This window comes from Chryseobacterium sp. D764 (genome assembly GCF_019317325.1).
GTDB lineage: Bacteria > Bacteroidota > Bacteroidia > Flavobacteriales > Weeksellaceae > Chryseobacterium.
Window position 1 is genome coordinate 3,629,939 of record NZ_CP079219.1, and the last position, 57,671, is coordinate 3,687,609.

The following is a 57,671-nucleotide window of genomic DNA, read 5'->3' on the forward strand; positions in this document are numbered from 1 at the left end:
TAAATTTTTAAACAGGAAATAATTACACCGTATCCATAAAGGTTTTTTCAACTTTATTGAATACAACAATTCCTATCATCAAAAGGATAAGAATAATAATAGTACTAATTCCCAGCATAGCGGGAGAAAAGTCTCCAACACCGATCCAAGCGTATTTAAAACATTCAAAAATACCGGTTAAGGGGTTGTAATATGCTAATTTTTTGAAGAATCCTGGTAATGAGGAGGCAGGATATATTACTGGAGTTGCATACATATACAAGCTTACCCCAAAACCTAATAGCATTGCCAAATCTTTATATTTCGTAGTGAGTGAAGAAAATATCATTCCAACACCTAATGCAAAAAGAGCCATCAGGAATATAAGAAAAGGGGTTGCAAGAATCCAGATGTTAGGATGGGCTTCTCCTTTATAGTAATAATAAGCCCACGCAAGGATGAATAGAATAAACTGTACTCCAAACCTCATAAGGTTAGAGATGACGATTGACAATGGGGTAACCAGTCTTGGAAAATATACTTTTCCGAAAATTCCGGCATTTCCTGTAAAAGTGGAGGATGTAGCCAGTAAAGAGGCAGAAAAATAATTCCAAAGAGTAACGCCGGCCAGATAAAAAAGAAGAGGTGGTGCTCCATCTGTTGGGAGTTTCGCAATTCTTCCAAAAATAACCAGATATACGATGGTTGTTAGAATGGGATTGATAAAAAACCATATAGGTCCTAAAATAGTCTGCTTAAAACTGGATATAAAATCTCTCTTTACAAACATATAGACAAGATCTTTGTATTTCCAGACTTCTTTTAGCTTCAAGTCAAATAACGAATGATTTGCACCAATCGTCTCAGTCCACTTCTGTTGTGGTTCATTCATCTGTGTAAGTTTTTGCAAATTTATAATAATTAATTCTTACCGTATCTTTTCGTTTATAAATTTTCATGATAAATAAAACTAAAAATCAACAACTAATATATTGATAATTGATGGTATGAACAAAAACTATTGGCCATAAAGCCAATAGTCTATGATTTTTATAAATTATTTTTGTTATTTCCCGATAAGTTGTTTCAGATATTCACCATAGCCGCTTTTGCCATATTTTACCGCAGTTTCAAGCAGTTTTTCTTCATTAATGAATTTATTCCTGAACGCTATTTCTTCAATACAGCCGATTTTAAACCCTTGTCTTTTTTCTATAACACTTACAAATTCTGAAGCGTCATGAAGAGAGTCAAAAGTTCCGGTGTCCAGCCATGCAGTACCTCTGTCAAGAACTGCAACCTCAAGCTTTTCATTTTTTAAATAGACGTTGTTGATATCAGTAATTTCCAACTCGCCTCTTGCAGAAGGCTTGATGTTTTTAGCAATTTCTACCACATCGTTATCATAAAAATAAAGACCCGGTACTGCATAATTTGACTTAGGATTTATAGGTTTTTCTTCAATAGAAACTGCCTTTAAATCTTTATCAAATTCTACAACCCCATATCTTTCGGGGTCAGCAACGTGATAGGCAAAAACAACTCCTCCATTCGGGTTGGTTTTATTTTTCAGTAAAGTTCCCATTTCGGAACCGTAGAAAATATTATCACCTAATACCAGTGCAGCAGAATCATTGCCGATAAACTGGTCTCCCAAAATAAATGCCTGCGCTAAACCATCAGGGCTTGGCTGTACAACATATTCTATATTACAGCCAATTTGAGAACCATCTCCCAAAAGTTTGATAAACCCGGCCTGGTCGTGTGGGGTAGTAATGATTAGGATATCCTTGATTCCGGCTAAAAGAAGTGTGGAAAGCGGATAATAGATCATTGGTTTGTCATAAACAGGCATCAGCTGCTTGCTTACGGCAATGGTTAGAGGGTAAAGTCTTGTTCCGGAACCTCCGGCTAATATTATTCCTTTCATTTGGTGGTGCGTATTACGCTTATTTCTTTTGTGTTATAAATTGATTTTATTTTGCTATTTCTGGATTGTCCCTTCAATAGCTAAGACCTTTAGCTGTATTGTTTGTTGTAGTAATCCTGATAATTTCCTGAAGTTACATTTTCAAGCCATTCTTTATTTTCAAGATACCAGTCAATCGTTTTTCCCAGCCCTTCTTCAAAAGTTACCGAAGGTTTCCAGCCTAAGTCCTTATTTAGTTTCGTGGCATCAATAGCATAGCGCTTGTCATGGCCAGGTCTGTCCTTTACAAAAGTGATCAGTTTTTCAGAATAGCCTTCCGGTTTTTCTAGTTTAGCATCCATTTGCTTGATCAGTTCTTTTACAAGATCAATATTCTGCCACTCATTGAATCCTCCGATATTGTAAGTCTCACCAGTTTTTGCTTCATTGAAAATCTGATGAATTGCTTTGGCGTGATCAATTACAAATAACCAGTCTCTCGTATATTTCCCATCACCATAAATAGGAAGAGGTCTTTCGTTGATAATATTTGAGATGCAAAGAGGAATAAGTTTTTCCGGAAAATGATTGGGTCCATAATTGTTTGAACAATTAGAAACGATGAACGGCATTCCGTAAGTATTTCCATAAGCTCTTACCAAATGATCAGAAGCTGCTTTTGAAGCAGAATATGGAGATTGGGGGTCGTATGAAGTTGTTTCTAAAAAGAATCCGGTTTCACCCAAACTTCCATATACTTCATCAGTGGAAATATGGTAGAAAAGGTTGGTTCTTTTTTCATCCGGGAATCTGCCATGGGTGTGGTCAGGGTTTAATGTCCAGAACTCTTTACAAAGATTCAGAAGATTGGCTGTTCCGTTTACATTGGTGTTAATAAACGCCATTGGATCTGTAATACTTCTGTCTACATGACTTTCTGCCGCCAAATGTACTACAGCATCGGGATTATATTTTTCAAAAACCTTTCTGAGTTCTTCCGGGTTTGTGATGTCTGCTTTTTCGAAAACGTAATTGGGTTCATTTTCAATGTCCTTTAAGTTTTCAAGATTTCCGGCGTAGGTGAGGGCATCAAGATTGATGATCTTTGTATCCGGATTGTTTTTTACAAATTCTCTTACAACATGGGAGCCGATGAATCCGGCACCTCCTGTAATGATAATGTTTTTCATTTATTTATTTTGAGATGGTCTTTCTTCCTATACTTTTATAATGAAATCCGTTTTGTTCAGGGATTTCCAATGGATACATATTTCTGCCGTCGAAAATGGCTTTGTTTTTCATTTTTTTAGCCATAAGCTCAAAATTAGGATTTTTAAACTCCGGCCATTCGGTGGCGATAAATAATGCATCAACGCCTTCCAATGCGTCATACATTCCTTTGGCATATTGTATTTTGCTGCCAAGGAGTTTCTGGACATTGCTTTCGGCAACGGCGTCATAAGCTATAATCTCTGCGCCCTTTTCTAATAAAAGAGCAATGTTGTCTAAAGATGAAGCCTCTCTGATATCATCTGTATTTGCTTTGAAGGCAAGTCCCCACATGGCAATTTTCTTTCCTTTTATAGTACCACCGAAATACTTTTCGATTTCAGACACTAAAATTACTTTTTGTGTGGTGTTTACATTTTCAGTAGCTTCCAGGATCTGGAAATTAAAATCTTCCTGTTTCCCGGATTTGATAAGAGCTTTTACATCTTTAGGAAAACAGCTTCCTCCATATCCGATTCCCGGGAATAAGAATCTATGCCCAATTCTGTCATCACTACCCATTCCCAGTCTTACCTTATCTACATCTGCACCTACTTTTTCGCAGTAGTTTGCAATTTCGTTCATAAAGGTAATCTTTACGGCTAAAAATGAGTTCGCAGCATATTTTGTAAGCTCCGATGATTTCTCATCCATAAAGATGATTGGAATTCCCGTATTGGTAAAAGGCTGGTAGATTTTAGACATAATGTCTTTTGCTTTTTCTGAGCTGGCACCTACAACTACTCTTGAGGGATTCATAGAGTCTTCAACGGCAAAACCTTCTCTTAAAAATTCAGGATTTGAAACTACATCAAAAGGGAGGTTTGTTTTGGAAGCGATTGTTTCTCTTACCCTGTCCGCTGTTCCTACGGGAACAGTACTTTTATTGACAACAACTTTGTATTCTGTCATCATCTCACCAATGTTGTTGGCTACCTGAAGTACATAAGATAAATCTGCAGAACCGTCTTCTCCCGGAGGAGTTGGTAATGCCAGATATATGACTTCGCTTTTATCTAAGGCTTCTTTAAGATCGGTGGTGAAAAATAATCTTTCAGACTGAATGTTTCTTAAAAACATCTCTTCAAGGTTAGGCTCATAGATGGGAACAATGCCGTTTTTCAAACCTTCTACTTTTTTTTCATCAATATCAACACAGTATACTGAATTGCCAAGTTCTGCCAGAGTAGTTCCTGTAACTAGCCCCACATAACCTGTTCCTACAATCGTTATATTCAAAATGTTTGTTTTTAAATTCTAAAGACAAAAGTAATAAAAATCCTGTGACATATTCTTTTAATTTATTGTAAATGAATCTGTCGCTATTTGCTTGATACTTAAGATAATTTTGTGTTTTTGGAAAAAATGCGTATATTTGCAATGGATTTACGGGAAAAAATGGGAAGGCTTCGGAAGAAAGCCTTTTTTCGTACTGTAAATCAAGATAAAATTATATGGAGTTTAGAAAAAGAATTGACGAATTGTTAAATGAATTCCTTGAGACCAGAAAAGATCTGTTTCTTATTGATCTTAAAATTTCTGCAGGGGATGATATTACAGTGATTTTAGATGGTGATAACGGAGTTTCGCTGCAGGACTGCCTTGATGCAAGCCGTGCAATAGAATTCAATATGGATCGTGAAGAGCATGACTTCAGTCTTCAGGTGATGTCTGCGGGATTGAGCGAACCATTATCCACACCAAGACAGTTCGGTAAAAACATTGGAAGAGAGATTGAGGTAATGCTGGAAGATTCTTCCAAAATAGAAGGAGAATTGTCAAAAGTAGATGATGAAAAGATCACGCTTACTTTGCGTTATCGTAAGCCGAAAGATATCGGAAAAGGAAAAGTAGATGTAGAAGAGGAGAAGGAGATTCCTTACTCCGAAATCAAGAAAGCATTAGTAGTAATTAAATTTTAAAAAGAAAAAAGAATAGATGGATAATATAGCGTTGATTGAATCCTTTGGTGATTTTAAAGACGAAAAGGGGATCAGTAAAATTGATCTTATGGCAATTATTGAAGATTCACTGAAGACTCTTTTGAGAAAAAGATTTGATTCGGATGATCATTTTGATGTGATTGTAAACCCAGATAAAGGAGATTTTCAGATATTTTTAAATAAAACAATTGTAGAGGACGAAATGTCTGAAGATGATGATTTGGAAATTGAAATTTCTGAAGCAAAGAAGATTGATCCTACCTTTGAAGTAGGTGAGGACTTTACAATGGAAATTCCTGTTGCACAGTTGGGAAGAAGAAATATTCTTACCCTTAAGCAGATTCTGGCTACAAAACTTCAGGAGCACAATAATGCAATGCTGTACGAGCAGTTTAGAGATAAAATTGGGGAAATAGTTGTAGGAGAAATCCACCATATCCGTCATAAGCACGTGATTTTGCTGGATGATGAAGGAAATGAATTTATTTTACCAAAAGAAAACCAGATCCCATCCGATTTCTTTAAAAAGGGTGAGAATATCAGAGCTATTGTTGAAACAGTAGACTTTAAAGGTTCTAAACCACAGATTATTATTTCCAGAACTGCACCTAAATTCCTTGAGAAATTATTAGAGCTGGAAATTCCTGAGATCCAGGACGGAACAATTATGCTGAAAAAGGTAGTAAGAATTCCTGGTGAAAAGGCGAAGATTGCAGTAGATGCTTATGATGACAGAATTGATCCGGTAGGTGCCTGTGTAGGTGTTAAAGGATCCAGAATTCATGGGGTTGTAAGAGAGTTGAGAAATGAGAACATCGATGTTATTCAGTGGTCTAAAAACCCTGAAATTTTGGTGAAGAGAGCTTTAGGAAATGTTACTGTCAATAAAATTGACATCAATGAGGATCAAAACTATGCATTAGTATATACTCCTGTTGAAGAGATTTCTAAAGTAATTGGAAAACAAGGACAGAATATTAGACTGGCTTCTTGGTTGTCAGGATATGAAATTGATGTATACAGAGAGTCCAGCGAGGATGACGATGTTGAATTGAGAGAATTTAATGACGATATCGAGCAGTGGATTTTGGATGAGTTTAAGAAAGTAGGACTTACAACTGCAAAATCAGTATTAGATAAAGAAACTGAAAGTCTTTTAAATATGGTAGACCTTGAAGAAGAAACAATCGAAGAGGTAAAACGTATTTTGAGAGAAGAATTTGAAGATTAAGATTTAAATAAATTTTAATAAACAGTAAAAAGGAAATACTTTAATTTTAAAAATTAAAAAACAGTAAATAATATAGATGCCAAAAATTAGATTAAATAAAGCGGTTAAGGAATTCAACATTTCGATGTCCAGATTAGTAGAGTTTTTACAATCAAAGGGTATTGAAGTTGAAAGCAATCCTAACGCTCAATTGGAAGAATCGGCATATTCTGCATTGGAAGCTGAGTTTGCTAAAGACGGCGAACAACGAAAAGCTTCCCATGAGGTGGTGATCACTAAAGTTCCGGAAGAAAAACTGGAAATTGAAGAAAAGAAAACCCCTGAAGTGATAAGAGCTAAAGCAAATAAACCAGAAACTAGAATTTTAGGTAAAATAGATCTAGAACCTAAGAAGCCTGAAGTTGAGGAAGCTCCTGCAGCTCCTGTGGCTCCTGTTGCAACACCGGTTGAAGAAAAGAAAGAAGAAATCGTGAAAGAAGAACAGCCGGAAGTTAAAACAGCTCCTGAAAAACAGGAATTCAAAGTTTTGGATAAGATTGATTTGTCTCAAATAGAATCTAGAAACAGACCTGTGAAAAAAGACAAGCCAAAAATGGAGGAGAAAAAAGAAGAAGTGAAACCTGTGGAAACAGTAAAAGAAACTCCAAAACCAGCTGTTGTGGAGGAGAAAAAAGTGGAAACTCCAAAAGCGGCTGAGGCTGAACCTGAATCTCAGGAGCCTCAGAAAATTGAAACAGTATATCAGAAACTTGACGGTCCTAAGATCGTTGGAGAAAAGATCGACTTGACTCAATTTGCACCAAAACCAGGTTCTGGAGCAAAAAAGAAAAGAAAGAGAATTGAAAAACCTGGTGGCCAAAACAACCAACAAGGTCAGGGGAATAATCAAAACTCAGGAAATAATAACAACAACCAAGGTGGTCAAGGCCAAGGTGGAAACCGTCCGCATAACAACAATGGTGGACAGGGTGGCCAAGGTGGAAACCGTCAGGGTCAAGGTGGCCAAGGAAACCGTCCACAAGGTCAAGGTGGTCAAGGAGGAAACCGTTTTGGAAACAACCAAGGTGGAGGAAACCGTCCTCAAGGTCAAGGTGGTGGCTTCAAGAAAGGAGGCCAGAACAATAGACCTGGACAAAGAGTTATGCCAGTTGAGCTGACTGACGAGCAAGTTAAGAACCAGATCAAAGAAACACTAGAAAAACTTACTAATAAAGGAGGTAAATCTAAATCTGCAAAACACAGAAAAGACAAAAGAACTTTCCGTAGAGAGCAGGATGAGCGTCAGCAGGAGCTTGAGGCACAAGACAGAACTCTTAAAGTAACAGAATTCATCACTGTAGGTGAATTGGCAAGTTTGATGAACGTTTCTCCAACTGAAGTAATTTCTGCTTGTTTCTCACTAGGTGTAATGGTTACCATGAACCAAAGACTTGAAGCTGATACTTTATTATTGGTAGCAGACGAGTTTGGTTATAAAATTGAATTCTCGGATGCTGACCTTGAAGAAAGTGACAGCGAAGATGAAATCGACAGTGAAGAAAGCTTAGTATCAAGAGCGCCAGTAGTTACTGTAATGGGACACGTTGACCACGGTAAAACTTCATTATTGGATTATGTTAGAAAAACTAACGTAATTGCAGGTGAATCTGGAGGTATTACTCAGCACATCGGTGCTTATAACGTGAAACTGGAAAACGGTCAGAGAATTACATTCTTAGATACTCCTGGTCACGAAGCCTTTACAGCAATGAGAGCGAGAGGTGCACAAATCACGGATATTGCAATTATTGTAATTGCTGCTGATGATGATGTAATGCCACAAACGAAAGAAGCAATTGCTCACGCCCAGGCTGCACAGGTACCAATGATTATTGCAATCAATAAAGTTGATAAGCCAAATGCAAACCCTGATAACATTCGTCAACAGCTTTCAGGCTTAAACCCTCCGGTTTTAGTTGAAGAATGGGGTGGAAATGTTCAGGCGCAGGAAATTTCAGCTAAGTTTGGTAATAATGTAGACGTATTATTGGAAAAAGTTTTATTACAGGCTGAAATGCTTGAACTAAAAGCGAATCCTGATCGTTCTGCAAATGGTGTTGTTATTGAAGCATCTTTAGATAAAGGTAGAGGATATGTTGCTACCATGTTAGTACAAACCGGAACATTAAGAGTAGGAGACTATGTAGTAGCTGGTAAAAATCATGGTAAAGTAAAAGCATTACTTGATGAAAGAGGTAAAAACCTTAATGAAGCTGGACCTTCAATTCCTGCAACAATCTTAGGTTTAGATGGAGCGCCAACTGCTGGTGATAAATTCCGTGTATATGCTGACGAAAGTGAAGGTAAGGCTATTGCCAACAAGAGAGAACAGCTTCAGAGAGAACTTTCTATCAGAACGAAAAAACATACAACGCTTGAAGAATTAGGTAGACGTATTGCTTTAGGAGAATTCAAAGAATTGAATATTATTCTTAAAGGTGACGTGGATGGTTCTGTGGAAGCACTTTCTGATCAGTTACAAAGATTGTCAACAGAGGAGATCAGCGTAAAAATCCTTCACTCAGGTGTAGGACAGATTACGGAATCTGATATCAATTTAGCAGCAGCATCAGATGCGATTATCATTGGATTTAATGTAAGAGCAGGTGCTAATGCCAAAGAGCTTGCAGACCGTGAGGAAATTGAAATCAGAACATACTCTGTAATCTATAAAGCAATAGATGAGGTAAAAGAAGCAATGGAAGGAATGCTTTCTCCGGAAATTCAGGAGCAGGTAATTGGTAATGTTGAAATCCGTGAGGTATTCAAGATTTCTAAGGTTGGTTCAATTGCCGGATGTATGGTTCTTACCGGAAAAGTTACAAGACAATCGAAAGTACGTCTGTTAAGAGATGGTATTGTTAAATTTGACGGTGAACTTGAAAGCTTGAAGCGTTTCAAAGACGATGTTAAAGAAGTCACAAAAGGCTACGAATGTGGTCTGAACCTGAAAGGTTATAATGATATCGAAATCGGAGATATTCTTGAAGTTTACGAAGAAGTAGCTGTTAAGAAGAAACTGAAATAAATATATCCTAAATATGTGAAAACCACTTTTTTATAAAGTGGTTTTTTTATTTTTTATACTCAATTAATTTATAATGATTCTAAATAATTTTTTTTGAATTATTAATAATTTGTTAAAATGAATTTGGTCTGTAAAAAAATTATTTTTTATTGAATAAAAACCATCTATTATTATTGAATCCTATTTAATTTGCGTTATTTTCAAATAAAATATTAAAAAAAACCACTGTTTAAACAGTGGTTTAATTTGTGGATGTTAATATTTATTAACATATTTGCCCATTAAATATATTAAAATTTGTTAATATGAATGTTAAATTACGTGTATTGACAGCTGGTGTGCTGTTTTTTACAGGCCAGGCTGCGTTTGCTCAAAAAAAGGCAAGCGACACTATTAAGCCAAAAGCGGCAAAAGAAACAAAAATTGAAGAGGTAGTTGTACTTGGATATAGTAAAGTATCTACAAAAGCAAAAGACGTAACAGCTTCTACAACTGTTACTGCAGAAAAATTTGAAAATCGTCCTACAACGTCATTTTTGAACTCTTTGCAAGGTGAAGCGCCTGGTTTGACAATTAACTCAACATCAGGTCAACCTGGATCTGGGAAAATTGATGTAATCATTAGAGGGGTAGGGTCTTTAAGCGCAGGATCTGAACCATTATATGTTATTGATGGTATTATTTCTAATGCGACCCAATACAGAAACTTAAATGATAGTGACATAGAATCTGCTTCTATTCTTAAAGATGCTGCTGCAACTTCTATCTATGGTAACAGAGCTGCAAATGGGGTGATTGTTATTAATACTAAAAGAGGTAAGTATAACTCACCAATGAGATTCTCATATAATGGATTTACAGGAGTGAGCTTTTTACCAAAGACAGACTATAACATGTCTAATACCCAGCAAGCGCTGACATTAGAGAAAAGAGCAGGTGCTGGATTAGGGGCTACACTTACCGATGCACAGATAAACAGCTATGCAGTGAATACTGATTGGAGAAAAGTTTTCTTTAATGCAGGTTTTACACAAAAGCATGACGTAGCAATGACAGTAGGGGGACAAAATGTAAATTTATATTCATCCCTAGGATATTTTGATCAAACAGGTATTGTATCTAATGTTTCTGATTTTAAGAGATTTACTTTTAGAAATAATTTAAATGGTAAGTCAGATAATGGTAAATTTACTTATGGAGCCCAAGTTGCATTATCATTTTCAAAAAGACATCAGCTTGATGAAGAAACTAATGCTAATATAAGCAACAACTCTATTCAAAACCCATTGCATGGTGCTAATGCAGGATTACCATATTTGCAATCCGGACTTTATCAAAATGGACAGCAACTATATAATGCTATAGGGACTAATTTTGATGGAGGAAAAAATATTTATTCTCTTGAAGATGTACTAAGAAAAGGTTCAATGCCAAATGAAAGAACCGAAACAGGTATTATTGCGAATATTAATTTAGGATATAAATTAACTGATTATTTAACACTTAACCATAAATCAGGGGTAGATTATAAATATCAAGAAACTAATTTTGCGAGAGCTCCTTGGAACTATTTAGCGATAGCAACAGCTGCATCTACAGCGAATACTACTGTAAATCCGAATCCATTTGGTGGTATTGAAGATTTTGCAAAAACAAGAGAGTTTAACTATAACGCTATTACTAGTTTAAACTTTAACAAAACTTTTGGAGATAAACATACTATTAATGGAGGTGTTTATTTAGATTATCTTAAAATTATTTATAACGGTACATCTCAAAGAAGAACAGGTTTGAACCCTATAAACTGGGTCTTTGGAGCAGGGACAGGTTATGTTGACCCTGTATACTATGCTAACCCAAGTGGTGGTTCACCTATTGTTTATTATGTACCAACTGCTTCAGCAAATAAAATTAAAGCAGGCGCTTTAGCTTATTTTGCAACTGTAGATTATGACTATGATAGTAAATATGGGGTAAGTGCATTGGTGAGAAGAGATGGATCATACAGATTTGTTTCTGATAACAAGTGGGCTACATTTTGGTCAGTTGCAGGTAGATGGAACATCGATAAAGAAAACTTTATGCAAGGATCTATATTCGATATGTTGAAATTAAGAGTTTCTTATGGTGAGCAAGGTAACCAAAACATTATTGCTGTATCTGCAGGTAGTAACCCAATGCTAGTGGGGACTAACCTTGTTAGAGATACTTACTTAGCAGGTACTGGTTATAATAATATCGCAGGGGCCTTAGGAGTAGGAGTATTTGCTAATCCTGATGTAAAATGGGAAAGGCTTGCACAGACTAACATTGGTTTAGATTTCAGAATGCTGAATAGGAAACTGGAAGGTAATATTGATGTTTATGATAAAACAACAAAAGATCTATACAATGATATTAACTTATCTGCGGTTACAGGAACAACTTCTATTAAAGGTAATAATGGTAAGCTTCAAAACAGAGGTATTGAAGTCTTATTAAGATATAACATTATTCAGAGTGAGAGTACAAAACTTTCAATATATGGTAATACTGCCTATAATAAGAACAAGATTTTATCTTTAGTTAAGGATGATAATGCCGGAACAAATAGAAATGTTGTTGGTGGGCCTATTGATCAGTGGTTTCTTGCCCCTTATTTAGGAGTTAATCCCGCGAATGGGCAGGCTCTTTATGAAGATATTAATGGTAATCCAACTGAAACTATTAATAACACAACAGATGCAAGAGCTACAGGTAAGAATATGTTCCCTGTGTGGAGTGGAGGATTTGGTTTCAACTTTGAGTATAAAGGTGTTTTTGTTGATGCTCACTTTACCTATCAAGCAGATGTTTGGAAATATGATAATGCGATGGCATGGTTATATGATCCATCAAGTATTGGTACTTGGAACCAGTCAGCAGATATGCTTAATGCCTGGTCTCCTACTAACTTGAACGGAGATATTCCTTCTTTAACAGCAACCAATCTTCAGTTAGCTGATTATTCAGATAGATTTTTAAAAGACGCATCATTCGTAAGATTAAAGAATCTTTCCGTTGGATATAGTTTACCAAAATCAGTTCTTCAAAATACCTTTGTTAGAGGTATGAAGGTATTTGTTCAAGCTGAAAACTTACTTACATGGACAAAATGGAGAGGATATGATCCAGAACCAAATTTTGCATATTCTTTATCGGTTTATCCAAATATGAAAACAGTGAGTTTAGGTGCAAATATTGAATTTTAAAAAAAAGTTATAAAATGAAAAAAATCAAATATTTAATATATGGTGTTGCGATAGCTTTCTCTCTGTCATCTTGTAAGGATGCAATTGATATCGTACAAGATGGAGAATTGACGGAACAGGTAGCACTTCAAAGGGTTTCCGATTTAAGATCTTTTTTAAATGGAAATATATATACTTCATATGACACTGGCAATGAAATACAATTAACATCGGCATTTACTGATGAAGTAGGTATTACACCAGGAAACTCAGGTTGGTATTTTGCTGAGCACAGATATATTTTAAATAGTGCTACTGCACAGGTAACAGGCGTTTGGGTAAACAGCTATCTTACAATTAACCGTGTTAACAGGCTGTTGAGAGCTGCCACTACGATAACTCCAAAATCAGGTGAAGAAGCAGAGTATAACTCTATTTTAGCTGAAGCAAGGACTATGAGAGCACTCGCGTATTTAAGATTAGAATCTTATTTTACTACAAATATGGCTGATGATAGTGCATTAGGTGTAATTTGGGTAGAAGGAGTTCCTGAAATTGATTCTCAACTTCCAAGAGTAACTAATGGAGAAATTTATGCTAAGATTGAGAGTGATCTAAATTTTGCTGAAACGAATCTTAAACCTGGAAATTCATACTTTTTTGTAACAAATAATCTAATTAATGCTATTAGAGCTAGAATGTATTCATACAGAGAAAAGTATACACTAGCAAAACAGTATGCACAAGCTGTTATTAATGCAGGTGGAGCATTAACTATAGCAACCCCTATGCCTGCAAATCCGGGAAGTACTGCATTCAATTCAGCTTTCTATTCAGCTTCAACTGCAAACCCATATAGAAAAATGTGGGTAGATGCAGCTCAAGGAGAAACTATTTTTGCACTTAGTAGACCTTCAGCAGGCTCTTGGAGCAATGTGGCAAATCTTTTTACTACTAATACCACGGATCTTAATGGTTCTCCTTTATTAGATATGGGACGGAACTTATTTAATTTAATGGATCCTGCTTATGATGTTAGAAGATGGGCATTTATTGATCCTACTTCTTTAGTTAGTGCAACATATGATACAGATGCAGACTACAGATTTACGGATGTCTTGGTTATCGATAAATACCCGGGTAAAGGTAATACACCGCTTAGAAATGATTTGAAAATATTCAGACTTTCTGAAATGTACTTAATCCTTGCTGAGGCTGCAGTTGCAGAAAATAATTTAACTGATGCAGCTCTGAATGTTAAGAAAGTAAGGGATGCAAGAAGATTTGCTGGTACAGCACCTGCATTATCTTATTCCTCTCAAAAAGAAGCTTACCGTGATATATTAAAAGAGAGACGAGTTGAGTTTTGTTTTGAAGGCTTTAGGTATGTTGACTTAAGAAGATTAGGTAAAGCTAATAAAGCAGATATAAGCATTGATAGAAGTCATACAGATGATATTGTAAGCACACCTCTTACTTTAAGTATTACGGATTACAGATGGACATTTCCTATCCCACAATCTGAAGTATTAGGTAACCCGTCTATTGTTCAAAATCCTGGTTATTAATTTTATCAAAGTTATAGAAAATGAAAAATATATTTAAATTTCTTTCGGTTTTAATTGTTTTTGGCCTTACAGTAGTGGCATGTAAATACGACGATGAGCCGACATATGAAGGAAACTCTTTATTGGAGTTTGACAAAACAGAACAAACGGCATTTGTTGTTCTGAATAAAAATAGTGCTGATTATTTGGTTACTTATGGTGTTCTTAAAGCTGTAGATGGAGATCACAATGTTGAGCTAGTATTTGATGCTAGTAAATCTACTGCTGTTTTAGGAACTGACTTCACGATTGTTGAGGGAACTGACGTTCTAAAATCAGGAAGCATATTGGGTGATTTTAAAATTAAAGTAACAGAAACTGCAGCTGAGGCTGGAAAAGTTGCTGTTTTTAAACTTAAATCGGGTACTCTTGGTAATGCTATATTCAATCAGGAGGTAGTCGTTAATTTTAAAATGTCTTGTCCATTAACAAACTTCCCTTTGACTTATGATGTAGATGTTATCGCATTTGGAGATAATGCTCCTTCTCATCAGCAGGTGTTCACTCCTGTAGCAGGCACAGATAATCAGTTTAAAGTTAATTCATCATGGGGTCCAACATTTGTTGCTTGGGCTACTGAAGATCCAAGTTACAATAACCAATATCTTCACCCAGGGGTAATTACTATCAACTGTAGGACTGCTACATTTAAAAGTGATGTGTCATATGGTAAAGGTGGTACAGGTACATATGATCCAAATACAGGAATTATAGATATTGTAGTAGGGCAATCATTATTTAGTAATCCATTTACTGCAAGATGTATTTTTAAACCCCACTAATATTTATATTTGATTATAGAAATATTATAGTCATCTGAAATAAAAAAAACAACCATTCCTTAGGAGTGGTTGTTTTTTTATAGCTTTTAAAAGATGTATTTACATGCTATAGAAGAAAAAGTTAAAGACTCAAAATTAGACAACTGATGATATAGAGAATTTGTTTATGATCTACTTCATTTTTTGATGTGTGATTTTACAAAATTAAAAAATAAAAAGACCATGCTGTTTAACAGCTGGTCTTTGTTTTAGTATAACTATTTATAAAGTTCTTTTTTAGAAGTAGGAAATAATATTACTGTTGGTTCAGAAAATTAACTAATTTTATTAAATCTTCTTCTTTATCAACTTTTATTTTATTTGATTTTAGAAAGCTGTTCAAAACATCTTTTTTATCTGGAAGTTGAGACGCTAAATCTTTTGTTGATTTAAAATTTCCAATAAGCCGATCATTGGTTTTAATATAATATGCCGGTTCCATGTTTCTAAACTTCGCTGGTTGATCTGCTTGATAAGGTGTAGGTGCAGGAACAAAATCTATAAACTTTGTTTTAAGTTTTTTGTAAAGAGCATATTTACCTTTTACAATCTCAAAATAATATCCTGTTGAGTCTAACAAAACGAGTACATATTTTGAATTTTTAAATACAATTTTTGAAAAGGTATCCGTTTTAGGTAAGACCATTATCTCTTCATTTTTCTTGAATTCTACTTCGTCCTTATAGATATTATATCTTACTAAAACATCTTCATAACTCGTAGATACTGATGCCATTGAAAATTGCTTATCAAAATAGGCGCTTCCTTCTATTTCATCGTAAGTCAATTTGTCAGATTTTTTACTACCTATTACTGAGTTATTACTGGGTACAAGCCCAGTACCATATAGGGATAGTAATGTCTGTGAATTATAATTTGAACAGATGAATAAAAATAACAAAATTGGAACGGTCTTCATAAAATAATGGTTAGTTTTGTTTGTGAATGTACAAAATAATTTTAAGAAAATGAGTATTTTTGACTTGATTTAAAGTCATTTTATAAAAACAATTGCAAGTTTAAAATTAACTAAATAAAGAGTTAAGTGAATTAGTTTACTGGGTTTTTAGAAAAAATTAGTCGAGTTCCAAATAAAGTGTAAGTTGCTTTTACTTATTACTTTCCTTTTATTTCTTATTTTTGCTGTACAATAATGAATAATGAAGTACATCCTTTTCATACTCTTCTCTTTAAGTTTTGTAGCAAGGGCTCAGGTCGTTAATAAAGCTGAGACCAAGCCTCAACCCAAAAAAGAAGACACTCTTGTGATAGATTCCGGGAAGAAAGATTCCCTGAAAATCTTTAAGCCTACTATTAATGATTACCAGTATCAGACTCAGTTTTCTGAAAAGAAAGTTTTTGATACCGTAATGACTTTTGATAAAACCTACATCTTTTCACAACAAAATAATAAAGATAACTTCGGTAGAGTACAGACTGCCAATATAGGATCGGGATTCAATCCTCTGGTATTTGAGGTGAATGATGAACAGAATCTTTCCTTACTGCCATCCAATAAATCTTATATGATTATTGGAGCAAATGATGTGAAATACTATGATGTAAAAACACCTACCGCTACATTTTTATACCATAATGCAATGCGAAACGGGGCGGCGCTAACCTCTACTTACACTCAAAATATTGGGAAAAGATTCAATTTTGCTCTTGAATATATGGGACTTCGCTCTCAGGGACTTTACAGAAACTCATTAGCGGCAAATAACAATACCTTATTTTCAGGTCATTATACTTCAAAAAGTGGAAACTATGAAATTTTCGCTCACTATCTTCACCAGAATGTAAACAATCAGGAAAGTGGAGGTATTACAGAAGATAATCTGTTTATGAATGGTGACAGTAATTACAGCAACAGACAAAATGCTCAGGTAAACCTGGCATCAAGCAGCTCACAGTTTTCTTACAGAAGATACTACCTGAGTCATCAGTTCAGCCCATTCAATTCCGGGAAATTTCCATTCAGTATAAGACATATTATTTCTCATCAGGGGAATAAATATTACTATAATCAAACAGCTTTGGAGCCTTATTGGTATGATGCTCCTACTGAGTTGGTTAACGGCTTTCCACTCACCACAAAAAAATATTCTGAAAACTTCAGCAATACAGTTAGCTTGATTTTTAATAATGAAAAATTCAAACTGGATGCTGGTGTGCGTTATCAGATGATCAAATTGGGAATAAGAGATGTTGTTGCCCTTAATGGCGTTCCTTTTCCTGGTGAGCTTAAAGAAAACAGAATCGGAGCTGTAGGAAATCTACAGGTAAAACTTTGGGATAAAATTCAATTGAACTCATTCCTGGAATTTTCAAACGGAAACCAGTTTAAAAGCTACCTGAAAACAACCAATAATCTGAAGTTCGAACCTATTAAAGATTATTTCGTTAATGCTAAAGTAAATTTCCAAAGTGCCTATCCATCATTCAATTACTTATTGAATACTTCTGTTTACAATAATTTCAATTATTATCTTGAAAATGCAAAGAACCAGTCTGTAATGGAAGTGGGGGGAAGTATCAATTTGAAATGGTTTAAAACAGAGATTTTTGCCAATTATTTCAGAATAGATAACTATACTTATTTTGACAGCAATGGAAGCCCGAAACAAAGTGATAATTCTGTGAATATCTCTCAGATCGGAGGTGATGCTACATTCAGTTTCAACAAATTCCATCTGAATACCAGAGTGCATTTCCAAAATACTTTAACGAATAAAGAATTGCTTCCTATGCCAAGCTTTATTGGTAGAGCTAATTTCTTTTACCAGACACAAGCATTCAAAAAAGCAGCGGAAATTCAGGCAGGTATTAAAGTTTATTACTTCTCTAAATTTGCTTCAAGAGATTATTTCCCTGTTCTTAATGAATATATCCTTCCCAGAGCAGATTCATTTTCAATTGGAGGGCAGCCTATCGCCGATATCTATATCAATATGAAGGTGAAAAAAATGTTCTTTTTCATAGAAGGTCAGCAGATAGGAACTGTTATTTCCAATAACAAAGCATATGCATTTCCACATTATCCGGTATATGATTTCAGATTGAATATCGGAATTGTGTGGTATTTGTTCAACTAAAAACTGTACAGGTTGAAAACAATAAATAAAATATCATTCAACGATATAGAAAGCATTCCTCAATTGGTAAAAGATTTTTTAAATCAGAAAATTGAGGGTTTTGAAAATAATACATTTTCTTTAGATCATTTTAAACAACAGATTCATTTGAAAAAAGACTCTTTTTCATTAAGGAAGAGAGAAATTTTATCAGAGGTATTTGAAGGCCAGCTTTCAAGTCTTTCCCTTTCTTCAAAACAGAAGGAAAATCTTGAGAATCTTAAACTGCCCAATACATTTACTATTACAACGGGACATCAGCTGAACCTGTTTTCGGGACCTGTTTTCTTTGTTTATAAAATTCTGCAGACCATAAAGACATGTACCTATCTGAAAGAAAATTTTCCGGATTTTAATTTTGTTCCGGTATATTGGATGGCTTCAGAAGATCATGATTTTGCTGAGATCAATCATTTTAAAACCGATAATAATTATTATGAGACCAATGAGAAATCCGGTGGTCCGGTAGGAAGAATTGAGATCAGTGATACCTATTTTATTTCTGAATTTGAAAAAGAATTCAAAGATTCCATTTTTGGAACCGAGCTGATCTTAATGATGAAGGAAGCTTATAAAACAGGAAACACTTTAACGGACGCGATTAAGATTCTTGTCAACCGTCTTTTTTCAGAATTCGGACTTTTGATTCTGGATGGAGATTCTAAAGAACTTAAAAATCAGATGAAGGAGATCTTTAAAGATGAACTTCTTCATTTCAGTTTACAGAAAACATCTAAGAGTAAAGTAGATTTTCTGACGGAAAAATACGGGAAAGTTCAGGTAAATCCCCGTGAAATAAACCTTTTCTATTTTTCTGAAACCAGAGACAGAATTGAATTTAACGGACAGAAATACATTATCGTAGATAAAACGATTCAGTTTACAGAAGAAGAAATACTTGCTGAATTGGAAAATCATCCGGAAAAATTCAGTCCCAATGCTTTAATGCGTCCCGTGTATCAGGAAAATGTATTACCGAATCTGGCTTATATTGGAGGAAATGCTGAAATTATGTACTGGCTTGAACTTAAAGATTATTTTTCAAAAATTAATATTCCGTTCCCTATACTTATTCCAAGAAACTCGATGCTCTTCCTGAAAGAAAAAACATTAGGGAAAATTGAGAAACTGGATCTTAAAATAGAAGACTTTTTCCAGAATTTTACCGTACTCACCAATCATAAAATTTTAAAAGACAATCCGATTTTACAATTACTCAACGAGAAAGAGGAGTTGCTGATCAGCAGTTTTTCAGCGTTGAGAGCTTCGGCAGAAACCACTGAGAAGTCATTTGGAAATATGGTGAAGGCAGAAGAAGTGAGACAATTGAAGTCTTTCAAAAGAATGAAAAAACGTCTGCTCCATGCTGAGAAAATAAAACAAAATGAGTTACTGGAAAGACTTGAAAATCTGTTTTTAGATGTTCATCCAGCTAAAACATGGCAAGAGAGAGTCTATAATTTTAGTGTATTCTTTTCAGATTATGGTTATTCGTGGCTTGAAAATTGTTTGGAAGAAATGGTGGTTCAAGATTCCAAATTAATAATTGTTGCCATTTAATTTTAAAGAAGTATTTTTGTAAATTATAATTATCGAATATGATAAAGAGGTTTTTTATTCTATCCAGTTTATGTATGGTTTTGGGAGTTTCAGCCCAGAAATCACATACGGTTGTGCAAGGTGATAATCCTTACAACATTGCCAAAAAGTATGGAATGACTGTAGATGAATTGCTGAAGCTAAACCCAAAACATAAAGATGGCAAGCTGGCTATCGGAGATGTTTTAACTATAAAATCAGAGAAAGCAGCCACTCCGGTTGTCACAAAAACAGCTCCAGTAGAAAAAGTAACTTCAAATACAAGTACTTCTTCCATGGGTAAAATTGTTTTGCAGCCAAAGCAAACGATCTATGGCATCACAAAACAATACAGAATTTCTGAAACTGATTTGAGAAAACTGAATCCTGACCTGGACTCCCACATGAAAATCGGAGATGAAATCACCTTACCTCTTGCAAGCATTAAAAAGTATGGTGGTACTCAACAAGCTGTGACAGTAGAAAAACATGCTGAAGCTCCTGTAGAAAAAACAATAACAACGATTACACCTACAGTTGTTACTACTTCTGTAGAGGGAGAATCCTATTTGATTCAGTCTAAAGATAATTATTACAGAATTACAAAACAATTTGGAATCAGCCAGCAGGATCTTTTTGCTTTAAATCCAGGATTGGAAGAAAAAGGACTTAAACCTGGTGAAACCATTAAAATAAAAACATCCAATAATAACACACATACTGATAGTGTTGCTGAGACCGCAAATCCAAAAGCAAAAATGGATTCTGGGAACGAAAAATCAACTACCTCTACCAATGTTGTTGCAGGAGATGATTATGTAACCTATACCGTTCAGCAGGGAGATACTGTATTTTCCATCGTGAATAAATTCGGTGTTTCTATAGATGAGCTTATTGCTCTTAACCCGGACCTTTCTCATGGGTTGAAAACCGGAATGGTTTTAAAGATCAAAAAACAGGATGCAGCATATAGTAAGAAAAATGGTGATGCCCTTAGTGTGATCCTAATGCTTCCATTCGGGTACAGCACAAACGAAACGCAGTACAGAGCAATGGCACTTGACTTTTTAACAGGAGCTAAGCTTGCTATTGAAAGGAATGCCAGAGGAGGACAGAAACTGGATGTCAAAATAGTAGATTCTGGAAATGAAGCATCATTCAAAAATTCTTTGACACAGATTAACCCTGATAATACAGATCTTATTATCGGACCTTTCTTTAAATCTAATGTAATTGATGTTCTTGATTTTACAAAAAATCAGAAAATCCCGATTGTAGCACCATTTGCCAACACTCCGGAATTATATAACTATAATAATCTTATTATCGTTGAAACCAACAATCAGACGTATGCTGATAAGATTGTAGAAGAAGTAAAAGGAATTTATTCTGACCAGAAAATATATGTAGTGGCAGATGCCAAAAAAGAAAATGCCAATTACATCAAAGCTGGGCTTGAAAAAGCTGTGAAAAATCCTAATATCATTATTGTCAACTCTCCGGCGGATATTCAGCCTGATCAGAATATGATGACAGGTCAGTCTGCACCGGTTATTGCTATTCTTGCTAATGATGATAATGCAGCAGGAGATGCTTTTGCCAACAGAATTATTGCTATTTCTAAGGAAGTACAGGGCGTGAAAGCGTTCAGTATGTTCTATTCTCCAACTTTTGAGAAAAAAGTTGATGAGCTGAGCCAGGCTAGTTTGGTCTATCTGATGGATAGAAAGATCAATACAGACGGTACCTTTGAAAAAGAAATACTGGCTGCTTACAAAAGCAAATACTGTAAAACTCCACCAAAATATGCTATCGTAGGTTTTGATGTTGTCAATGACATGTTAACCAGAGAGAATAAAAAAGGTGAAATCTTTAAACAGATGAATAAAGTTCAGACTCAGCTTGCTACAAAATTTGAGTTTGTAAAATCTAAAGCTAACGGTGCTTATGTAAACACGGGTTACAGAGTAATCAGACTGGTACCTTAACATGATTTATTGTTCTTTAAAAGAATATTGTTAACATTATAGTTATATTTGCATAATATTTAATTTAATACATGAAAGCACTTGTATTTCCAGGGCAGGGTTCTCAGTTCGTAGGAATGGGAAAAGAATTGTATGATTCTAGAAAAGATATTAAAGATCTGATGGAATCTGCCAATGAAATTTTAGGTTTCGACATTCTTTCCATTATGTTTAACGGAACGGACGCGGATCTAAAAAAAACAGAGGTTACCCAGCCTTCAATATTTATACATTCAGTAGCAGCATTAAAAGCCGTAAACGGTCTTGGTGCTGAAATGGTTGCAGGACACTCTTTAGGAGAGTTTTCAGCATTGGTTGCCAACGGAGTTCTATCCTTTGATGACGGTTTGAAATTAGTTTCCGAAAGAGCAAAAGCTATGCAGGCTGCTTGTGATGCCAATCCAAGTTCTATGGCTGCTATTTTAGGATTAGATGATGCTAAGGTTGAAGAAATCTGTGCGCAAATCAGTGGAATTGTTGTTCCTGCAAATTATAACTGCCCGGGACAATTGGTGATCTCAGGAGAAACACCAGCAGTAGAAGAAGCTTGTGCAAAACTGAAAGAAGCAGGTGCTAAAAGAGCATTGTTACTACCAGTAAATGGAGCTTTCCATTCACCATTGATGCAGCCTGCACAAGAAAGACTGGCAGCAGCTATCGAAAAAACAAAATTCAGAAAAGCAACTATTCCTGTATATCAGAATATCACTACAACAGCGGTAACGAATCCTGACGAAATCAAACAAAACCTGATCGACCAGCTTACCGGTCCTGTAAAATGGACGCAGTCTGTTCAGAATATGATTAAAGATGGGGCATCCAACTTCGTAGAAGTAGGACCAGGAAAAACCCTTCAGGGACTGATCAAGAAAATTGACGGATCAGTAGATGCTGCTTCTGCAATCTAACTAAAAATATATGAACGCGATATTTTCACCGGGCAAGCTTATGCTTACTTCAGAATATTTCGCAATCGACGGAGCTCTTGTCTTAGCGGTACCTACCAAGCTGGGACAAGAGTTTTTCTTTGAAGAAAAAGAAGATGAGAGGTCACTTATTCTTTGGGAGGCTTATCATCAAAACAAATTATGGTTGAGGGCGGTCATTGATTATAAAAACTGGCAGGTCTTAGAAACCAATATTCCATCAAGCGCTGAATTTATTGTCAAAACATTAAAGAATGTTCAGCAGCTTTCTAATACTAAATTCAAATTCAATCTTACTTACCACTTAAAAACTAATCTTCAGTTTCCTTCAGACTATGGTCTTGGTAGCAGTTCTACTTTGATGAACAATCTTGCAGAATGGGCTGAGATTGATCCTTTTCATCTTAATGCAATTAGTTTAGGAGGAAGCGGATATGATATTGCAGTGGCAAAAGAAAAATCTGCAGTTCTATTCCAAAGCAAACCTGAGATTAAATATGAGAAGGTAAATTTCAATCCTTCATTTAAAAATGAACTGATTTTTATTCATTTAAATCAGAAGCAGGATAGCAGAGAAGGGATCAACTTTTATAAATCAAAAAAGAAGTCTCCTGAATTGATTGAAGAATTTTCAAATATCACAAAAAAAATAATGTTATGCAGTGAATTGGAAAAATTTTCCGAATTAATGATGATTCATGAGCGTAAAATTGCTGATTTTCTTGAAATATCCACAGTTAAAGAAAAAATATTCTCAGATTGCCCTTCTTTTGTCAAAAGTTTAGGCGCATGGGGGGGAGATTTTGTAATGAGTGCCAAATTTGGGGACTACAAGAACTATTTTTGGGAGAAAGGTTTTACAACTATTTTTGAATGGGAAAATATAATTTATTTATAATCAAACCATTACGATCCTGTTTTTTTATTTGTCATTCTGACTTATATCAGTATATTTAAACCACCTTTAACAAATAATTAATATTATTTTTGTTGAAGTCAATAAAGAAATAGAAAATATAAGTAAAATGAAAAACACTAAAATCATCCAGGATTTAGAGAAATTAGGGATTAAAGGAAACTATGAAGTAGTGTACAATCCTTCTTATGAAGAATTATATCAGGCTGAAGTTTCTTCTGAAAATCAGGGATTTGAGAAAGCTGAACTTACAGAATCTGGCGCGGTATCAGTAAAAACAGGGATTTTCACAGGTCGTTCACCTAAAGACAGATATATTGTTCAGGATGATGTTACAAGAGATACAATTTTCTGGGATGGTAAAGTAAATTTACCTACATCAGCAGAAATTTTCGGTTCTTGTAAGGAACTAGTGATGAACCAGCTTTCTGAAGCTAAGAAGATTTATGTAGTAGATGCTTTTTGTGGAACAAATGCAGATACAAGACTTAAAGTAAGATTTATTGTTGAAGTAGCATGGCAGGCACATTTCGTGACAAACATGTTTATTCGTCCTTCTCACTACGAACTGGAAAACTTTGGTGAGCCGGATTTCACAGTAATCAACGGATCAAAAACAACAAACCCGAACTGGGAAGCTCAGGGATTAAACTCTGAGAACTTTATCATGTTCAACCTTACAGAAAAACTACAGATCATCGGAGGTACATGGTATGGAGGTGAAATGAAGAAAGGAATGTTTGCCATGATGAACTATTACCTTCCATTAAAAGGTATGGCTTCAATGCACTGTTCTGCAAACGTAGGAGAAAAAGGTGATGTTGCTTTATTCTTTGGTCTTTCAGGAACAGGTAAAACTACTTTATCGGCAGATCCTAAAAGATACCTTATCGGTGACGATGAGCACGGATGGGATAACAACGGAGTATTCAACTATGAGGGAGGATGCTACGCGAAAGTAATTGATTTATCAGAAGAAAAAGAACCGGATATTTTCAGAGCAATCAAGAGAGATGCACTTCTTGAAAACGTTGTAGTGAACAATGGAATAGCAGATTATACTGACGGATCTATCACAGAAAATACTAGGGTTTCTTATCCAATTTACCATATCAACAAAATTGTATTGCCTTCTAAAGCAGGTCATGCTAAGAAGATTGTTTATCTTTCTGCAGATGCATTCGGGGTACTTCCTCCGGTTTCCATCTTAAATGAAGATCAGGCTCAATACCACTTCCTTTGCGGTTATACATCTAAATTAGCCGGAACAGAAAGAGGAATCACAGAGCCTCAGCCATCTTTCTCACCTGCATTTGGTGAAGCATTCCTTACATTGCACCCAACAATGTATTCTAAAACATTGATCGGTAAAATGCAAGAGCACGGTGCTAAAGCTTATTTAGTAAACACAGGATGGAACGGTAGCGGAAAGAGAATTTCTCTGAAAGATACCAGAGCGATCATTGATGCAATCATTGACGGTTCTATTGATAATGCTCCTAAAACTCAGGTTCCAATCATGAACCTTGAGATTCCTACTGAATTACCAAACGTTTCTACAGGTATTTTAGATCCTAGAGATACTTATGAGAACGCTTCAGACTGGGAAGAAAAAGCAAAAGATCTTGCTTCAAGATATATCAAAAACTTTGAGCAGTACTGTGATACTGAAGAAGGTAAGAAATTAGTTGCTTCAGGACCTCAATTACAAGAACAAACTATCTAATAGTTATTTATAACATACAGAAAAGCCTCATCATCGATGAGGCTTTTTTATTTCTAATTTTTCGCAGATATTATTTGAAAATTACTTTAAGCTTAATATAGCCAATCTATATCCATCCATTCCAAAGCCAGATAAAACTGCATCCGTATTAGCAGCTGTCACAGACTTCTGTCTGAATTCCTCTCTTTTATAGATGTTGCTGATATGAACTTCTACTTTGGGTTTTCTGATATTTTTTAGACAATCAGCAATCGCATAGGAATAATGGGTGAAAGCTCCCGGATTAATTACTACGGCATCAAAATCATCTTTCTGAAGCCTGTTGATAAGCTCTCCTTCAATATTTGACTGATAATATTTTAATTCATGAGATTGAAACTCGGATTTTAAAATTTCCAAATAGTTTTCCATAGAGATATTTCCATAGATTTCCGGTTCTCTGGTACCTAACAAGTTGAGGTTAGGTCCGTTTATAATCAAAACTTTCATACTATAAAATTAAAAACTTTTTTTAATTAAATGCTCAAAAATTTCCGCACAAATTAACGTTCGTTCAATTGTATTATTAATAATGATATTTATCATGTTTGATAAAATGGTAATGATTGCAACTCCTTACAGTAATGGGTTTTATTAAAATCTTATGTTAATTTTTGAAAATTTATCATGAAAAATAATAAGTCTACTTGTTTTGTAGACTAAAAGTTTTTAGCTTTGCAACCATATTTCGATCGGCTTATAAAGAAAGATGGAGGGAACTGACCCTGTGAAATCTTGACAACCTACCCATTGGGCAAGGTGTTACGTTCAGCCTTTTAAGGAAAAATAAGCATTTGGTTTATCGTATTTATCGATGCCCTTTGCTGATTTTTCTGCAAAGGGCAAAATTTTAATATATGATAAATGAAATTGATTATGATTAGCAAAAATTTATTCGCTTTTAAAACTTGGATACCTCCGGTTGCTGCATTTTTTCTGGGAGTAACCAGTGTACATGCACAGAATTCTAAGCCGGAAAAGGACAGTCTTCATGAAAAAGAAATTGACGAAGTTGTAGTCGTAGCCTATGGAAAAGCAAAAAGAAACAGCTATACCGGTTCCGTTGCTACCATTTCCAGCGATAAGATCAACAACAGACCTGTAACCAATATTACCAAGGCATTGGAAGGGCAGGTTGCCGGGATTCAAACGACGAGTGCATCAGGACAGCCAGGAGCGGTTTCTACTATCCGAATTAGAGGGATTGGTTCTATAAGTGCTTCCAGTGATCCTTTATACGTAGTAGACGGAATCCCTTTTGATGGAAACCTAAATTCTATCAGTCCAAGTGATATTGAATCTATCAGTGTTTTGAAAGATGCCACTGCGAGTGCGTTGTATGGATCAAGAGGAGCAAACGGGATTATCATCATTACCACAAAATCAGGTAAAAAAGGAGAAGCTAGAGTTAATTTTAATATCAGCCAGGGATTCTCCGGAAGAGCCGTAAAAGATTACGAACAGGTAAATACAGATCAATACTTTCAATTATATTGGGAAGCCTTGAGAAACGGATATCAGTCCGGAAAAGTGTCTTCTCAACAGGCTGCACAGATGGCAACAGATAATCTTGTTTCTACACTTGGGATCAATCCATATGGAACAGGATATCCAAAACCGGTGGGAACCGATGGGAAATTATTACCCGGAGCATCACCACTTTGGAATGACGACTGGAGGGATATTTTGCAGAGAGTTGCTTCAAGAAATCAGGTAGATCTTGATATCAGCGGAGGAAGTGAGAAGAGCAATTATTTCTTTTCATTGGGCTATCTTGATGATAAGGGAATGGCTATTGAATCAGGATATAAAAGATACAATACCAGGTTAAAGATCAATTCTGAAGTAAAAAAATGGCTGAATGTTGGGGTAAACTTAAGCTATACAAACAGTATTCAGCAGGCGCCCACTTCTTCAGATTCCAATTCAAGTAATATCATCAATGCTGCAAGATTTATTCCTTCATTCTATCCTTATTACGAAAGAAATGCAAATGGAAGCTATATTTTGGGTGCAGATGGAAACCCGATTTATGATTTCGGAAAATACAGACCAACAAGTGCGCTTCAGAATCAAAATGCCGCGGCAACACTGCCATTAGACAAAAACGAAAATAAAGAAGATAACTTCTCAGGAAAAGGATTTATGGAATTCACTTTCTTACCGGAGTTGAAATTCAAGACAAGCTTTTCTGTTGATTTGGTGAATTATAACGGACATTATTATTCAAATCCATTGCTGGGACAAGGCGCTGAGATTGGAGGTTCAGTAACGAAAACCAATACCAGAACACTTTCTTATACAACCAGTAATATTCTGACATACGATAGGAAATTTGGGAAACACCATGTAAATGCTTTAGCAGGACATGAATTCTATAAATATGACTATCAGACGATTTCCGGAACAAGAAGCCAGTTTTCTCTCCCTTATTATTATGAACCGGATGCTGCTTCTTTACTGGGAAGCTTCAGTGGGAACAGTAATAAATTGAGCTTATTGAGTTTCCTTGGAAAAGTAGAGTATGACTACAATAATACTTATTTCCTGTCTGCATCAGGAAGAGCAGACAGTTCTTCAAGATTTGAAAAGGATAACAGATGGGGGAGATTCTGGTCAGTTGGAGGTTCATGGAAAATTTCCAATGAAGAGTTTGTAAAAAGCCTGAATGTCTTTAATCAGTTGACATTACGTGCCAGTTACGGAGGTCAGGGAAATGATAAATTACTTCGACCAAACGGACAGCCGCTTTATTATGCTTATCAGGAGCTGTACAGATTTATCAGTCTTGGTGGAGAACCGGGAACAACACTTGAAAAAACGGCTACCAATAATGTGAAATGGGAAACCAACCTTAATTTAAATGTAGGATTAGAATTCGCTGTTCTGAATAACAGAATTAAAGGAAATATTGAATATTTCAAAAGAAAAAGTCAGGATCTTCTATTTAACATGCCAGTGGCACCATCTCTGGGAATTAGTGATTATCCTGCCAATATTGGAACTATCCAAAATACAGGATTTGAATTTTCATTATTCACAACCCCAATTAAGAATGATAATTTCCAGTGGAATGTAGATGTAAACCTAAGCACCTTAAACAATAAAGTTACCAAGTTACCTTCAGGGCCACTTGTAGTGGGACAAACCAAGCTATTAACGGTAGGAGGTTCCGTATATGATTTCTATATTCCGGAATGGGTTGGGGTAGATCCAAGCAATGGAAAGCCATTGTGGAAAACGGTTTCTACAGATGCGAGCGGAAATTCAGTAGAAGGAACTACCTCAGAATATTCAAAAGCAACAAAACTCTTGCAGGGTTCTGCTTTGCCTAAACTGACCGGAGGAATCAGTACCAGCATTACCTACAAAAATTTTGATTTTTCAGGATTGCTGACATTCAAAATCGGTGGAAAAATTCTGGACAATGATTATACTTCCATCATGCACAACGGAAGTCTGGGAGGACGTGCATGGAGTGCTGAAATGTTAAACAGATGGACGCCTGATAATCCTAATACGGATGTTCCGGGCTTGAGTACAACAACAAATAACTGGACGTCAAACTCATCCAGATTCTTATACTCAGGGACATATGCAAGACTTAAAAATGTAAGCTTAGGATATACACTTCCTGAGGATTATTTTGAGAAAATCGGACTTAAAAAGTTCAGAATTTATATTCAGGCAGAGAATCTTTTAACCTTCTATAAACATAAGGGAATGGATCCTGAACAGGCTTTGGATGGAACCACCTATTACAGATACCCTGCAATGAGAACAATCACTTTTGGTCTTCAGGCAATACTATAACGTTTAAAATTGAAACAATGAAAAAATTAAAATATCTATCGTTTGCACTTATCGGATTTTTAGCGTTGACAAGCTGTGAAAGCGATCTGGACACTGCTCCGACTGATCAGGCTAACAGTGTGGAAGTTTTCAAAACTGCTGAAAGTGCAGAAACTGTAGTAAACGGTACCTGGGCAAAATTTAATAACGATGGAACTACCTATGCTAATATTGGATATTCCACTGTTTTAAGAGCCAGTGATGCAATGGGAAGCGATGTAGCTGTATTAACCAATAAGTATGGATTTGCTTCTACTTACGCTTTTACAGAAATGGTAAACAGTACGGCTTCTCGTCCGTTATTTATCTGGACCATGTTGTATTCTACCATCAATAATATGAATAATGTTATTACAAGAATTGACGGGACAGAAGGAAGTCAGGAGAAAAAAAATCAGGTGAAAGGACAGGCAAAAGCATTACGTGCCTTCTGTTATTTGAACCTTGCCAGCTTTTATCAGTTCAGCTATCTGAAAGATAAGTCAGCTTTGACGGCTCCCATTTATACTGAACCTTCTACAACAAGCACTGTAGGAAAGAAAAGAGCAAGTCTTGAAGAGATTTATGCTTTGATTAAAAGTGATCTTACCGATGCTGATAATCTATTGAAGAGCTATACAAGAAATAATAAAGATAAAATCAACCGTGCTGTGGTCAACGGACTTCTTGCCAGAACTTATTTGAATACCGGTGATTGGAGTAAAGCTTCAGCATCTGCAAAAATAGCAAGAGAGGGTTTTCCTCTGATGGCTCCGGAAAAATATAAAGATGGTTTTAATGATATCAACAATGCGGAATGGATCTGGGGTCATGGACAAACACAGGAACAGTCTGATGCAAGTTATGCATTCCATTATCTGGATGTGTCTTCATCAGGAAGTTATTATTACAGCTTTATGGCGGATCCTTATTTTAAAGACCTTTTTGATGCCAATGATATCAGATCCCAGTTATTTTCATGGGACGGGCAGAAAGGAAGAGAGGGATTGCTGAGATATGCTAAGTTTAAATTTAAACCAACCCTTATTGCAGATATCGTTTACATGAGAGCTGCAGAAATGTACCTGATTGAAGCTGAAGCTGAAGCCAGAAATGGAAATGTTCCTCAGGCGGTAGCCGTTTTGAACCAGTTGAAATCTGCCAGAAATGCCAATATTTATAGTGGTTCATTATCACAGAACGATGTGGTAGCAGCTGTTTTAGTCGAAAGAAGAAAAGAATTATTTGGAGAAGGTTTCTCTCTATCAGATATTATCAGAACGCAAGGAACAGTGGTAAGAAAACCATTTGTTGATGCTGAAGGTAAGCCTGTAAAAGTTCAGATCACTACACCGGATGGAACAGTGAAAACCGTAGATGGTAGAGGTCATTCCGTTCTTGATTTTCCGGATAAAACGGCTTTTACTCCTAACAGTAATTATTATTTATTCAGTATTCCACAAAGAGAAGCTGAAAATAACCCGAATTTATAAGAGGACATACTTATAATTAGATTTGATTTTTAGCCACAGCGTCTGCGGTGGCTTTTTTGTTGGGTTCATTATGAATTTTGAAACAGCATAATGGGTATATTATTTTCGTTAGACCGAAATTCAGATTTCCTGTCAGGGAAAGAGAAAGGATATGTTCCTGTTTTTTTACTTAATTACATTGAAAAAGCCGGCTCAAAACTAATGACTGAGCCGGCTTTTCTGAATTAATTTACTTATTATTTTAAAATTATTTTAATGTAATTGGATTCAACCGAAGTAGGATACAATGAAACATTATCTTTTAAGTTTATAATACCTTCATTTATATATTGAGCATTATACACTAATTTGAATTGTACAGTTTTCCCTTTATATCTATTTTTAATCAAATAATAGTTCTGATATTGCTCATAAGCAGATTTGTTTTTTTCTAAAAATATGAGCAAAGGAAAAGCAAATTCGTAAGATTCATTAGGGCTGAGGATGAAGAAATTACTTTTTACTTTTTCATAATCTACCGGATAGTTATGGTTTTGATCTAATTTAATATTTTCTATTTTATATCTATCCTGTTTAAATAGGGTAATATCTTCAAGATCAAAACCGTTATTAAGTGTTGTATTCATCGTTTTACTGTATTGGTACAATAAAATTTTTTCTTTGCACTTACTTGTAAATCTCACATTGAGACTATCATTTTTATCTTTATGAATCGTCATCTGTATGCAGTTTTTCTGAGAAAAAATAACGATAAACTGAAAAATTAATAGCAATGATAATATTCTTTTAGTATCCATTTTTTTTAAGCCAATCTTGATATTGTTGTTTTTGAATTAAATCTCCTGCTTTGGCACCATTTCCATAGGCTCTTTCTTCCATTAAGCGATCCGTTTCACGCTTACCTAATTTACTAAGTTTTCCTTCAAAATAACCGCTTATATAATCAATAGCATGAGTAAATTCGTGAACAAATGTACCTGCCAGATTAAGATATGAGGTAAAAGCTTCTTTAAATATGGTAATTTGAGTTACTGTTGTTTTAACTTCTGTTTTGATGACTTTCCCAAGTTGTATATACTTAGTTTTATCAGTTTTATATGCGGTGTTAGCCTTAGTTTCATTACCAGAGCTGCCACCATCCTTAATAGGGATATATCCTGTTTTTTTTGCTAAATTAGTGATTGTTTTTAACTTTCTCATTTTTGCTACTTCAGCTTCAAAATTGGAGTAATCTGGAACTCCTGCCGGATCTATTTTACTTTTTTCCATGTCGTCTATTAAATTATCAGTCGTAGGTGGTTTATGTTTAAGATAGTTAAAGGCTGTTACCATAAGTCCTTGTCCAGCTCCCACCCAAAAATTTCCACCTCCAAGTACAGAACCTACACCTCCGCTGACAGCACCGTTAAGCAAAGCAAAACCATCACTTCTTAAAATGCTGCTATCACCTACATTATTTGTAGCGAAATTCAATAAATCATTAGAAACACTTGCAAAAGCCCCACTTAATAATCCACTCCAGAAATTTCCTCCTTGTACAAGAGATAATGTGCCCTGTGCTATTGCATGGGCCCCAGCTCTGGCGATAATAGTTCCTGTTTTTCCGAGGGCATTTGCGACTTCACCTCCCGCTTTGAAAATATCTCCAATACCATTGCTGATACCCATAGACATCATAGACATTGCGACAGATTGGAACATGCTGCCAATATTAATTGGCCTGTTTAAATAATAATCTGTAGCTACAGAAGTAAATATAGCAATTCCTATAGCAATAAGGGCATCATCCCATCCCATGATCTCTCCGGTAAAGTCATTAAACATCAATGGGTTGTTCATTACATACCCGTATTTGTTGTAGTTTTGGGTATTATAAGGATCCTGAATAAATTCATCGGCATTTAAGAATCTTCTCAATAACGGGTCGTAAAGTCTTCCATTCATGTGAATGATTCCTACTTCCATAAAATGCTCATGAGAAGTATACCCTCTTTCCAATAGCAGACCTCCATTGTTTACAATTTCTTTTATTTTGTTAATGTTAGTTTCTACTGCTCCGCTTCCTATTTGAAGATGGGTGAAATTCCCCCATGCATCAAAATGTCTTTGTTCTAATTTATTTCCGCTTTCGTCACTTATTGCTAAGATGCTGCCTAAATAATCTTTGTGCAGGAATTTATAGGATCCGTTTTCCTCAGTATAGTTTTTTAAATATATAATATTACTTTCATAAGGAGAACCGTCAATATAAAGGATGTGTTTCTCTTTACCTGTGGTATTATCTCTTACGATTTCATAGCTGCCATCTTCATTGTAATATTTTGTAAACTTTCCATCTTTATCCGTATCAAAATTTCCACCATAAGTTACTCTTTGTCTCATCGAGGCCAAACCATACTGGAAGGCTACATCTCCTTTCTCTCCATCAATAAAAACAGGATCATTATTTTCATTATAAGAAATACTTTGGATAAGGTCATTCTGATAATTTTGTTCTCCGGCAGGATTCAGGGTCATCCCGGTTGCCTGATAAATTTTGGTAGAATTTTCAAATTTAATTTTTCCAATCTGATTATTTTCCAGGATTCTCCCTTTGCTGTCATAGACGTTAGAGTTTTCCTGTCCGTTTGTAGGATTTGTCCATGAGATTAATCTATTGTTGTCATCATATTTGAAAAGCTCATTGATATTGAAATCTCCTCCTGTAATTCTACTGTCAAGTTGGTTTTTTAATGCATCAAACTGATATTTGATATGTAAAAGATTAGACTTAACAGGCGACCCATGTTTGGTTTCCTTTAGAACATTAGTAGTAAGATCATAATCATTAATAATTTCTGTTGTTCCCAGTTTGGATTTTAATACCTGGCCTTTTGCATTGATTTCGTTCAGTTGCCAAAGTATTTTACCGGAATTTTTATCCTTTATCTGATAAAGTTCACCACTCCAGTCGCTGTAAATATTTTCAATGTTTACTTTTGTCAGAATACCTGAAGAATACAGCTGTTTTTCATAAAAAACAACTCTTGCCTTGTCGTCATAAACAATTCCTTTCTGTATAAAATATTTACCGTTACTGCTTTCTGATGATGAAAGTAGTCTTCCTTGTGGATCATATACAATACTGGAACTGTAATTTTTCCCGTTTGAGGTACCGGACTTTGAAATAAGCCTTCCCTTGTTGTCATAACTATAAGAAATAACTTTATTAGTAGCCTGGCCGCCATCTGTAGTTGAAATTTCCTTTTGAGAGGTTAGCTGTCTTTGATTGTTATAGGTATATTCTTTTGTTCCCTTTGGACTTGTAACTTTTTTAAGTTGGCCCATCCCATGATACTCATATTTGTATAATCCGTTGGAAGGATCATTAAATTCTGATTTTCTACCCCATGTGTCATACTTGGTAGTAACAATATTCTCATTATATTTAGCTTGAATCTGTTCTCCAGCGGCATTATATGAAAATTGGATTGTTCCTCCTTTATCGGTGGTGGAAATAACATTTCCTAAGGCATCGGTGGTTTTGGTGGTTATCCTTTTATTTCCGTTAATTTCTTCTTCTGTTGTTGTGTTGCCGGAAACTGAAACTTTTACCTGTTTCCCATTAAATGCTGTTGTTGTTATCTTGGCTGGGAATACTGAGTCATCGAAAGAAATGGTGTTCCATTTATTAGAACTTTGTCCTTCAAAATAAGGCTCACTTTCAGCTGTTTTTCTTCCAAGTACATCATATATTATGTCACGAGAAATATATTGTCCTTGTTTAAATGCTTTGGAGGATTCTTTATACTCCTGTCCCCATTTGTTGGTGTATTTTTTTGAAATATCTCCATCCGGATCATATTCTATAACAGTTGAATTATATAAGTTATCTTTTACATATTCATAGGTGGTAACTCCGGAAATGTTTGTTTTGGATTTCATTAATTTACCCCACGCGTCATACTCATTTTCTAAAGTATTCCCCAGAGGATCAGTCTTTTTAGTGACTAATCCCAAATCATTGTAAAGGGTATTGGTCTCTAATCCTAGGTCATCTGTAGATTTAATAACAAATCTACCTTTATCATCATATTGATAATTGGTAATTTGCTTCTGAGAGTCAACACTATTTAAATTTACTTTCTGAATTACATTTCCAAAATTATCATAATTGTATATTTCAGTTAAAGCCCCTGTATTATCCCTATTACTTATTTTATAGATTTTGAGAAGATTATTGTTGTAAATGTATTCCTCTTTTGTTGATTTGGTGTCACCATAAGCCTTAACAGTTGTTGTTTTGGTCTTAGGTTTTCCTATGCTATAATTGGTTCCTGTGGTTGTGTCATGAGGGAAATATTCTAATTCTGACGTTGAAATAGAAAATCCATCATTAATATTTACGGTAGATTTTTTAGGAAGATATAAATTATCATACTCTTCTACAGTATGTACCGTTTTGATGTTCTTTAAAAAGTCTTTTGATGTAGTGATGTACGGATTGATCGCAAGAACAGCCTTAGATTTTTCCGTATCGGGAATTACCGGAACTACAGCTCCGTTCAAAAGTTTATCTATTTTGTAGTCATACTGTTTAAATGATAATAATTGAGTATTGTTCAATGAAATATCCGCAGGGAATATTTTTGATTCATCTGCTGTACGTATACTCCAGTCTTTATAAGGTAATCCTTCGTTGGCAGGATTGATTTCAAAGCCGTTCCAAACTTTGGTATTGACTAATGCATCACTGAAAAACGTTGATCTGGCTGTTTGTCTGAAACCAATCATTCCTTTTCCATGAAGGTTTCCAATTAAGTCCCTGTATCTGAATTCCTGTTTACGATCCCCTTGAATCAATCTTGAAACAACAAAATAACTATAGTTTTCGGTGATGTTGATGTAAGGGTATGCAATCGGATTCGTAGTATAGAATGACTGATAGATGTTTCCTGAATTTGTTAAAGGAGAATATTCTACAACGGTTTTTATTCCGGCCTGACGTATTGACTTAATTTTGGAAATTACATTAAGTTTGCTTCCCAAATCCCAGGTAATCATTTTCGTTCTATGGATAATGGCAAAATCAGTATTGAGCTGGGCTATACGAAACGACCCGAATAGAGGTCTGAATTGCTCGCCATACATAGAATAATTGCCTATTTCTCCATCCCAGTTTAATTCTACTGGAGCAAGACTGTGAGCATTATTAAATATAGGTTTACCATTACTGTCAACACCATCATTTCTCAGGAAATTAAAGCCATAACTGGAATCAGGATTGTTCCAATCGGTCCAGCCGTCTCTGTTCCACCTTTGGGATTCAAAAATTAAGAGATCACTTTTTCCATCTTTATTTAAGTCAGAGGTAGTATATGTTCTTTGAATCTGTCTGTTCTTTCTTAAACTTCCCTCCCACCAAGGTTCATACAGGAAAAGATTAGAATAATAGTGTTTTACAAACCCTGCGCCTGTAGACAGATACATTCTCCAATCTGAGGAACCATCAGCGATAGGAGCCATGATATCTGTTTTTCCGTCTCCGTTAAAATCACCCAGATAAATAACATCATTGAAGGATTCTTTTGTAGTGGAAAAAGCCTGTACAAATTTGTTCTGTGTGTTTAATTCATAGATGTAAATATTATTATCCTGAATTTTAAGCAGATTCGATTTACCTTCGCCTTTAAAGTCGGCTATTTTAAATTTTTCAAACTCATCACTATCTTGTTTTTGCAGAACTCCGGTTCTGGTATTGTAATAGAACGTTTCTGAAAGATACAGTGAATCAAAATATTCAGACCATTCTCCAGGGCCATTTGGATACCCATATGCTACATTTTCAATGCTTAACAGAAAATCTGAAACTCCATCCCCGTCAAAATCAGCCTCTTTGATTTTGCATTTAAGATCATTGTATTCGATGATGAGGTTGTTATACAGTGTTCCTCTGATTTCTGTGAATAGTTGAGGATAGCTGCTTAGATCAATTTTTTTTGAGGATATCAACTCAGCCTTACCATCAATTACTTCATAGGTTCTTATCAAAACATTTTTTTCTTCAAATGAAGTCTGAGAAGTAAAAAATACACTTTTGTTGAGCAGGATATTGTTTTTAATTCCTGTTCCAACACCTAAAAACTTGCCTTGATAGGTTAAATTATAAAACAGTCCCGAATTCTCCAATCGGTTAATCATTAAGGTCTTGTCCTTTATGAAGTCCAGTTTTCCGTCCCCGTTAAAATCTCCGGAAATAACCTCCTGATAACGGTCATAAAGGTCATCATATCTGCTGTCTTGCCAAAGAGTATTGGTAGCAGAAGGATCCTGCTGATACTGAATGTTTATTGGGTTAGCATTTGCCCCGGCAGAATTAGATTCAGTAATTTTACTTAAAAACTGATAGTTTGTTTTATTTTGAATGTACTCAAGTGAATATTTCTTAAACAGATTTCCGTTTGAATTTACTTTGATCTCAGATAAGATCATACTTTGAGTATACGTTAACCCTTTTATGTAGGTTTGTTCTTTTAAAATTCTGTCAGCATAGGTAAATTCAATGGAGTTAAAATGGCTTTTATTCTGCTGTTCATTACCACCCCATGCTATATTATGTATGGTAGTAACTCCTTTTCCCTGTACATAGTTGTAAGAAATATAATTTCCTTGTGCATCTTTCCATTTGCTGATATTATATTCAGCTGAAGTTCTTGCATCGGCATTAAGACCATACCATGCTTTTGAACCGTCTTCAAATGTAATTTCAAAATAAAGCGGTCCATTCTGTTCAGGATTTACCCCTACAGATTTTATTTTAATATTAGAATATTTTGCAGGAACATATTCTGCTCCGTCTTTGCCGTATTCACCTGATTTCAAAACTAATCTCTCTCCATTGAAAGAATAATAATCAGTATAATCCCATTGGATTCCCTGAGGTTTCCCATCTTTTTCAATAGTTTTTCCGACTCTGGAAATTGATGTTAATCCGGATAAATTCCAACCATATCCGGCAATTCCATTTCCGGAACTGCTGGTATACACCAGATTTGTTTGGGGTGCTACGGTTTTTATCCCGGGAGGCAGCGCGATAGGTAAGGTGAATTGTAGTTGGCCGCCTCCATTTACCTCTATGTTTCCTTTCGTATCATGGAATTTGATACTATCTATTTCTACGGTTCTGGAAGGATTATTAATACCTGCCTGTGAATTTGTTGGTCCGCCACCCGGATTATCTGTTGCAGGACCTATTTTAGCCAGAAACGGATTCGATATGTTTGATTTAGCATGAAATCCTTGTGCCATAATCACCGATTGCGGATCCTGGACGGTCCTTGAGGTAGATTCTGTCTGGTAAAGTATGGTCTGTGAAAACCCCCATACTGAGCACAGGAATAACATCAATGATGAAAATAATTTCATTGTTTTATTAGTTATTTTTAATGATTGTTGAATAATAATAGATAGATTGAAATCAGGTTAAATAAAATGATTATAAATCTTTCAATGCTTTAATTTCTGAATCCCTCTTCCTATTTTTTATCTTTTGGTTACGTTTCTGCCAAAGACTCTTCCGTCTTTTAGAGTAAATCGGAGAATGTAGACACCCCAGTCATATCCGGTCATATTGATTTTGATCTGATTGTTCAGACCTGGAAGATTTTGCTGCTGGAATTTCCAATGAACATTACTGTGTTGATACAATGAAACGGACTCAATCAGTCCGTCTACTTCTTCGGTCCAATCGATGGTTAAATAGTCATTTACCGGAACCGGGTAGAGTCTGATTTGTTTCCAGAACGTTTTTTCATCAATGGCAGTTGCTTGCTTATTGACTGCAGGGACCTTTGCTTCCTCCTGTAATTGTATTTCTTTTGGAACAGACTGTTCAGCTTTTTTACCTGCCGCGTTAGTTCCTCTGTATCGCTGATTTCCAGCTTCGTCATATTTGAAATAGACTTCTGTTTGTGAATAGCCTAGAAAACTAATCAACAAAGAAAAAACGGAAAGTAGTTTTCTTTTCATTGGTATTTATTTTTGAGAGGATAAAAGTTTTTGAATTTGTTTTTCTAATTGTTCAATTTTCTCAGACTGATATTTTAAAACTTTGCTTTCTTCCTGAAGTTGTTTATTTTGTTGTATCGAATAAAGAGTCAATTCTTCAATCTTTTCAAGAAGCCTTGCATCCATTTCCCCTAAATTAATTCCGTCTTGTTCCACTTCTTTGGCTGACGGAATATTGGGTAAATGTCCTTTTTCTGAAATATGTTTTTCTACCTCTTCTAAAGAACGAAGCTTATAGTCTTTTTTGAATACATAATCTGCCCATCCATTAGCGGCAGGATTTTCAACTTTTATCTGTTCTGCTTTGATTCCTTTGCTTACATAGAAAATAAAGTTAGGGTCACTGTCATATTGATCTGTTCCCACGGTTACTTTTCCCGTATTGAAAAGCACCATTAAGCTTTTATGTACAGCATCTGAAAAACGGACTCTTGAAATCCCTGATGAATTGGGAGTACTGGTATCCGAATTGGGATCAATAACATTATTATTGTCCATATGAATATTCAGATTATGCCCTCCCAATAACCTCATAACTGCATCATTAGGTTGTGCCCAGCCGGAATAGCAGCTATTGCAGGGAGAAAGAGCCAGTTGTAGATTTCCGGTACCGGGAACTCCACTTCCGAGATTGATGCTCTGTCCCTCGAGTTTAAACATCTGCTGATTATTCAGTTTAAAAATCAGCGGTTTGTTATCTGTCGTTCCAATGAAATGAGTAGGAGGGTTGGTTCCTGAATTTCCGGTAGTATTCCAGCTTTGTGCAAAAATACTCGTGGTAGCCATTGCAAAAGCAAATAGTAATGTACGTTTCATAAGTAATGTATAAATTAGATTGTAAATATTTTAAAGTTGAAAGAAATAAGGATATTTCTAAGTAATTGTGAATTGTTTTATCTCTTAAAGTGGTAATTAATCTATTGCAAAGATAATAAATAGACACCTTAAGGTGTCTTAAATTGTTTTTTATTCCAGTTTTGAATGGAGTTCTTGATTTGTGAATTATAATGAAGAATACATCAAAAATAATAGCATTTCTTTTAAATAATAAATAATGATTTTTGTGAAAATATGTTTTTTGGAAAAAATGCATGGCAGAAGAATATCTTGATTTTTATCATATATTTAAAATCACGGAATTCATCCATTTTAGAAAAAATCTCTACCTTTGTCACAATGAACCTCTTAAGATGGATACTGGCGATTTACTTCCTGGCATTATCATTAATGCCATGTGAAGACACGTCCCATCCATTGAATACAGGCGATAATAAGATTGCAGTAAGTATTAATGGTGCTCATTCTACAGAGAAAGGAGATATCTGTTCTCCGTTGTGTGCGTGCAGTTGTTGTCAGATGACAGTTTCAGCATTTAAAATGGATGCTTTATTAGAAATTCCGGAGCAGATTCCGGCTTATTTTTCTAAGAAGATCTTATTTCACAAAAACGACTTTGCTTACCAGATTTACGATCCTATCTGGCAGCCTCCTAAAATTTAATTTTTATTGATTTTTAGAAAGTTATACTTTCTAATGATAAACTATGCTTGAAACTTTGCAATACCATTGCAGAGGTTTTCAGGATATTTTTGCTGCAGTATTTTATACTGTGTGCATTCACTTTTCAATAAAAATTACATATCAATCGTGTTAGATAAAATCATAAAATTCAGTATTAAAAATAAGGTGATTATTGGCTTGATGACCCTGGTACTGATCATCTGGGGAACATGGAGTGCCACCAGATTGCCAATAGATGCTGTACCGGATATTACCAACAACCAGGTGCAGATCATTACCGTATGTCCCACTTTGGCAGGACAGGAAGTTGAACAGCTGGTTACCTTTCCCATTGAGCAGAGTATTGCCAATGTTCCCGATATTCAGGAAACAAGAAGTATTTCGAGATTTGGACTCTCTGTCATTACAGTGGTGTTCAAGGAAAATGTTGATGTTTACTTTGCAAGACAGCTCATTAATGAACAGCTGAAAAGTGCAGTGGAAGAAATTCCAAAAGGAGTGGGAACTCCGGAGCTGGCTCCCGTAAGTACAGGTCTTGGAGAGGTGTACCAGTATATTCTTCACCCTAAAAAAGGAAGCGAAAAGAAATACAATGCCAAAGAACTCCGAACCATGCAGGACTGGATCGTCCGAAGACAACTGAACGGAACTCCCGGAGTTGCTGAGATCAACAGTTTCGGAGGTGAATTAAAACAATATGAAGTGGCTATTGATCCCAATCGTTTAAAAGCAATGGGAACAAGCATCACTGAAATATTTACAGCGCTTGAAAAAAACAATCAAAATACAGGAGGAGCTTATATTGATAAAAAGCCCAACGCCTATTTCATCCGTGGAATTGGATTGGTAACTTCTCTTGAAGATATTAAAAATATTGCGGTTAAAAATGAGACCGGAAGCGTTCCTATCTTCATAAAAGATGTAGCTGATGTTCGTTTGGGAAGTGCTGTTCGTTACGGAGCATTAACGTATAATGGAAAAGTTGATGCTGTAGGTGGAGTAGTCATGATGTTAAAAGGTGCCAACAGTAATGAAGTGGTCAGCAATATAAAAGCAAAAATTCCGACTATACAGAAATCTCTTCCGGATGATGTTATTATAGAACCATTTCTGGACAGAACAGACCTTGTAGACAGAGCGATCAATACCGTACAGAAAAACCTCATCGAAGGAGCTTTGATCGTTATTTTCGTGCTTGTAGTTTTCTTGGGCAATTTAAGAGCCGGGCTTATCGTAGCTTCGGCCATTCCGCTTTCCTTGTTATTTGCATTAGGAATGATGAATGTTTTCGGGGTAAGTGCCAACCTGATGAGTCTTGGAGCGATAGATTTCGGATTGATTGTAGATGGTGCGGTTATCATTGTAGAAGCCACATTACACCATTTGGGAGTAAGGAAATCTGTCCGCGCATTAACGCAGTCTGAAATGGATGAAGAAGTATTCCTTTCCGCATCAAAGATCAGAAGCAGTGCTGCATTCGGGGAAATCATCATTCTTATTGTATACATCCCGATTCTTACATTGGCTGGTGTAGAAGGAAAAATGTTTACCCCAATGGCAAAAACAGTAGGATTTGCTATTCTGGGAGCTTTGATTTTATCCCTGACTTACATTCCAATGATGAGCGCTTTGTTTTTATCCAAGAAAATTTCCCATAAAGAAACATTCTCTGATAAAATGATGAACAGCCTGCAAAAGGTATATCAGCCATTATTACAGAAAGCAATAAAAGTAAAATATATCATTGTTTCAGCAACCGCTGTCGTTTTTCTTCTCTCAGCATTTATCTTCAAAAATATGGGAGGTGAATTTATCCCGCAGCTGCAGGAAGGGGATTTTGCATTTCACTGTATTTTACCACAGGGAAGCTCATTGAGCCAGAGTATAGAAACCTCTATGCAGGCATCAAGAATTATCAAACAGTTTGATGAGGTGAAAATGGTTGTCGGGAAAACTGGTTCTGCTGAGGTTCCTACAGACCCGATGCCTCCCGAAGCTACAGATATGATCGTGGTATTAAAACCGCAGAGCGAATGGAAAACTAAGAAATCCTACAACGAACTGGCGGATGAGATCAGTGAAAAGCTTGAAACAATTCCCGGAGTGTTCTTTGAGAAAAATCAGCCTATTCAGATGCGTTTCAATGAACTGATGACCGGAATCAGGCAGGATGTTGCCGTAAAAATTTTCGGAGAAAACCTGGATTCCTTAGCAGTATATGCAGATAAAGTAGGAAAAATCATTCAGACAGTAGACGGAGCTACAGCCCCTCAGATTGAAAGAGTGAGTGGTCTTCCACAGATTAACGTGCAGTATGACAGAACAAGAATTGCTAATTATGGATTAAATATCGAAGATGTCAACAATGCAGTAAGTACAGCCTTTGCAGGAAAAGCTGCCGGACAGGTTTTTGAAAATGAAAGACGTTTTGATCTGGTAGTCCGTCTGGACAGTCTTCACAGAACTGATATTTCAGATGTGAACAACCTGATGATCACCTCTAGTACAGGAGTCCAGATTCCATTATCGCAGGTAGCGAATATCAGTTACAAACTTGGCCCTGCACAGATCAGCCGTGAGCAGGGAAAACGTAGAATTGTTATTGGATTCAATGTAAAAGGCCGTGATGTGGAAAGTGTGGTGAAAGATATTCAGGCAAAACTGAACAAAGTGGAACTTCCTTCAGGATACTACTTTACTTACGGAGGTCAGTTTGAAAATCTGCAGGAAGCAAGCAAACGTCTGATGATTGCTGTTCCGGTATCATTGCTTCTTATTTTTATGCTGCTGTATTTTACCTTCCGCTCATTCAAACAGGCAGCGTTGATTTTTACAGCGATTCCTATGAGTGCGATCGGTGGTGTATTTGCGCTTTTAGTGAGAGATATGCCGTTCAGTATCAGTGCCGGGATTGGATTTATTGCTCTTTTTGGAGTTGCAGTACTGAACGGAATTGTTTTGATCGGAACATTCAACCAATTAGAAAAAGAGGGTGAAACCGATATTCTGAAGAGAGTATTTGAAGGAACGAAAACCAGATTGAGACCGGTATTAATGACGGCAACAGTAGCCTCACTGGGATTTTTACCAATGGCTATTTCTACAGGTGCCGGTGCTGAAGTACAGAAGCCTTTGGCAACTGTAGTGATTGGTGGTCTGGTAACAGCTACATTCCTTACACTATTTGTTTTACCGATGCTGTATATCATTTTTAACACGAAAATTTTGAAAAGAAAAAGTAATAATACGGGAATGTTTACGGCGGTTCTTGTTGTAGGATTTATGATGCTGGGACAGACTTTTAAAGCACAGTCCAGACCTATTTCTGTAGAACAGGCGGTAGAGCAAGCAGTGAATAATAATTTAACCCTGCAGTCAAAAGACTTAAGTATTAAGTCTGCTGAAGCTTTAAGGGCAACCGCAAAAGAACTCCCGAAATTAAGCCTTGAAGCTCAGCTTGGACAGTATAACAGCCCAAAGTTTGACCAGTCGTTTGCAATCTCACAGAGTATTCCTTTTCCAACACTTTTTAAAGCAAGAAAAGACTTAATCAATGAGAATATTAAAAGCAAACAGATTGATAAGGAAATTACAGCGAATGAACTAGTAAAACAGGTGCGTACTTACTATTATCAGATTGAATATTTACAGTATAATAAAGCTCAGCTGACGAGGCTGGACAAATATTATGAGGAATTCATCAGAATTGCAACCGTAAGATTCAAAGCGGGTGATATCAAAAAGATAGAAATCAGTACTGCAGAAACCCAAAAAGGAGAAATTGATCTGCTGCTCAGACAAAATGAAGTCTTTCTGAATAATGCCTATAAGAATTTAAAGACCCTTATGAATACGTCAGAAAATCTTGAAGTTCCGTTTAACAAAGATTATGTTCCTTTAAAAGCAGAAAATGTACTCGACAGTGCAGTGGTAGCCAACAATCCGTCTGTAAGAGCCTTTTACCAGGAAATGGAAATTGCTGAGAAAAATAAGAAAGTTGAAAAATCTCTTGGACTCCCTGATTTCAGCTTAGGATATACCAACCAGTCTTTGATTGGTCTTCATACCATCAACGGGCAGGAGAATTTTTATAACTCAGGGAAACGTTTTCAGTCGGCAACGGTAGGAGTGGCTATTCCTTTGACTTTTGGAGCGACAAAAGCTAGGATTCAGGCTCTGGAATATGACAGACAGGTTGCAGAAACCAATGCGAAAATGCGGCAGAAACAACTTTCCGCACAGTTGGACAATGCGTTCAGTCAATACCAGCAGGATATTCAGCAGTATGATTATTACATAAGTCAGGCGTTGCCAAATGCTGAGAAAATTGTAAAAGCGGCCCAGTTAGGCTATAAAACAGGAGAGATCTCCTATGTTGAATATCTTTTTGCCCTGCAGACGGCTACAAACATTCAGCTGAAATATCTGGAATCTATCCAGCAGGTGAATCAATCTGTAGTAACTATTAATTCAATCATTAATAAATAATATAAAAGCGCTGAAATACAGTATCAGACAAAATACATTCTTAGATATGAAACTCAAATATAATATCATACCCCTTATCCTGATTTCACTATTACTGACAAGTTGTGGAAAAAAAGAAGCTTCAGAAGAAAAAGCTCCTGAGAAAACAGAACAGAAAGAACAGGCACATGAAGAAGCTCGACAAACTATAGCCTCACTCACGGAAGAACAGATGAGGTCTGTAGGAGTGGCTTTGGGAACCGTAGAAATGAAAGAGCTGACATCAACGATAAAAGCCAACGGTTTGCTCAGTGTACCGAACAGTAATAAAGCAACCATCACTTCCCTGTACGGAGGAATTATCAAAACCATCAATATCCAGGTAGGAAGTATCGTGAAAAAAGGACAAGTCATTGCAACCATTGCCAACCCGGAATATATCCAGCTTCAGGAAGATTATCTGACTACCAACAGTAGAATAACCTATGCAGAACAGGAATACAGAAGACAAAGAGAGCTTTTTGATAATGATGCAGGAGCCAAGAAGAACCTTCAGAGTGCCGATGCAGAACTGAAAACCTTAAGAACAAAAAGAGCTTCCCTGTTGAAACAGCTTCAGATGATGGGAATAAGCCCTGGAAAAGTAAACAATGGAAATATGAAATCCAGTCTGGTGATCACAGCACCTATCAGTGGAACGATCAGCAGTATTACAGCACAGATCGGAAGCTATGTAGATATCTCTTCTCCCGTAGCTACAGTGATTGATAACGGCTCCATCCATCTCGATCTTCAGGTGTTTGAAAAAGACCTTCCTAAAATGAGAGTGGGGCAGATTGTTCATTTTAAACTGACCAACAATCCGGAAACCGAATATGATGCAAGAATTTACAGCATAGGATCTTCTTTTGAAAACGAAAGTAAAACTATTTCCATGCATTGCGAAGTGATCGGAAACAAATCCGGACTGATTGACGGAATGAATATCACCGGAATTGTAAGCCTTGATAAAAGTACTACTCCTGCCGTTCCCACAGAAGCCATTGTAGAAGCAGACGGTAAATATTATGTGTTTGTGCAGACTGATAAAAAGGTGGAGGAAGAACATGAAGAAAACGGCAAACCACATCCGAAAACCTTAAACTTTGAAAAAATAGAAATAGTGAAAGGAACATCTGATATGGGATATACCGCGATAACCCCGGTGGGGAATATTCCTGACAATGCAAAAATAGTAGTGAAAGGAGCATTTTTCGTGAATGCCAAACTGGTTAATTCAGGAGAACACGAACATTAATGAAAGTAGCCGGAACCAGTAAAATATCGATTTTTATCATTAAATTAGAGCTGTTTACGTAATTTTTATTGAATGAAAACGGTTGGGGAAAACTCAAGATAACCTCACCGAATTTTAATAAATAACCCAATTATGTTATTAAACAAAAAAATATCAGTCTGGTATTTCATCCGTGAAATAAAAAGCCAAATCCTGTTTATCGGAATATTTGCCATAGCCATTGGCCTTTTGGACGAACTGCCATGGTTTCGCAAGATCTCACTGCCGTTGAATATTCCTGCATTGCTGGGAACGGCTGTATCATTGCTGCTGGCATTCCGTACTTCCCAGTCCTATGAAAGATGGTGGGAAGCCAGAACTGTTTGGGGGGCAATTGTTAACGATTCCCGGACTTTTGTAAGGTTGATTATTCAGTTTATGTCGGTGGGAAATGACAAAATAATAAAAGATTTTGCCGAAAGACAAATTACCTGGACGTATGCACTTGGGGAATCTTTGAGAAAACTGCCGTTTTCTGAAAAAGTTCAGCAATATTTGGATCAGCATCAGATCAAAGGAACCAATATTCCCAATGCAATTCTGGACGAACACTCCAGACAGCTGAAAGAAATTGCAGCTTCCAAAGGATTGACCGATTTTCAGCAGATGCAGCTGAATGATATCATCACAAGGCTCTGCGACAGTATGGGGAAATGTGAAAGACTGAAGAATACGGTTTTTCCACGTTCTTACAGTGTTTTAGTTCATATTTTAATCTATGTTTTTGCGGCAATTCTTCCCTTTGGACTTGATGATTCACAGCTGTTGGTAGAAATTGCCATTACTTTCCTGGTGCCGGTGACATTCATTGCTATTGAAAAAACATCCATCATCATGCAGGATCCGTTTGAAAATGGTCCTGTAGACACTCCGATGACTTCCCTGGCGCAGACCATAGAAATCAATATCAGGCAAATGATCGGTGAGCAGAATGTTCCCCCTAAAAAAGAAAATACATCTTATTATGAAATGTAATTAAACCATACACCATATGGAAAGCACACCAACACAAATTGTTTCTGCAGGAAGCAGACATAAAAAGAACCTCCTGATCGTACTCTGCCTTAGCGGAACCTATCTCATTGCTGAGGTAATAGGAGGAATTGTTACCAACAGTCTGGCGTTATTGGCTGATGCAGCCCATATGCTGACAGACGTTGTAGGATTGTTACTGGCATTTATCGCCATCAAAATTGGAGAAAGAAAAGCAGATCCTTCAAGAACATATGGGTATTACAGGACAGAAATATTGGCAGCCGTAATCAATGCGGTGGTTTTACTGGCTATTTCGATCTATGTTTTATTTGAAGCTTACAAGCGGTTTCAAGATCCGCCGGAAGTACAAAGTAAATCCATGCTGATTGTAGCAGGAATCGGATTAATCGTCAATATTGTCGGAATGATGATTCTGAGAAAAGACTCAGAAAGCAGCTTAAATATGAAAGGCGCGTATTTTGAAGTACTTTCAGACATGCTGACCTCTGTAGGAGTGATGATAGCAGGAGTGATTATGCTCACAACAGGCTGGTACTACGCCGATCCGTTGATCTCAGCCGCAATTGGATTACTGATCTTCCCAAGAACATGGAGACTGTTGAAAGAAGCCATTAATGTGTTGCTTGAAGGAACTCCTAAAGAAGTGGATATTCATGAACTTCGTAAATCTCTGGAACAAGCTCCGGGAGTGAAAAATATTCATGACCTGCATGTATGGTCACTGACATCAAGCGTCAATGCTATGAGTGCTCATGTGGTAAAAGAAGCAGCATATTCTCAGAATCAATTGTTAAAAATATTGACGGATACTACTGTGAATAACTTTAAAATCAGTCATACAACTTTTCAGATAGAAGATGAAGGCTATGAAGAAAATGAAGTCCATCTGTAAAAAATTAAAAACTTACAATGAAAAAAGATATAGAACACAAACTCATTGATAAAAATACCAAACCTACCAGTATGAGGATTTTGGTATATGATTTTTTAAGCTCTCAGGAAGCGGCTTTATCCCTTTCTGAAATAGAAAATTATTTTGACAATGCTGACAGAATTACCATCTACAGAACATTGAAAACCTTTGAAGAAAAAGGAATTGTTCACAGCATTCAGGAAAATACAACCACAAAATACAAATTATGCGAAGACGATTGCGATGAAAAAACACATAAAGACTGGCACCTGCATTTCTATTGTAAAATATGCAAACAAACCACCTGCAAAGAAGATATTTCCTTTCCTGAAAACATACAGACCAATTTCAGGATTGATGAAATACGACTCTTTGCCAAAGGAATCTGCGAAAACTGTCTTGAAAGTTTGCAATAGCATTGCATCAGTCTCACGTTTAAATTTGTATAAAAATATCAGTTATGGAAAAATGCTGTAGTACAACCCCGGAAAAGCCCGATACAAAAGGGCACAAACATAACCATTCAGAAGGAGATGGACATGACCACGATGGCCATGATCATTCTCACGATTCCGCAGATCAGACGGTCTTTCAGATGTTTCTTCCTGCCATTATATCCTTTGCGATCTTATTATTGGGAATTGCCTTTGATAACTATATAAAACCCTTATGGTTTACTGGCTGGGTACGTTTGGTATGGTTCCTGGCGGCTTATATTCCCGTAGGATTCCCTGTATTGAAAGATGCCTATAAAAGTATCATCAAAGGAGATGTGTTTTCAGAATTCTTTCTGATGAGCATTGCAACCATTGGGGCTTTTGTCATTGGAGAATACCCGGAAGGAGTAGCGGTAATGCTCTTTTATGCCGTAGGAGAAGTATTTCAGTCTATGGCAGTGACCAGAGCCAAAGGAAATATAAAAGCACTATTGGATCAGCGTCCTGATGAGGTAACCGTGATGGAAAATAATCAGCCTAAAACAATGAAAGCTAAAGAAGCTAAAATTGGAGATATTATTCAGCTGAAACCCGGTGAAAAACTGGCTCTGGATGGAGAACTGCTTTCAGATTCAGCTTCATTCAACACGGCGGCCTTAACAGGAGAAAGTAAACCTGATACCAAAAATAAAGGCGAAGTCGTTCTTGCCGGAATGATAAACATGAACAGTATTGCTTTGGTTAAAGTAAATACGGCCTATGAAGACAGTAAATTGAGTAAAATTCTGGAACTGGTTCAGAATGCCACAGCGCAGAAAGCTCCTACCGAATTATTCATCAGAAAATTTGCTAAAGTATATACCCCTATTGTAGTATTTCTTGCCATAGGAATCTCTTTACTGCCCTATTTCTTTGTGAGCGATTATCAATTCAGAGACTGGCTGTACAGAGCATTGATTTTCCTTGTCATTTCTTGTCCTTGTGCATTGGTAATCTCTATTCCGTTAGGGTATTTCGGAGGAATCGGAGCCGCAAGCCGAAACGGAATTTTATTCAAAGGAAGTAATTTCCTGGACAGCATTGCAGAGATTCAGAATGTCGTGATGGATAAAACAGGAACGATGACAGAAGGTGTATTCAAAGTTCAGGAAGTAAGCATGAACCCTGAATTTAACAAAGAAGAAATCCTTCAGATGGTCAATGCCCTCGAAAGTAAAAGTACCCATCCGGTAGCAACAGCTATTCACAATTATGTAGGAGATATCAATCACGCCATTCCTTTAGAAAATGTAGAAGAAATTGCCGGTCACGGACTGAAAGCGACTGTTAACGGTAAAGAACTTCTGGTAGGGAATTTTAAGCTGATGGATAAATTCAGTATCAGTTACGATACCAACCACTCCAGTATTGTTTACACCGTGATCGCAGTAGCTTATGACAAAAAGTTCGTAGGGTATATCACGATTGCTGACAGCATAAAAGAAGATGCTAAAGAAACCGTAGACAATCTGCATAAAATGAATGTAAAAGCTACGATGCTGAGCGGTGATAAAGGAACCGTGGTGAAATATGTAGCAGATCAGCTGGGAATTGACAATGCATTTGGAGATCTGCTGCCTGAAGATAAAGTAAATAAGGTTAAAGAAATCAAAGCTAAAAACCAAACGGTAGCTTTCGTAGGAGACGGAGTGAATGACGCACCTGTAGTTGCTTTAAGTGATGTGGGAATTGCGATGGGAGGTTTAGGAAGTGATGCCACTATTGAAACAGCTGATGTCGTGATTCAGGATGATAAACCGAGTAAAATTCCAATGGCAATCAACATCGGGAAACAAACGAAAAAGATCGTTTGGCAGAATATCATTCTTGCCTTCGCGGTAAAAGCAGTTGTTCTTATCCTTGGAGCAGGAGGGTTGGCAACCATGTGGGAAGCTGTTTTTGCAGATGTGGGAGTCGCATTGCTGGCAATTTTAAATGCAGTGAGAATTCAGAGGATGAAATTTTAAAAAGCAAATAATAAGCACAACTAAATTATATTCAATAAAGGCTCTGCTGAATTTCAGCAGGGCTTTTGTTTTAAATTATACATCATACCAGCCATTCCATTGAGATCCATATTATGCTATTGAGACTCCTACGAAGTGACAAGGAGACTGCCTTCGCTTTCCGTATAAACTATGACTGACAATTACAACTAGTATAAAATGATACCCATAGTTTGTCATTCTGTAAGAATCTAATGATCAGTCTCATTATTATCAGTTTTAAATTTTATTGCAGATAAAATCTTCGCGCCTTAAAACAGCAAGTATTTTAAAAAAAACTTGCGTCTTTGCGTTTCCAACATCACATCAAAACTTAATTTAGAAAGGTAATAGGTTTTTTGTTGGATAAACGCAAAGGTGCAAAGAAGATAAAAATTGTGTTGTTTTTAAGGGCGCAAGAAAATCAAAGATTTTCAGCTAGTTTACTTCTTAATTGAATGTCTTATTCAAAAACATTAAGTATTCGGAAACATTTTTAGCGCCTTTATTATTTCAACAAAATAAAAAGCTCTGCCAAAAACATCAGCAAAGCTTTTATCAACAAGATTAAATTGAATATAAAGAACTAAATTTTAGTTTAGGTCTAAAGTTTCAATCAAAGTTCGGGATAATATTATATCGGTGACAGGCACAGTTTTGTAATTTTTATGGGTAACAGTAAACAACCATAATGACATTCATCATAAATCTATTATAAAACAATTTTGAAGTAGTATATTTGTAACAGAGAACTAAAACGTTGAGGTTATTCATTTCCATATTCATCATTTTTACCGTTGCAGTACGTCCCGTCTTGCCATTGGTAAACTATGCTGTGAACTATGATTATATTGTGAAAAACCTTTGTGAGAACCGAAACGTACCCCAATCAACATGTAAGGGAAAATGCTACGTGGAAAAAGAACTGTCAAAAACAGAAAAACAGTCCAATAGCTCCCAAACAATAAAGATTGCAGGATTAGATGTTTTTATTTCTCATGATATCCTTTCTTTTTCTTCTCTTTTGAATTCGGAATCTCTTTCTGAAATTCCTGATTCAAGCTATTTTAATTCTCACTCTTCAGAATACTTTTCCAGGATATTCCATCCTCCGTTGGCTTAATTTTTATTATAAACTATGTTTTTAGTTGATGGAATAGAAGTGCTTAAAACTTTTATTAATAAGTCATTAAAGATATATTCTACAATTAAAATGAATAATTGTAAGCTGTTAGAATACACTATTTCTTTTTGAAGAATTCTGTGTTTTTTCAGACTTATGCATTGTGCCATAATTTTATTTAACATTATTAATTTCAATTTAACATTAAAATGAAATCTCTCATTATTATGACTGCCCTGCTGTCCATATCAATACTGTCGTGTGCCAAGGAAACGCCTCAGGTAAAGCATGCAAGCCATATGGACTCTTCAGGAAAGAAAATAGAAAATGTACTGGTCGTAAATGAAGAAGATCCGATCTGTCACATGAAGACTGCCGGATCTCTTAAAGATACAGCAGTATATAAAAATAAAACGTATGGTTTTTGCAGTGTTTACTGCAAGGATGAATTCAAAAAAAGCCCTGAGAAATATGCCCAAAAATAAAAAAACCAATAATAAAAGTAAGGTAATCATACCGATCGCATTATTTGCATTGCTTTTTCTGGGAATAGGGATAGGAATGGGGTATTTTAAAAAGAACCTTTATACCGTGATGAAAGTTCCCGATTTTGAACTGACGGATCGGAACAGCAAAAAAATCACTAATAAAGATATGTTGGGTAAGGTATATCTTGTAGAGTTTTTCTTCAGCAAATGTCCTACAATATGTCCGGTGATGAATACCAATATGAAGGCTATTCAGAACCAGGTCAATGATCCCAACTTCGGCATCATTTCCATCAGCATTGATCCGGAAAATGATACCCCTGAAGCTTTAAAAGAACATGCTAAAAGAATAGGGGCGACATCTCCCAACTGGCATTTCCTGACAGGAGACCGTACATACATTGGTGATCTTGCTGATAAATTTAATATCTACGTAGGTGACAAGGAAGATGAAGGAGAAAGCCTGAACCACAGCGGAATGATTGCCCTGGTAGATCAGAATGGAAATATCAGATGCAGATATAACAAAGAAAATATGCCGATTCTGTATTATTCAGGATTAAATTATGGAGATCCGGAAGGTAAAACACCTCTGCTGACGGGAAAGTATCACCCTGACAGAGAAATCCTGATTGAGGATATTAAGAAATTATTGAAATAAGGGAGATGGGAGCGCGAAGCTGGAAGCTGGAAGTTCTTCCAGACGGTAAAGCTGTAGCGGTTTTTAGATAGCTATAGAAGTAAATAGAAGTTGAAGGATTTATACTTTAATGCCAATTACTTCCAGCCTCCATCTCCCATCTTCCAGCTTAGCAAAAAAACATTGTTCAACCATAAACAAAAACGTTATGAAGATTTTGAAAATAGCTGCTGTAACTGCAGTTTTCGCGGCCCAGTTTACACTGGCTCAGTTTAAGCAGACACCTCTGCCATACGCTTATAATGCTCTGGAAGGAAATATTGATGCCCAGACTATGGAAATTCATTATTCAAAACATGCGGCAGCGTATGTAGCTAACCTGAATAAAGCAATTACAGGAACTCCACAGGAAAAGGAAACGTTGTTTCAGATTCTTTCCAATGTTTCAAAACTGCCTGCTGCAGTAAGAAATAATGCGGGAGGACATTATAACCACGAACTGTTCTGGACTGTTCTGACCCCTCAAAAAAATACACAGCCTTCTGCAAAATTAGCAAAAGCCATCACTGAAACTTTCGGAAGTATAGAGGCTTTTAAAGAAAAAATGGCTAAAGCCGGAGCGGATCGTTTCGGTTCAGGATGGGCCTGGCTTTCTGTAGGAAAAGATGGAAAATTGTTTGTTTCCTCTACTCCTAACCAGGACAACCCTTTGATGGATGTGGTAGAAGAAAAAGGAACTCCTATTTTCGGAATTGATGTCTGGGAACATGCTTATTATTTAAAATATCAGAACAAAAGAGCAGATTATCTTACCGCTATCTGGAACGTGACGAACTGGAAAGAGATCAGCAGAAGATATGACGAAGCTTTAAGTAAGAAATAGTCTGATGAAATTATTTTACAGCATACTTTTTACTTTATATATGGTGCTAAGACCTTTGGTGCCAGTGGTAGAGTATGCTGTAAATTATGATTATATCATTAAAGTTCTCTGTGTGAATAAATCCAGGCCAGAAATTCACTGCAATGGAAAGTGTTACTTGAGCAAAGAGCTGGCAAAAGCCAATAACGAGACAGAGTCTACTCCTTTCAATAAAATAAAAAACTCAGGACAGAAAATTCTTGATATATATACATTGCCTGAGATAACAGAGGTTATCATTACTGGAAAAATTATACTTTCCAATTTCAACTTTATCTATGAAACAGCATATTCCTTTCTGTTTCTGACTCATATTTTCAAACCACCGGTTTTTTAAGTTAAACCATCACTATTCAACCACAAAAGTCACAAAGCTTACATCAATTAAAAATCAAAGATTTAAAAAAGTGTAAGTGTTCTTATTGTGCATAAAATCTATCACTTAAAAACTTAAGTGTAGGAACTTTTGTGCCTTTTGTGGTAAAAAAGAATGTTTTCACATTACATAATTAGTATTCAACTTAAAAAATCAACAATGAAAATCTATAAATTTTTATCACTATTCTTTATTGCCTTTACTTTATTCTCTTTTGCAGCCTGCGAAAGCAGCAGGGATGACGAAAATCCACAGGATACCACACCCGGAAAACTTCAGATCAAATTTGAAAACGGATTTAATAATGTAGGAGATGTTGTTTTAAATCAGACGGTTCAGACTTCTTCTCAGGGACAAAAACACAATTTTTCGGCTTTAAAATATGTCATCAGTAACATATCACTGATAGACGAAAACGGAAATGAATTTAAATACAATGAAAACAATCCTGATAAAGGCGCTTTCATAGTAGATCAGGCGGATGCGGTAGCCGGAATTATATACCTGAATCTGGATGGTATTCCGAAAAACAATTATAAGAAAATAAAATTCGGATTGGGAATCAGCCAGAAAGCCTACTTACTGGGACAAGATGGTCAAGCGGAATTCTGGACAAAAGCCAAGCAGAAAGGGCTGACGTGGTCATGGGCTGCCGGGTATATTTTTGTGAAACTGGAAGGGAAATATGGAAATGATGCCCCTTCAAAGGAATTTATGAATCATACAGGAAATATGGGAAATGTTACCGCTAATGAACAGGCTGACCTATACCGTGAAATCACATTGAATCTTCCGACAACAGCAAGAGTGACGGGACAAATTCGTCCTTCTGTCCATATTCTTGCGGATCTGAATCAGTTTTTGAGTGGAGATAAAGCGCTTACCCTTACTACAACTAATGATATGTTGATGGGCTCAAACCAGCATTTGGTAGACGTTACCAATAACCTTACCAAAATGTTTAAAGTAGACCACGTTCACAATGATTAATTTTCTTATTAAAAGGATGTTGGTTCTGCTTGTATTGATTATGAGCTGTATTTCCTGTTCTGATGAGGTGATTCAGCCACTGGAAAAAGATGAAGCATACAATCTGCAGTTTCCTTCTTATTTTACGGAAATGACTTTCGATAAATCAATCAATCCGGTAACCAAAAACGGAGTAGAGCTGGGCCGAAAATTATTCTATGAAGGAAGACTTTCCCGAAACAATACCATTTCATGCGGCTTCTGCCATATTCAGGAAAATGCTTTCACCCATCACGGACATACCGTAAGCCATGGTGTGGATGACAGAATAGGAATCAGAAATGCGCCACCCATTCAGAATATGGCTTTTTTGAAAAGATATATGTGGGACGGTGTTATTCATAACCTCAATGAACAACCGATAAGCCCTATTACAGATGTCAATGAGATGGACAGTTCTATACCGGAAGCCATTTCAAAAATAAAAGATGATCAGAAATATAAAAAACTTTTCAGGGAAGCGTACGGAGATGAAACCATTACCGGAGAAAGAATTCTAAAAGCACTGTCACAGTTTATGGCTTCTTTAATTTCTGCAGATTCAAAATATGACAGGTTCAGGCAGGGAAAAGAGCAGTTTACTTCTACAGAATCTCAGGGAATGGCTTTGTTCGGACAGAAATGTGCCTCTTGCCATAGCGGAGAATTATTTACCGATGAAAGCTTCCGTAATACAGGAATGTATTATAACACCGAGTTCAAAGATGCAGGGCGTTACAGAGTTACTCTTAATCAGGTAGACTGGATGAAATTCCGTGTTCCAAGTTTGAGAAACGTAGAATATACAGCACCTTATATGCATGACGGAAGGTTTTACACATTAGATGCTGTACTCAATTTCTATTCAGAACAGGTGGAAGATAATGCGAATCTTGATCCTCAGCTGAAACAGAATGGTCATACAGGAATAGCCATGAATAGTCAGGAAAAACAGTCGATTATTGCTTTCCTGAAAACATTGTCCGACAAAAGTTTTATATCCAATCCAAAATTTGCAGAATAAATTATAGAAAACATGAAGAAGATTATAGCAATACTATGTTTAATGGTATTTAGCCTGAGCCAGGCAAATCTGGTTAGAGACAGTATGTATATTGCTCAGAATGGCTTTAGCAGAATTGATTTTGATGATGACTGTGATGCATGCGGTTGTGCGGCCGGTAACGGATCATCCGGTTTTGAATCTTTGCTGAATCCACAGTTTATCGGAATCAAATATTTTGCACAGCATTACAAAGCAAAAGAAAATTTATTTGTAAAAGATCTTACACAGGATCAGTATTTTAATACCTTACAGCTTTGGGGAAAAATTCCATTGACTAAAAAACTAAGTGTATATGCAAGTCTGCCATTTCATTTTCATGAAAAAAGGACTATGCAGGGAGATATCAAAATCAACGGAATCGGAGATCTGAACCTGATGGGAATCTATCAGCTAATGAGCTCTAAAGATAATTTCCATCACGTGAGCGGAGGTTTGGGCGTGAAAATTCCTTTGGGAAAGTTTGATGAAAAAGGAGCATCCGGAGTCAATCCGAGTTTTCAGTTGGGAACAGGAAGCTGGGATTATCAGGCGGCTTTGAATTATAAATTTCAAAAGAATAAAGTAGCTGTATTGGTCAATACAGACTATACAATCAAAACGGAAAATAAGAAGAATTACCATTTCGGAAACCAGTGGAACTACGCTGCAACAGGATTTTATCAGGTTGCAGGAAATGAAAAATCTATCTTTTCTGTAAAAACCGGAGTGCAGGGAGAAGTGTATGCTCAGAACAAGCAGTTTGATGAAGCCCTGCCCAATACAGCCGGAAGTGCATTGTATGGGAAGATTGGGTTTGAAGCCTCTTATAAAAAACTGAGCCTGGGAAGTGAACTCATGCTTCCTATGTATACCCATTTGGCTGGTGGTGATATTGAAGCAAAATCCAGATTTAGTATTTTCCTGAATATCGGAATTTAAATAAAACCCCTTTTTAATCATGTTAAAGCTCCTTCGGGAGCTTTAATTGTTTATGAATCATGATTTTAATTGGGGGTTAGGAATAATTTTTTATCTTTGCCGAAATTTGGTGAGCCCTAAAAAGCTCTTAAAAGGGAATCCGGTGAAAATCCGGAACAGACCCGCTGCTGTAAGCTCCGCACCAAGATTTTTGAAGAATATATCCACTGTTTTTTAATGGGAAGGATTTCAAAAATGGAGTAAGTCAGAAGACCTGCCAGAAAATAATCGTTTGACGCTTTCGTGGAATAAAGCTTAGGACATCAATGATTCTGTGCAGTGACAGCTGTGCTTTGTCGTTGTATTCTTATATCCATTAGCGTCTTCATTATCCTAAATGAGCTAATGGCGGCAAAACTAATTACTTCTGCAATTCATAAAGCTGTTTTCACAATACTGGTGTTAACATCTCACCTTTTGTCTTCTCAAACCAAGAAAAAAGACAGTGTTCAGGAAGAATCAATCAAAGGGATCAACCTTTACAAGAAAAACTTCAAAGAAATTCTTCCGGCACAAACCCTGCAGGGCGAGCAGCTGGAAAGACTGAACAGTCATTCTGTAGCAGATGCTCTTCGGTATTTTTCCGGTGTTCAGATCAAAGACTATGGAGGGATTGGCGGATTGAAAACCATTAATGTCCGAA

At 36.2% G+C, this 57,671-nt stretch carries 40 protein-coding genes and 2 riboswitches (1 of these 42 cut by a window edge); of the genes, 30 read left to right on the top strand and 10 right to left on the bottom strand.

The window, feature by feature from the left end; all coding sequences use genetic code 11:
- Positions 1-22: 22 nt before the first annotated feature.
- From KYG33_RS16500 to KYG33_RS16515, 4 genes are all read right to left on the bottom strand, one after another.
- Positions 23-871 (bottom strand): ABC transporter permease, encoded by an 849-nt coding sequence (locus tag KYG33_RS16500; protein WP_077413521.1) that lies wholly within the window; start codon positions 869-871, stop codon positions 23-25.
- A gap of 174 nt (positions 872-1,045) precedes the next feature.
- Entirely contained in the window at positions 1,046-1,909 is an 864-nt protein-coding gene (gene rfbA / locus KYG33_RS16505; protein ID WP_077413522.1) for a glucose-1-phosphate thymidylyltransferase RfbA, read from the bottom strand.
- Between the two features lie 89 nt (positions 1,910-1,998).
- Positions 1,999-3,078, bottom strand: coding sequence for a dTDP-glucose 4,6-dehydratase (rfbB, locus tag KYG33_RS16510; RefSeq protein WP_180565011.1), 1,080 nt, complete (start codon positions 3,076-3,078; stop codon positions 1,999-2,001).
- Between the two features lie 4 nt (positions 3,079-3,082).
- Positions 3,083-4,396 carry a UDP-glucose dehydrogenase family protein gene (locus KYG33_RS16515; protein WP_219072087.1) on the bottom strand — a complete coding sequence of 438 codons (1,314 nt, stop codon included), beginning with the start codon at positions 4,394-4,396 and terminating at the stop codon, positions 3,083-3,085.
- A 215-nt stretch (positions 4,397-4,611) separates the two neighbouring features.
- On the opposite strand from KYG33_RS16515, the gene rimP reads away from it, so the two are divergent.
- The 6 genes from rimP to KYG33_RS16545 all read left to right on the top strand — a co-directional run bounded on the left by rimP (position 4,612) and on the right by KYG33_RS16545 (position 14,996).
- Positions 4,612-5,079: a ribosome assembly cofactor RimP gene (gene rimP, locus KYG33_RS16520; protein WP_077413525.1), complete on the top strand. Its 468-nt coding sequence runs from the start codon at positions 4,612-4,614 to the stop codon at positions 5,077-5,079.
- 16 nt (positions 5,080-5,095) lie between these two features.
- Complete coding sequence (nusA, locus tag KYG33_RS16525) at positions 5,096-6,331, top strand: transcription termination factor NusA (protein WP_047097519.1); 1,236 nt, start codon at positions 5,096-5,098, stop codon at positions 6,329-6,331.
- Positions 6,332-6,407: 76 nt separating this feature from the next.
- Complete coding sequence (gene infB / locus KYG33_RS16530; RefSeq protein ID WP_219072088.1) at positions 6,408-9,398, top strand: translation initiation factor IF-2; 2,991 nt, start codon at positions 6,408-6,410, stop codon at positions 9,396-9,398.
- A gap of 305 nt (positions 9,399-9,703) precedes the next feature.
- Positions 9,704-12,628 carry a SusC/RagA family TonB-linked outer membrane protein gene (locus tag KYG33_RS16535; protein ID WP_180565013.1) on the top strand — a complete coding sequence of 975 codons (2,925 nt, stop codon included), beginning with the start codon at positions 9,704-9,706 and terminating at the stop codon, positions 12,626-12,628.
- A 14-nt stretch (positions 12,629-12,642) separates the two neighbouring features.
- Positions 12,643-14,175: a RagB/SusD family nutrient uptake outer membrane protein gene (locus KYG33_RS16540; RefSeq protein WP_180565014.1), complete on the top strand. Its 1,533-nt coding sequence runs from the start codon at positions 12,643-12,645 to the stop codon at positions 14,173-14,175.
- Between the two features lie 20 nt (positions 14,176-14,195).
- A complete protein-coding gene (locus KYG33_RS16545) occupies positions 14,196-14,996 on the top strand; it encodes a hypothetical protein (protein WP_180565015.1) in 801 nt (266 codons plus the stop codon).
- Between the two features lie 295 nt (positions 14,997-15,291).
- Here the strand turns inward: KYG33_RS16545 and KYG33_RS16550 are convergent, their stop codons facing one another.
- Entirely contained in the window at positions 15,292-15,954 is a 663-nt protein-coding gene (locus tag KYG33_RS16550) for a hypothetical protein (RefSeq protein ID WP_219072089.1), read from the bottom strand.
- A gap of 241 nt (positions 15,955-16,195) precedes the next feature.
- Between KYG33_RS16550 and KYG33_RS16555 the strand changes: the two genes are divergently transcribed.
- From KYG33_RS16555 to pckA, 6 genes are all read left to right on the top strand, one after another.
- Positions 16,196-18,133, top strand: a complete 1,938-nt coding sequence (locus tag KYG33_RS16555) for a putative porin (RefSeq protein WP_180565017.1) — start codon at positions 16,196-16,198, stop codon at positions 18,131-18,133.
- A gap of 12 nt (positions 18,134-18,145) precedes the next feature.
- Positions 18,146-19,732, top strand: a complete 1,587-nt coding sequence (gene bshC / locus KYG33_RS16560) for a bacillithiol biosynthesis cysteine-adding enzyme BshC (protein ID WP_219072090.1) — start codon at positions 18,146-18,148, stop codon at positions 19,730-19,732.
- A 38-nt stretch (positions 19,733-19,770) separates the two neighbouring features.
- Positions 19,771-21,738 carry a LysM peptidoglycan-binding domain-containing protein gene (locus tag KYG33_RS16565; RefSeq protein ID WP_228408611.1) on the top strand — a complete coding sequence of 656 codons (1,968 nt, stop codon included), beginning with the start codon at positions 19,771-19,773 and terminating at the stop codon, positions 21,736-21,738.
- Positions 21,739-21,809: 71 nt separating this feature from the next.
- Entirely contained in the window at positions 21,810-22,685 is an 876-nt protein-coding gene (gene fabD, locus KYG33_RS16570; protein WP_077413532.1) for an ACP S-malonyltransferase, read from the top strand.
- Between the two features lie 10 nt (positions 22,686-22,695).
- On the top strand, positions 22,696-23,601 hold the full coding sequence (locus KYG33_RS16575; RefSeq protein ID WP_219072091.1) for a GYDIA family GHMP kinase: 906 nt from the start codon (positions 22,696-22,698) through the stop codon (positions 23,599-23,601).
- Positions 23,602-23,728: 127 nt separating this feature from the next.
- Complete coding sequence (gene pckA, locus KYG33_RS16580) at positions 23,729-25,345, top strand: phosphoenolpyruvate carboxykinase (ATP) (RefSeq protein WP_077413534.1); 1,617 nt, start codon at positions 23,729-23,731, stop codon at positions 25,343-25,345.
- A gap of 81 nt (positions 25,346-25,426) precedes the next feature.
- On the opposite strand, the gene KYG33_RS16585 is transcribed toward pckA, so the two are convergent.
- Positions 25,427-25,834 carry a type II 3-dehydroquinate dehydratase gene (locus tag KYG33_RS16585; RefSeq protein ID WP_077413535.1) on the bottom strand — a complete coding sequence of 136 codons (408 nt, stop codon included), beginning with the start codon at positions 25,832-25,834 and terminating at the stop codon, positions 25,427-25,429.
- A 244-nt stretch (positions 25,835-26,078) separates the two neighbouring features.
- Positions 26,079-26,177: riboswitch (SAM riboswitch) on the top strand.
- Positions 26,178-26,260: 83 nt separating this feature from the next.
- On the opposite strand from KYG33_RS16585, the gene KYG33_RS16590 reads away from it, so the two are divergent.
- Positions 26,261-29,197 (top strand): SusC/RagA family TonB-linked outer membrane protein, encoded by a 2,937-nt coding sequence (locus KYG33_RS16590; protein WP_219072092.1) that lies wholly within the window; start codon positions 26,261-26,263, stop codon positions 29,195-29,197.
- 17 nt (positions 29,198-29,214) lie between these two features.
- Complete coding sequence (locus KYG33_RS16595) at positions 29,215-30,708, top strand: RagB/SusD family nutrient uptake outer membrane protein (RefSeq protein ID WP_077413536.1); 1,494 nt, start codon at positions 29,215-29,217, stop codon at positions 30,706-30,708.
- Between the two features lie 236 nt (positions 30,709-30,944).
- On the opposite strand, the gene KYG33_RS16600 is transcribed toward KYG33_RS16595, so the two are convergent.
- The 4 genes from KYG33_RS16600 to KYG33_RS16615 form a co-directional block, all read right to left on the bottom strand.
- Complete coding sequence (locus tag KYG33_RS16600; protein ID WP_139348456.1) at positions 30,945-31,505, bottom strand: hypothetical protein; 561 nt, start codon at positions 31,503-31,505, stop codon at positions 30,945-30,947.
- Positions 31,495-38,112, bottom strand: a complete 6,618-nt coding sequence (locus KYG33_RS16605) for an RHS repeat-associated core domain-containing protein (RefSeq protein ID WP_219072093.1) — start codon at positions 38,110-38,112, stop codon at positions 31,495-31,497. Before KYG33_RS16605 ends, KYG33_RS16600 begins: the two co-directional genes overlap by 11 nt.
- 117 nt (positions 38,113-38,229) lie before the next feature.
- Complete coding sequence (locus KYG33_RS16610) at positions 38,230-38,715, bottom strand: hypothetical protein (protein ID WP_077413539.1); 486 nt, start codon at positions 38,713-38,715, stop codon at positions 38,230-38,232.
- 6 nt (positions 38,716-38,721) lie between these two features.
- A complete protein-coding gene (locus KYG33_RS16615; protein WP_077413540.1) occupies positions 38,722-39,570 on the bottom strand; it encodes a hypothetical protein in 849 nt (282 codons plus the stop codon).
- A gap of 360 nt (positions 39,571-39,930) precedes the next feature.
- Here KYG33_RS16615 and KYG33_RS16620 point away from each other — a divergent pair, with 360 nt between their 5' ends.
- From KYG33_RS16620 to KYG33_RS16695, 16 genes are all read left to right on the top strand, one after another.
- Entirely contained in the window at positions 39,931-40,254 is a 324-nt protein-coding gene (locus KYG33_RS16620; protein ID WP_077413541.1) for a DUF6660 family protein, read from the top strand.
- A 147-nt stretch (positions 40,255-40,401) separates the two neighbouring features.
- Complete coding sequence (locus tag KYG33_RS16625; protein WP_077413542.1) at positions 40,402-44,763, top strand: CusA/CzcA family heavy metal efflux RND transporter; 4,362 nt, start codon at positions 40,402-40,404, stop codon at positions 44,761-44,763.
- 46 nt (positions 44,764-44,809) lie between these two features.
- The gene (locus tag KYG33_RS16630; protein WP_219072094.1) at positions 44,810-46,039 is read left to right on the top strand and encodes an efflux RND transporter periplasmic adaptor subunit; all 1,230 of its coding nucleotides are present in this window, start codon (positions 44,810-44,812) and stop codon (positions 46,037-46,039) included.
- Between the two features lie 132 nt (positions 46,040-46,171).
- Positions 46,172-47,053: a bestrophin family protein gene (locus tag KYG33_RS16635; protein WP_219072095.1), complete on the top strand. Its 882-nt coding sequence runs from the start codon at positions 46,172-46,174 to the stop codon at positions 47,051-47,053.
- A 16-nt stretch (positions 47,054-47,069) separates the two neighbouring features.
- Positions 47,070-47,966: a cation diffusion facilitator family transporter gene (locus tag KYG33_RS16640; RefSeq protein ID WP_180565030.1), complete on the top strand. Its 897-nt coding sequence runs from the start codon at positions 47,070-47,072 to the stop codon at positions 47,964-47,966.
- A gap of 17 nt (positions 47,967-47,983) precedes the next feature.
- Entirely contained in the window at positions 47,984-48,403 is a 420-nt protein-coding gene (locus KYG33_RS16645; protein WP_077413546.1) for a Fur family transcriptional regulator, read from the top strand.
- 44 nt (positions 48,404-48,447) lie between these two features.
- Positions 48,448-50,430, top strand: a complete 1,983-nt coding sequence (locus KYG33_RS16650; RefSeq protein WP_077413547.1) for a heavy metal translocating P-type ATPase — start codon at positions 48,448-48,450, stop codon at positions 50,428-50,430.
- 778 nt (positions 50,431-51,208) lie between these two features.
- The gene (locus KYG33_RS16655; RefSeq protein WP_077413548.1) at positions 51,209-51,571 is read left to right on the top strand and encodes a hypothetical protein; all 363 of its coding nucleotides are present in this window, start codon (positions 51,209-51,211) and stop codon (positions 51,569-51,571) included.
- A 209-nt stretch (positions 51,572-51,780) separates the two neighbouring features.
- Complete coding sequence (locus KYG33_RS16660) at positions 51,781-52,056, top strand: YHS domain-containing protein (protein ID WP_077413550.1); 276 nt, start codon at positions 51,781-51,783, stop codon at positions 52,054-52,056.
- Entirely contained in the window at positions 52,043-52,720 is a 678-nt protein-coding gene (locus tag KYG33_RS16665) for an SCO family protein (RefSeq protein ID WP_175627178.1), read from the top strand. The genes KYG33_RS16660 and KYG33_RS16665 overlap by 14 nt, the downstream gene beginning before the upstream one ends.
- Positions 52,721-52,907: 187 nt before the next feature.
- Positions 52,908-53,582, top strand: coding sequence for a superoxide dismutase (locus KYG33_RS16670; protein ID WP_219072096.1), 675 nt, complete (start codon positions 52,908-52,910; stop codon positions 53,580-53,582).
- A 4-nt stretch (positions 53,583-53,586) separates the two neighbouring features.
- Positions 53,587-53,958: a hypothetical protein gene (locus KYG33_RS16675; protein ID WP_175627179.1), complete on the top strand. Its 372-nt coding sequence runs from the start codon at positions 53,587-53,589 to the stop codon at positions 53,956-53,958.
- Between the two features lie 198 nt (positions 53,959-54,156).
- On the top strand, positions 54,157-54,987 hold the full coding sequence (locus KYG33_RS16680; protein ID WP_219072097.1) for an MbnP family protein: 831 nt from the start codon (positions 54,157-54,159) through the stop codon (positions 54,985-54,987).
- Positions 54,988-55,003: 16 nt separating this feature from the next.
- Complete coding sequence (locus tag KYG33_RS16685; protein ID WP_411267029.1) at positions 55,004-56,029, top strand: cytochrome-c peroxidase; 1,026 nt, start codon at positions 55,004-55,006, stop codon at positions 56,027-56,029.
- Between the two features lie 12 nt (positions 56,030-56,041).
- Positions 56,042-56,989, top strand: a complete 948-nt coding sequence (locus KYG33_RS16690; protein WP_219072099.1) for a transporter — start codon at positions 56,042-56,044, stop codon at positions 56,987-56,989.
- Between the two features lie 90 nt (positions 56,990-57,079).
- Positions 57,080-57,265, top strand: a riboswitch (cobalamin riboswitch).
- 108 nt (positions 57,266-57,373) lie between these two features.
- Positions 57,374-57,671, top strand: the 5' portion of a protein-coding gene (locus KYG33_RS16695) for a TonB-dependent receptor plug domain-containing protein (protein WP_219072100.1). 1,736 nt of this gene lie beyond the right edge of the window; the window shows 298 of its 2,034 coding nt (coding positions 1-298); its start codon is at positions 57,374-57,376; its stop codon lies beyond the right edge, outside the window.

What these genes read in the sequence shown, in the direction of transcription:
- KYG33_RS16595 (WP_077413536.1), top strand. Translation starts at nt 29,215, where the DNA reads ATGAAAAAATTAAAATATCTATCGTTTGCACTTATCGGATTTTTAGCG.
- KYG33_RS16675 (WP_175627179.1), top strand. Translation starts at nt 53,587, where the DNA reads ATGAAATTATTTTACAGCATACTTTTTACTTTATATATGGTGCTAAGA.
- KYG33_RS16680 (WP_219072097.1), top strand. Translation starts at nt 54,157, where the DNA reads ATGAAAATCTATAAATTTTTATCACTATTCTTTATTGCCTTTACTTTA.
- KYG33_RS16615 (WP_077413540.1), bottom strand. Translation starts at nt 39,570, where the DNA reads ATGAAACGTACATTACTATTTGCTTTTGCAATGGCTACCACGAGTATT.
- KYG33_RS16620 (WP_077413541.1), top strand. Translation starts at nt 39,931, where the DNA reads ATGAACCTCTTAAGATGGATACTGGCGATTTACTTCCTGGCATTATCA.
- rfbB (WP_180565011.1), bottom strand. Translation starts at nt 3,078, where the DNA reads ATGAAAAACATTATCATTACAGGAGGTGCCGGATTCATCGGCTCCCAT.
- rfbA (WP_077413522.1), bottom strand. Translation starts at nt 1,909, where the DNA reads ATGAAAGGAATAATATTAGCCGGAGGTTCCGGAACAAGACTTTACCCT.
- KYG33_RS16550 (WP_219072089.1), bottom strand. Translation starts at nt 15,954, where the DNA reads ATGAAGACCGTTCCAATTTTGTTATTTTTATTCATCTGTTCAAATTAT.
- KYG33_RS16665 (WP_175627178.1), top strand. Translation starts at nt 52,043, where the DNA reads ATGCCCAAAAATAAAAAAACCAATAATAAAAGTAAGGTAATCATACCG.
- fabD (WP_077413532.1), top strand. Translation starts at nt 21,810, where the DNA reads ATGAAAGCACTTGTATTTCCAGGGCAGGGTTCTCAGTTCGTAGGAATG.
- rimP (WP_077413525.1), top strand. Translation starts at nt 4,612, where the DNA reads ATGGAGTTTAGAAAAAGAATTGACGAATTGTTAAATGAATTCCTTGAG.
- KYG33_RS16645 (WP_077413546.1), top strand. Translation starts at nt 47,984, where the DNA reads ATGAAAAAAGATATAGAACACAAACTCATTGATAAAAATACCAAACCT.
- KYG33_RS16545 (WP_180565015.1), top strand. Translation starts at nt 14,196, where the DNA reads ATGAAAAATATATTTAAATTTCTTTCGGTTTTAATTGTTTTTGGCCTT.
- KYG33_RS16630 (WP_219072094.1), top strand. Translation starts at nt 44,810, where the DNA reads ATGAAACTCAAATATAATATCATACCCCTTATCCTGATTTCACTATTA.
- KYG33_RS16500 (WP_077413521.1), bottom strand. Translation starts at nt 871, where the DNA reads ATGAATGAACCACAACAGAAGTGGACTGAGACGATTGGTGCAAATCAT.
- KYG33_RS16575 (WP_219072091.1), top strand. Translation starts at nt 22,696, where the DNA reads ATGAACGCGATATTTTCACCGGGCAAGCTTATGCTTACTTCAGAATAT.
- pckA (WP_077413534.1), top strand. Translation starts at nt 23,729, where the DNA reads ATGAAAAACACTAAAATCATCCAGGATTTAGAGAAATTAGGGATTAAA.
- KYG33_RS16610 (WP_077413539.1), bottom strand. Translation starts at nt 38,715, where the DNA reads ATGAAAAGAAAACTACTTTCCGTTTTTTCTTTGTTGATTAGTTTTCTA.
- KYG33_RS16605 (WP_219072093.1), bottom strand. Translation starts at nt 38,112, where the DNA reads ATGAAATTATTTTCATCATTGATGTTATTCCTGTGCTCAGTATGGGGG.
- KYG33_RS16540 (WP_180565014.1), top strand. Translation starts at nt 12,643, where the DNA reads ATGAAAAAAATCAAATATTTAATATATGGTGTTGCGATAGCTTTCTCT.
- KYG33_RS16660 (WP_077413550.1), top strand. Translation starts at nt 51,781, where the DNA reads ATGAAATCTCTCATTATTATGACTGCCCTGCTGTCCATATCAATACTG.
- KYG33_RS16635 (WP_219072095.1), top strand. Translation starts at nt 46,172, where the DNA reads ATGTTATTAAACAAAAAAATATCAGTCTGGTATTTCATCCGTGAAATA.
- KYG33_RS16670 (WP_219072096.1), top strand. Translation starts at nt 52,908, where the DNA reads ATGAAGATTTTGAAAATAGCTGCTGTAACTGCAGTTTTCGCGGCCCAG.
- KYG33_RS16585 (WP_077413535.1), bottom strand. Translation starts at nt 25,834, where the DNA reads ATGAAAGTTTTGATTATAAACGGACCTAACCTCAACTTGTTAGGTACC.
- KYG33_RS16690 (WP_219072099.1), top strand. Translation starts at nt 56,042, where the DNA reads ATGAAGAAGATTATAGCAATACTATGTTTAATGGTATTTAGCCTGAGC.
- KYG33_RS16640 (WP_180565030.1), top strand. Translation starts at nt 47,070, where the DNA reads ATGGAAAGCACACCAACACAAATTGTTTCTGCAGGAAGCAGACATAAA.
- KYG33_RS16600 (WP_139348456.1), bottom strand. Translation starts at nt 31,505, where the DNA reads ATGGATACTAAAAGAATATTATCATTGCTATTAATTTTTCAGTTTATC.
- KYG33_RS16685 (WP_411267029.1), top strand. Translation starts at nt 55,004, where the DNA reads ATGTTGGTTCTGCTTGTATTGATTATGAGCTGTATTTCCTGTTCTGAT.
- KYG33_RS16535 (WP_180565013.1), top strand. Translation starts at nt 9,704, where the DNA reads ATGAATGTTAAATTACGTGTATTGACAGCTGGTGTGCTGTTTTTTACA.
- KYG33_RS16650 (WP_077413547.1), top strand. Translation starts at nt 48,448, where the DNA reads ATGGAAAAATGCTGTAGTACAACCCCGGAAAAGCCCGATACAAAAGGG.
- KYG33_RS16590 (WP_219072092.1), top strand. Translation starts at nt 26,261, where the DNA reads ATGATTAGCAAAAATTTATTCGCTTTTAAAACTTGGATACCTCCGGTT.
- infB (WP_219072088.1), top strand. Translation starts at nt 6,408, where the DNA reads ATGCCAAAAATTAGATTAAATAAAGCGGTTAAGGAATTCAACATTTCG.
- KYG33_RS16555 (WP_180565017.1), top strand. Translation starts at nt 16,196, where the DNA reads ATGAAGTACATCCTTTTCATACTCTTCTCTTTAAGTTTTGTAGCAAGG.
- KYG33_RS16565 (WP_228408611.1), top strand. Translation starts at nt 19,771, where the DNA reads ATGATAAAGAGGTTTTTTATTCTATCCAGTTTATGTATGGTTTTGGGA.
- nusA (WP_047097519.1), top strand. Translation starts at nt 5,096, where the DNA reads ATGGATAATATAGCGTTGATTGAATCCTTTGGTGATTTTAAAGACGAA.